The organism is Agrococcus versicolor (assembly GCF_039531815.1).
Lineage (GTDB): Bacteria > Actinomycetota > Actinomycetes > Actinomycetales > Microbacteriaceae > Agrococcus > Agrococcus versicolor.
The window spans coordinates 328,830-379,452 of the sequence record NZ_BAAAQT010000001.1 but is presented as its reverse complement, the minus strand read 5'-3'; the positions used below and the strand labels follow the sequence as shown (position 1 = coordinate 379,452).

At 73.2% G+C, this 50,623-nt stretch carries 45 protein-coding genes; 20 read left to right on the top strand and 25 right to left on the bottom strand.

Annotated elements, in window-relative coordinates; translation table 11 throughout:
- Both ABD249_RS01795 and ABD249_RS01790 read left to right on the top strand, forming a co-directional pair.
- The coding region (locus ABD249_RS01795; protein WP_344339680.1) for an MFS transporter at nt 1–1,251 on the top strand (1,251 nt) is incomplete at its 5' end.
- A 68-nt stretch (nt 1,252–1,319) separates the two neighbouring features.
- Nucleotides 1,320–2,111, top strand: a complete 792-nt coding sequence (locus ABD249_RS01790) for a TetR/AcrR family transcriptional regulator (protein ID WP_344339678.1) — start codon at nt 1,320–1,322, stop codon at nt 2,109–2,111.
- A 50-nt stretch (nt 2,112–2,161) separates the two neighbouring features.
- Here the strand turns inward: ABD249_RS01790 and ABD249_RS01785 are convergent, their stop codons facing one another.
- Nucleotides 2,162–3,013: an HpcH/HpaI aldolase/citrate lyase family protein gene (locus tag ABD249_RS01785; RefSeq protein WP_344339676.1), complete on the bottom strand. Its 852-nt coding sequence runs from the start codon at nt 3,011–3,013 to the stop codon at nt 2,162–2,164.
- A gap of 95 nt (nt 3,014–3,108) precedes the next feature.
- On the opposite strand from ABD249_RS01785, the gene ABD249_RS01780 reads away from it, so the two are divergent.
- On the top strand, nt 3,109–3,303 hold the full coding sequence (locus ABD249_RS01780; protein ID WP_344339674.1) for a hypothetical protein: 195 nt from the start codon (nt 3,109–3,111) through the stop codon (nt 3,301–3,303).
- Nucleotides 3,304–3,472: 169 nt separating this feature from the next.
- On the opposite strand, the gene ABD249_RS01775 is transcribed toward ABD249_RS01780, so the two are convergent.
- The 8 genes from ABD249_RS01775 to ABD249_RS01740 form a co-directional block, all read right to left on the bottom strand.
- Nucleotides 3,473–3,847 carry an RNA-binding S4 domain-containing protein gene (locus ABD249_RS01775; protein ID WP_344339672.1) on the bottom strand — a complete coding sequence of 125 codons (375 nt, stop codon included), beginning with the start codon at nt 3,845–3,847 and terminating at the stop codon, nt 3,473–3,475.
- Nucleotides 3,844–5,817, bottom strand: a complete 1,974-nt coding sequence (gene recQ, locus ABD249_RS01770; RefSeq protein ID WP_344339671.1) for a DNA helicase RecQ — start codon at nt 5,815–5,817, stop codon at nt 3,844–3,846. Before recQ ends, ABD249_RS01775 begins: the two co-directional genes overlap by 4 nt.
- Before the next feature lie 187 nt (nt 5,818–6,004).
- Nucleotides 6,005–7,144: a serine hydrolase domain-containing protein gene (locus ABD249_RS01765; protein WP_344339670.1), complete on the bottom strand. Its 1,140-nt coding sequence runs from the start codon at nt 7,142–7,144 to the stop codon at nt 6,005–6,007.
- A gap of 35 nt (nt 7,145–7,179) precedes the next feature.
- The gene (locus ABD249_RS01760) at nt 7,180–7,947 is read right to left on the bottom strand and encodes an SDR family oxidoreductase (protein WP_344339668.1); all 768 of its coding nucleotides are present in this window, start codon (nt 7,945–7,947) and stop codon (nt 7,180–7,182) included.
- A gap of 191 nt (nt 7,948–8,138) precedes the next feature.
- Nucleotides 8,139–9,812 (bottom strand): DEAD/DEAH box helicase, encoded by a 1,674-nt coding sequence (locus tag ABD249_RS01755; RefSeq protein WP_344339666.1) that lies wholly within the window; start codon nt 9,810–9,812, stop codon nt 8,139–8,141.
- A 437-nt stretch (nt 9,813–10,249) separates the two neighbouring features.
- Nucleotides 10,250–11,584 carry a DUF2510 domain-containing protein gene (locus ABD249_RS01750; RefSeq protein ID WP_344339664.1) on the bottom strand — a complete coding sequence of 445 codons (1,335 nt, stop codon included), beginning with the start codon at nt 11,582–11,584 and terminating at the stop codon, nt 10,250–10,252.
- 38 nt (nt 11,585–11,622) lie between these two features.
- A complete protein-coding gene (locus ABD249_RS01745) occupies nt 11,623–14,835 on the bottom strand; it encodes an efflux RND transporter permease subunit (RefSeq protein WP_344339663.1) in 3,213 nt (1,070 codons plus the stop codon).
- A 77-nt stretch (nt 14,836–14,912) separates the two neighbouring features.
- A complete protein-coding gene (locus ABD249_RS01740) occupies nt 14,913–15,950 on the bottom strand; it encodes an NAD(P)-dependent alcohol dehydrogenase (protein ID WP_344339662.1) in 1,038 nt (345 codons plus the stop codon).
- A gap of 45 nt (nt 15,951–15,995) precedes the next feature.
- Here ABD249_RS01740 and ABD249_RS01735 point away from each other — a divergent pair, with 45 nt between their 5' ends.
- The gene (locus ABD249_RS01735) at nt 15,996–16,577 is read left to right on the top strand and encodes a TetR/AcrR family transcriptional regulator (protein WP_344339660.1); all 582 of its coding nucleotides are present in this window, start codon (nt 15,996–15,998) and stop codon (nt 16,575–16,577) included.
- Between the two features lie 516 nt (nt 16,578–17,093).
- Complete coding sequence (locus tag ABD249_RS01730) at nt 17,094–17,549, top strand: ATP-binding cassette domain-containing protein (RefSeq protein ID WP_344339658.1); 456 nt, start codon at nt 17,094–17,096, stop codon at nt 17,547–17,549.
- A gap of 329 nt (nt 17,550–17,878) precedes the next feature.
- Here the strand turns inward: ABD249_RS01730 and acs are convergent, their stop codons facing one another.
- The 10 genes from acs to ABD249_RS01680 all read right to left on the bottom strand — a co-directional run bounded on the left by acs (nt 17,879) and on the right by ABD249_RS01680 (nt 30,694).
- Nucleotides 17,879–19,921: an acetate--CoA ligase gene (gene acs, locus ABD249_RS01725; RefSeq protein ID WP_344339863.1), complete on the bottom strand. Its 2,043-nt coding sequence runs from the start codon at nt 19,919–19,921 to the stop codon at nt 17,879–17,881.
- Nucleotides 19,912–20,772 (bottom strand): ABC transporter permease, encoded by an 861-nt coding sequence (locus ABD249_RS01720; protein ID WP_344339656.1) that lies wholly within the window; start codon nt 20,770–20,772, stop codon nt 19,912–19,914. Before ABD249_RS01720 ends, acs begins: the two co-directional genes overlap by 10 nt.
- The gene (locus tag ABD249_RS01715) at nt 20,769–21,788 is read right to left on the bottom strand and encodes an aliphatic sulfonate ABC transporter substrate-binding protein (RefSeq protein ID WP_344339655.1); all 1,020 of its coding nucleotides are present in this window, start codon (nt 21,786–21,788) and stop codon (nt 20,769–20,771) included. The genes ABD249_RS01720 and ABD249_RS01715 overlap by 4 nt, the downstream gene beginning before the upstream one ends.
- Nucleotides 21,789–21,834: 46 nt before the next feature.
- Nucleotides 21,835–22,647 (bottom strand): ABC transporter ATP-binding protein, encoded by an 813-nt coding sequence (locus ABD249_RS01710; RefSeq protein WP_344339652.1) that lies wholly within the window; start codon nt 22,645–22,647, stop codon nt 21,835–21,837.
- Between the two features lie 104 nt (nt 22,648–22,751).
- Nucleotides 22,752–23,498, bottom strand: a complete 747-nt coding sequence (locus ABD249_RS01705; protein WP_344339651.1) for a MerR family transcriptional regulator — start codon at nt 23,496–23,498, stop codon at nt 22,752–22,754.
- A gap of 82 nt (nt 23,499–23,580) precedes the next feature.
- Nucleotides 23,581–24,651: an NAD-dependent epimerase/dehydratase family protein gene (locus ABD249_RS01700; protein WP_344339648.1), complete on the bottom strand. Its 1,071-nt coding sequence runs from the start codon at nt 24,649–24,651 to the stop codon at nt 23,581–23,583.
- Nucleotides 24,652–24,778: 127 nt separating this feature from the next.
- On the bottom strand, nt 24,779–26,899 hold the full coding sequence (locus ABD249_RS01695; RefSeq protein ID WP_344339647.1) for a hypothetical protein: 2,121 nt from the start codon (nt 26,897–26,899) through the stop codon (nt 24,779–24,781).
- A gap of 119 nt (nt 26,900–27,018) precedes the next feature.
- Nucleotides 27,019–29,154: an Ig-like domain-containing protein gene (locus ABD249_RS01690; protein ID WP_344339646.1), complete on the bottom strand. Its 2,136-nt coding sequence runs from the start codon at nt 29,152–29,154 to the stop codon at nt 27,019–27,021.
- Nucleotides 29,151–29,669: a GtrA family protein gene (locus tag ABD249_RS01685; RefSeq protein ID WP_344339644.1), complete on the bottom strand. Its 519-nt coding sequence runs from the start codon at nt 29,667–29,669 to the stop codon at nt 29,151–29,153. The genes ABD249_RS01690 and ABD249_RS01685 overlap by 4 nt, the downstream gene beginning before the upstream one ends.
- On the bottom strand, nt 29,669–30,694 hold the full coding sequence (locus ABD249_RS01680; RefSeq protein WP_344339643.1) for a glycosyltransferase family 2 protein: 1,026 nt from the start codon (nt 30,692–30,694) through the stop codon (nt 29,669–29,671). Before ABD249_RS01680 ends, ABD249_RS01685 begins: the two co-directional genes overlap by 1 nt.
- Nucleotides 30,695–30,877: 183 nt before the next feature.
- On the opposite strand from ABD249_RS01680, the gene ABD249_RS01675 reads away from it, so the two are divergent.
- From ABD249_RS01675 to ABD249_RS01665, 3 genes are read left to right on the top strand one after another with little or no spacing between them, the layout of a single operon-like run.
- Nucleotides 30,878–32,890 (top strand): APC family permease, encoded by a 2,013-nt coding sequence (locus tag ABD249_RS01675; protein ID WP_344339642.1) that lies wholly within the window; start codon nt 30,878–30,880, stop codon nt 32,888–32,890.
- Nucleotides 32,887–33,297 (top strand): CrcB family protein, encoded by a 411-nt coding sequence (locus tag ABD249_RS01670; RefSeq protein WP_344339640.1) that lies wholly within the window; start codon nt 32,887–32,889, stop codon nt 33,295–33,297. Before ABD249_RS01675 ends, ABD249_RS01670 begins: the two co-directional genes overlap by 4 nt.
- Nucleotides 33,294–33,662 carry a fluoride efflux transporter FluC gene (locus tag ABD249_RS01665; protein WP_344339639.1) on the top strand — a complete coding sequence of 123 codons (369 nt, stop codon included), beginning with the start codon at nt 33,294–33,296 and terminating at the stop codon, nt 33,660–33,662. The genes ABD249_RS01670 and ABD249_RS01665 overlap by 4 nt, the downstream gene beginning before the upstream one ends.
- Before the next feature lie 32 nt (nt 33,663–33,694).
- On the opposite strand, the gene ABD249_RS01660 is transcribed toward ABD249_RS01665, so the two are convergent.
- Entirely contained in the window at nt 33,695–34,819 is a 1,125-nt protein-coding gene (locus ABD249_RS01660; protein ID WP_344339636.1) for a M20 family metallopeptidase, read from the bottom strand.
- Nucleotides 34,820–34,961: 142 nt separating this feature from the next.
- Between ABD249_RS01660 and ABD249_RS01655 the strand changes: the two genes are divergently transcribed.
- On the top strand, nt 34,962–35,153 hold the full coding sequence (locus ABD249_RS01655) for a DUF3073 domain-containing protein (RefSeq protein ID WP_344339635.1): 192 nt from the start codon (nt 34,962–34,964) through the stop codon (nt 35,151–35,153).
- A gap of 49 nt (nt 35,154–35,202) precedes the next feature.
- Nucleotides 35,203–36,663: an L-serine ammonia-lyase gene (locus tag ABD249_RS01650; RefSeq protein ID WP_344339861.1), complete on the top strand. Its 1,461-nt coding sequence runs from the start codon at nt 35,203–35,205 to the stop codon at nt 36,661–36,663.
- Between the two features lie 93 nt (nt 36,664–36,756).
- Here the strand turns inward: ABD249_RS01650 and ABD249_RS01645 are convergent, their stop codons facing one another.
- Both ABD249_RS01645 and purM read right to left on the bottom strand, forming a co-directional pair.
- Nucleotides 36,757–37,149 (bottom strand): DUF4190 domain-containing protein, encoded by a 393-nt coding sequence (locus ABD249_RS01645; protein ID WP_344339634.1) that lies wholly within the window; start codon nt 37,147–37,149, stop codon nt 36,757–36,759.
- A 184-nt stretch (nt 37,150–37,333) separates the two neighbouring features.
- On the bottom strand, nt 37,334–38,362 hold the full coding sequence (gene purM, locus ABD249_RS01640; protein WP_425546274.1) for a phosphoribosylformylglycinamidine cyclo-ligase: 1,029 nt from the start codon (nt 38,360–38,362) through the stop codon (nt 37,334–37,336).
- Between the two features lie 148 nt (nt 38,363–38,510).
- Here purM and ABD249_RS01635 point away from each other — a divergent pair, with 148 nt between their 5' ends.
- From ABD249_RS01635 to ABD249_RS01590, 10 genes are all read left to right on the top strand, one after another.
- On the top strand, nt 38,511–39,140 hold the full coding sequence (locus ABD249_RS01635; protein ID WP_344339629.1) for a hypothetical protein: 630 nt from the start codon (nt 38,511–38,513) through the stop codon (nt 39,138–39,140).
- 73 nt (nt 39,141–39,213) lie between these two features.
- The gene (gene tdh, locus ABD249_RS01630; RefSeq protein ID WP_344339628.1) at nt 39,214–40,263 is read left to right on the top strand and encodes an L-threonine 3-dehydrogenase; all 1,050 of its coding nucleotides are present in this window, start codon (nt 39,214–39,216) and stop codon (nt 40,261–40,263) included.
- Nucleotides 40,263–41,441 carry a glycine C-acetyltransferase gene (locus tag ABD249_RS01625; protein WP_344339627.1) on the top strand — a complete coding sequence of 393 codons (1,179 nt, stop codon included), beginning with the start codon at nt 40,263–40,265 and terminating at the stop codon, nt 41,439–41,441. Before tdh ends, ABD249_RS01625 begins: the two co-directional genes overlap by 1 nt.
- On the top strand, nt 41,438–42,352 hold the full coding sequence (locus tag ABD249_RS01620) for an ATP-grasp fold amidoligase family protein (RefSeq protein WP_344339625.1): 915 nt from the start codon (nt 41,438–41,440) through the stop codon (nt 42,350–42,352). The genes ABD249_RS01625 and ABD249_RS01620 overlap by 4 nt, the downstream gene beginning before the upstream one ends.
- A 41-nt stretch (nt 42,353–42,393) precedes the next feature.
- Entirely contained in the window at nt 42,394–42,777 is a 384-nt protein-coding gene (locus ABD249_RS01615) for a hypothetical protein (RefSeq protein WP_344339624.1), read from the top strand.
- 137 nt (nt 42,778–42,914) lie between these two features.
- On the top strand, nt 42,915–45,011 hold the full coding sequence (locus ABD249_RS01610) for a RecQ family ATP-dependent DNA helicase (protein WP_344339623.1): 2,097 nt from the start codon (nt 42,915–42,917) through the stop codon (nt 45,009–45,011).
- Between the two features lie 108 nt (nt 45,012–45,119).
- Nucleotides 45,120–45,467: a sigma-70 family RNA polymerase sigma factor gene (locus ABD249_RS01605; RefSeq protein ID WP_344339621.1), complete on the top strand. Its 348-nt coding sequence runs from the start codon at nt 45,120–45,122 to the stop codon at nt 45,465–45,467.
- A 154-nt stretch (nt 45,468–45,621) separates the two neighbouring features.
- Nucleotides 45,622–47,076, top strand: a complete 1,455-nt coding sequence (gene purF, locus ABD249_RS01600) for an amidophosphoribosyltransferase (RefSeq protein WP_344339618.1) — start codon at nt 45,622–45,624, stop codon at nt 47,074–47,076.
- Nucleotides 47,077–47,128: 52 nt separating this feature from the next.
- Nucleotides 47,129–47,554, top strand: a complete 426-nt coding sequence (locus tag ABD249_RS01595) for a DUF3054 domain-containing protein (protein WP_344339615.1) — start codon at nt 47,129–47,131, stop codon at nt 47,552–47,554.
- Between the two features lie 26 nt (nt 47,555–47,580).
- Nucleotides 47,581–48,870, top strand: coding sequence for a M18 family aminopeptidase (locus tag ABD249_RS01590; protein WP_344339613.1), 1,290 nt, complete (start codon nt 47,581–47,583; stop codon nt 48,868–48,870).
- 16 nt (nt 48,871–48,886) lie between these two features.
- On the opposite strand, the gene ABD249_RS01585 is transcribed toward ABD249_RS01590, so the two are convergent.
- The 3 genes from ABD249_RS01585 to ABD249_RS01575 form a co-directional block, all read right to left on the bottom strand.
- A complete protein-coding gene (locus tag ABD249_RS01585) occupies nt 48,887–49,279 on the bottom strand; it encodes a hypothetical protein (RefSeq protein ID WP_344339612.1) in 393 nt (130 codons plus the stop codon).
- Nucleotides 49,276–49,899 carry a nucleotidyltransferase domain-containing protein gene (locus tag ABD249_RS01580; protein WP_344339611.1) on the bottom strand — a complete coding sequence of 208 codons (624 nt, stop codon included), beginning with the start codon at nt 49,897–49,899 and terminating at the stop codon, nt 49,276–49,278. The genes ABD249_RS01585 and ABD249_RS01580 overlap by 4 nt, the downstream gene beginning before the upstream one ends.
- 176 nt (nt 49,900–50,075) lie before the next feature.
- A complete protein-coding gene (locus ABD249_RS01575; protein WP_344339609.1) occupies nt 50,076–50,513 on the bottom strand; it encodes a nitroreductase family deazaflavin-dependent oxidoreductase in 438 nt (145 codons plus the stop codon).
- Nucleotides 50,514–50,623: the final 110 nt, after the last annotated feature.

Below are 50,623 nucleotides of genomic sequence, written 5' to 3'. Positions count from 1 at the left end.
GTGCCGATCGGCATCGTCGCGCTCTTCATGGTCTTCCGCTTCCTCCACATCCCGGTGCTGCACAACCGCGTGCGCATCGACTGGTGGGGCGCGGCCGCGCTCGTCATGGGCGTCGTGCCGCTGCTGCTCGTCGCCGAGCAGGGCCGCACGTGGGGCTGGGGCTCCGGCCTCTCCATCGCCTGCTTCGTCACGGGCGCCGTCGGCATCCTGCTGTTCATCCTCATCGAGTCCCGCATGGGCGACGACGCGCTCATCCCGCTGTCGCTCTTCCGCTCCTCGACCTTCTCGATGGCGACCGTCATCGGCGTCCTCGTGGGCTTCGGCATGTTCGCCGGCATGATGATGATCCCGTTCGTCCTGCAGATCGTGCACGGCATGGACCCGACCCAGGCGGGCCTCGCGACGCTGCCGATGATCCTCGGCCTCATGATCGCCTCGATCGGCTCGGGCCAGATCATCGCCCGCACCGGTCGCTACCGCATGTTCCCCATCATCGGCACGGCGCTCATGGCGGTCGGCTACGGCGTGCTGTCGCTGCAGCACTACGACAGCCCGCTGTGGATGCTGCTCGCGGGCCAGCTGATCATGGGCCTCGGCCTCGGCCAGCTCATGCAGACGCTGACGATCGCCTCGCAGAACTCCGTGACGCCGAAGGACATGGGCGTCGCGACCGCGGGGGCGACCTTCTTCCGTCAGCTCGGTGGCACCCTCGGCGTCGCGGTCGTCTTCTCGGTGCTGTTCAGCCGCGTCGTCGACACCATGGCCGCGTCGTTCCAGCGCACCGACCTCCTCGCGGGCATGCAGGCCGCGATGCAGGACCCGGCGGTGCTCGCCGACCCGGCGAACGCGCGCATCCTCGAGGTCCTGCAGGACCCGTCGGGCCTCGGCACGGCGCTCAACGACGACTCGTCGTTCCTCAACGGCGCCGATCCGCGCCTGACCGCCCCGTTCCTCGACGGCTTCTCGACGGCGACGTCGACGGTCTTCGTCGTGGGCATGGTCGTCGTGCTCGTCGCGTTCGTGCTCTCGCTCTTCTTCCGCACCCCGCCGCTGCGTCAGCGCTCGGCGATGGAGGAGGCGCTCGCCGAGAAGGCCGAGCTCGACCAGCTCGCCGCGAGCCAGACGAGCACGGGCTCCATCGCGCTGCCCGTCGTGGGCGGCCCGGAGCGCGACGACGCCTCGACCGAGGGCACGGATGCACGGCCCGGCGGGGCGAGCGCGATGGGCGTGCGCGCCGAACGCGACGACTGACTCTACGGGGGTGACGGGGCCTGTGGAGAACCTCATCCCTCCATGGGCCCGGAGCGTATCCTGAGCGCATGCCTGATGCTGACGCGGTCCCATCCGAACGTCGGCGACGACCCCGCATCGCCGCTGGCGTCGCGCGGCAGCGCATGCTCGACGCCGGCGTCGCCCTCGTCGAGCGCGACGGCCTGACGGTCGGCTTCGGGCACCTGCCCCTCGAGGAGATCATCGCCGCAGCAGGCGTCTCGCGCGCGAGCGCCTACCGCCAGTGGGGCTCCCACGAGGCCTACGTCGCCGACCTCGTCACCGAGGTCTTCGGCAGGCCGCAGTACAGCCTCGGCTTCTCCCCCGCCACGACCGCCTCGATCACGGCGGGCCTGCGCGAGCACGTCGGCCTCCTCGACACCGCGGAGGGTCGGCACGCTGCGATGCTCGAGCTCGTGCGCGTCGCGGCCGAGCGCAACTTCCGCGACCTGCTCGCCTCGTCCCAGTGGCGCTCGTACGAGTCGCTGTACGTCGCGGCCGCGAGCCCCGGCGATCCCGCGCACGCCGAGACGCTCGAGGCGACGGCCCGCACGGTCGAGCAGCACTTCATCGACACGAACACCGGCTTCTACCAGGGCCTGCTGGGCATGCTGCGCATGCGCCCGCGTGCGGGCCACAGCGCCCGGTCCATCGCGGTCGCGACGCACCTCGTCGTCACGGGCATCGGCCACCGCATCCGCGTCGAGCCGTCGTTCGCAGACCTCATGGTCGAGGGCCCGGCGCTCGGTGGCGGCACCACGCCGTGGCACTTCGTCGCGCACCTGACGCGGCACGCGATCGAGCCGCTCGTCGAAGACGACTCGGCACCCGCCGACGCCTGACGTCTGACGTCCGCTCGGCAGCTGACGTTCGCCGTGCGGTCGCGGTGAGCTCAGTACCCGGAGTGCGAGACCTCCGCCGCCTCGACCTCGATGCCGAAGTCGACCGCCTGCTGCACGATCTTCTGCGCCCGCGCGAGGCGCGGCAGGTCGGAGCCGTCGGTGATCTTGCCGCCCGAGGCCTCGAAGGCCGAGATGAAGCCGTGCGCCCAGGCGACGTCGTCGGGGGCGGGGCTCAGCCCCTCGTTGATCGTGGCCGTGTGGGCGTGGTTCAGGCAGAGCTTGCCCGACATGCCCATCTCCTTCGCGTGCGCCGTGCCGGCGGGCAGCCTCGCGAGGTCGAGCGTGGGGCCGTCGATGGGCGCGGGCAGGCGCGCGGCGCGCGAGGCGATGACGAGCTGCGAGCGCGCGTAGGCGAGCGCGAGCGGGTCCTCACCCGTGGCGGTGTCGCGCTTGAAGTCGCCCGTGCCGAAGGCGATGCGGAACGTCGAGGGCGCGTTGGCGATGCGCTCGACCTGCTGCACGCCGCGAGCGGTCTCGACGAGGGCGAGGATGTGGATGCCGTCGGGCAGACGGTCGGCGGTGTCGTCGACGTGGCTCGACGATTCCGACTTCGCGAGCATGACGCCCTCGAGGCCCTCGGCCCGCTTGAGCGCGGCGCAGTCGTCGCTCCAGAAGTCGCTCGACGCGTCGTTGATGCGCACCCACGCGCGGTGGCCCGAGTTCAGCCAGGCGAGCGTGTCCTTGCGCGCCTGCTTCTTGTCGTTGGCCGCGACCGCATCCTCCATGTCGATGATGATCGCGTCGGCATCGGATGCCTGCGCGATCTCGAAGAGGTCGGGCTGCGACGCCGGGACGAGCAGCCACGAACGGGCGATCTGGGCAGAGACAGGACGTCGGCTCACGATCCTCGAGCCTAACGGCGACGACGTGGTGCGTGGCGTTGCGGTCGTATCGGTCGCAGCGGGCGACGCGAGCCCGGGTGGGTAGCGTGGGCGGCATGAGCATGCAGTCGTCGATCGGCATCGCGGCGGTGCTCGGCCTCATCGTGCTGGCGCTCGGGGTCGCCGTCGTCGTCGCGGGCATCCGCAGGCGGCAGCGGCGCACGATCCTGACCGGTGCCCTCGGTGCCGTGCTCGGCGTCGCTGTGCTCGTGCCGGCGGCCATCGCCGCGGCCGACCTCCTCGCGGCCTAGGCCGGCCCGCTTCGCCGCCGCATCCACGGCCCAGCGGACCGTCGACCGCATGACGTGCCCGACACCCCGCTGCGGCGTGATCCCGGCGATCTCCCCGAGGCCACCGCCGCATCCACGGCTCAGCGGACCGTCAGCGGCATGACGCGCCCGACACCCCGCTGCGGCGCGACTACGGCAGCTCGCGCCCGCGCAGACGGTCGATCTCGCGCCGGTCGCGCTTCGTCGGGCGCCCGGAGCCGCGATCGCGGACGGGCACGAGCTGCACCTCCATGGGGCTCGGCCGCGGGGGCGTGAGGTCCTCGTAGGCGGCGGCCGCGATCTCGGCCCCGACCCGCTTCATGAGCAGCTGGCGCACGACGAGGATGCGGTCGAAGCCGTGCAGGCGCACGCGGACCTCGTCGCCCACCTTCAGCTGCTGCGCCGCCTTCGCGGTCGCGCCGTTGACGCGGACGTGGCCGGCGCGGCACGCGGCGGTGCCGGCGGAGCGCGTCTTGACGCAGCGCACCGCCCACACCCACACGTCGACGCGCACCGAGCCGCTCACGTGCCCACGACCTCCAGCACGGCGGCGCCGTAGCGCTCGAGCTTCGCGTCGCCCACGCCGGAGACGCCGCGCAGCCCCGCCTCGTCGGCGGGCCGCGACGCCGCGATGCCGGCGAGCGTCGCATCCGAGAAGACGACGTAGGCGGGCACGCCCTGCTCCTTCGCGACCTCGCTGCGCCATGCGCGCAGCCGCTGGTAGAGCTCCTGCTGCGCATCGTCGAGGGCGATGGGGGCCGCCTTGGCCTTCGCCGACCGTCGCACGCGCTCCTGCTCGCGGCGCAGTCGCACCTCGCGGCGACCGCCGAGCACCTCGGCCGCGGCGTCGGTGAGCGCGAGCACGCCGTACTCGCCCTGCACGCGCAGCACGCCCTGGGCGAGCAGCTGGCGCACGACGCCCCGCCACTCCTGCTCGCTGAGCTCGCCGCCGATGCCGTAGGTCGTGAGCCGGTCGTGGCCGAGGCGACGGATGCGCTCGGTGTCCTTGCCCAGCAGGATGTCGACGTGGTGGCCGGCGCCGTACGACTGCCGGTGCTCGCGCTGCAGGCGGACGATCGTCGAGAGCAGCTTCTGCGCCGGCACGGTGCCGTCGAGCGTCTCGGGCGGCGCGAGGCACGTGTCGCAGTTGCCGCATCGCTCGCTCGGCTCGCCGAAGTAGCCGAGCAGCTGCTGCCTGCGGCACTCGACGGTCTCGCAGAGGGCGAGCATCGCGTCGAGGTGCAGCGTCTGCGCGCGCTTGCGCTGACGATCGCCGTCGCCCTCCTCGATCATGCGGCGCTGCTGCACGACGTCCTGCAGGCCGTAGGCGAGCCAGGCCGTCGACGGCTCGCCGTCGCGGCCCGCGCGACCCGTCTCCTGGTAGTAGCCCTCGACCGACTTCGGCAGGTCCATGTGGGCGACGAAGCGCACGTCGGGCTTGTCGATGCCCATGCCGAACGCGATGGTCGCGCACATGACGACGCCGTCCTCGCGGAGGAAGCGCGACTGGTTCCGGGCGCGCGTGCCCGCGTCGAGGCCCGCGTGGTACGGCAGCGCCTCGACGCCGTTCGCCGCGAGCCAGGTCGCCGTCTGCTCGACGCTCTTGCGCGAGAGGCAGTAGACGATGCCCGCCTCGCCCGGGTGCTCCTCGCGGATGATGCGCAGCAGCTGGCCGCGCGCATCCTGCTTCGGCGCGATCCGGTACTGGATGTTCGGGCGGTCGAAGCTCGAGACGTAGACGCGCGCGCCCTGCAGGTCGAGGCGCTCGGCGATCTCGGCACGCGTCTCGGACGTCGCGGTCGCCGTGAGGGCGATGCGCGGGATCGTCGGCCACCGCTCGTGCAGGATCGACAGCTGCAGGTAGTCGGGCCGGAAGTCGTGGCCCCACTGGCTCACGCAATGCGCCTCGTCGATCGCGAAGAGCGCGATGCGCGCCCGGTCGAGCAGGTCGCCGACGACCGGCAGCCGCTCGGGTGCGAGGTAGAGCATGTCGAGCTCGCCGGCGAGCAGGTCGCGCTCGACCTGGCGGCGCTCGTCGATGGACTGCGTCGAGTTCAGGTAGGCCGCGCGCACACCGAGCTGCAGCAGCGCGTCGACCTGGTCGTGCATGAGGGCGATGAGCGGGCTGACGATGACGCCCGTGCCCTCGCGCACGAGCGACGGCACCTGGTAGCAGAGGCTCTTGCCGCCGCCGGTGGGCATGAGCACGATCGCGTCGTCGCCGGCGACGAGCGAGTCGATGATCTCGGCCTGCTGGTCGCGGAAGGCGTCGTAGCCCCACACGCTGCGCAGCGCGTCGATCGGCGACGCCGGGCGAGGTCTCGGCGGGGCGGTCGCGGCGACGGCCGGCGCAGCCTGCGCGGCGACGGATGCGGGCACGGGCGCGCCGCCGCCGTGGCCGCCGTCGTCGGGTGGCAGCCAGCCGTCGTCCTCCGGGGGCGCCCACTCGTCCGGCGGCACCCAGTCGTCCGGGGATCCCCACTGCGCATCGCTCATCGGCTCCAGCCTACGAGCCGTCGCCGACCGCCGAGCCGCTCGGGACGAGGCCGAGCGCGAACGGGCTGGGAGGGAGTCCACCGACGCGGTCGCCCGCGGTGATGCTCGGGCGCGAGGGGCGTCCGCGTCGGGCACGCTCGCCGTGCCGCCGGCTCGCGCGTCCAGCGACGTTCGGACAGGCGGAGCGCTACGCCCGGTCGCGCCGCGCGACCTCGACGAGGAAGTCGCCGACGAGGCCCATGTCCTCGGGGCTCGCGAACTCGAGCTGCGACAGCCAGATGCCGATCGTGCCACCCGGCAGCAGGTACGTCGCGGTGCCCCATGAGCCGATCCAGCCGTAGCGGCCGACGGCGTGGAAGGGCTCGGCCGGCGCGACGTCGACCGCGCCGCCCACGCCCCATGCCTGGTCGTCGAGGAAGGGGTTGCCGGGCTCGGCCGTCACGAGGGGCGAGCGCATGGTGCGCACCGACGCCTCGGACAGCACCCGGACGCCGTCGAGCGCCCCGCCGCCGGCGAGCATCCGCCAGAACCGCAGCAGGTCGGCCGCCGTCGACAGCAGGCCGCCGGCGGCGGAGGCGAGCACCGGCGGGTCGTCGAGCAGCATCGCGGGCGTGTCGACCTCGTCCGGCGCCGCACCGTCGGTGCCGCGTCGATGGGCCGTGGCGGTGCGCGACGCCTGCGACGCCCGCAGCGCGAAGCCCGTGTCGACCATGCCGAGCGGCTCGAGCACCATCGCGCGCAGCAGGTCGTCGAGCGGCGTCCCCGTCACCCGCTCGAGCAGGATGCCGAGCACGTCCATGCCCGTGTTGTACGTCCATCCGGCGCCCGGCTGGTGGGCGAGCGGCAGCATGCCGACCCGGCGCAGCAGCTCGTCGGCGGCGGGTCTCGCGCGCGCATCCGCCCCCTGCCCCAGGCGCTCGGCGTGCGCCGCCATGAGCGGCGCGGCGAAGTCGCCCACGAGCCCGATGCCGGAGGTCGAGGTGAGCAGATGCCGCACGGCGATGGGCGTCTGCAGCGGCACGACGTCGTCGAGCGCGGCGGACGGATGCCGCAGCACCCGGAGGTCGGCGAGCTCGGGCAGCCACCGCGACGCGACGTCGTCGAGCGCGAGGTCGCCACGCTCGAGCACCGCCATCGCGAGCGCGCCGACGATCGGCTTCGTCACCGACGCCGTGCGCACGATCGTGTCGGCGGTCATCGGCGAGCCGCCGAGCGAGCGCACGCCCGCCGCGGCCGTCTCGACCCGGTCGCCGTGCGCGACGAGCGCGAGCACGCCCGGCACGCCACGGGCGACGGCGGCGTCGGCGAGGTGCTGGAGGCTCGGCATGCCGCCCAGGCTAGGCCCGTGCGCGGCGCGACGGGTCAGCGCATCGTGCGGGAGAGCCAGTCCTCGAAGGAGACGGAGCCGACCTGGCCGCCCTCGCCCAGCAGGTTGCGACCCTCGCGGAAGAACGTGAGGAGCGACGGCGGGAACGGCCCGTTCACGATGAGCCCGCGCGCGTGCGTCGCCTGCTGCCAGGCCTTCGCGAGATCGCGCGACACCCGCACGCGCGGACCGCCGATCTCGGTGAAGCGCTTCCCGGAGGGCTCGACGGCCTCCTGCGCCACGAGCTCGGCCACCTCGTCGGGGTCGACGGTCTGGAACCGGGCGCCGAGGAAGACGGGGATGACGCCGAGCGGGCGCGCCTGCTCGAAGAACGTGATGGGGAAGTCGTGGAACTGCGTCGCACGCACGACGCTCGCGTCGAGGCGCGACGAGAGGTACCGACGCTCCTGGTCGGCCTTGCGCTGGTGGTACGGGAACGTCGAGTGCTCGGCGCCGACGATCGACAGCACGACGGCCCGCTCGACGCCGACGTGCTCGGCGGCGGCGATGAGGTGCTGCGCGCCGAGGGTGAAGATGCGGGTGTCGAGGGGATTCGCGGTGTTCGTCGCGTCGACGAGCACGTCGACGTCGTCGAGTGCCGCGTGCAGCCCGTCGCCCGAGAGCAGGTCGGCCTTGGCGCCGGGGGCTCCGTGCACGTCGCTGCCGCTGCGGGAGACCGCGACGACCTCGTGCCCGTGCCGCTGCACCTGCGCGACGATCCTCGCTCCCGCGTTGCCCGTGCCTCCGAAGACTGCGATGCGCATGCCGCCCACGCTACGCCGACGACGCGCCCGCATCCAGGCGACGGCGGCGCGTCGCGACGACGCATGGTGGATGCGTAGGCCCAGGACAGGGCCGCGTCATCCGAGGTCGACGACGTCGCGCTTCGCAGGCGATCGGGTGGATCGGAGGGTCATCGTCCCTCGCTCCCCCGCGATCGCCTGCGAGGCGCACGTCATGCCCCGGCGCGGGGCCGCTCGATGCGCGGCAGGAGGCCGATGGTGCCGAGCACGTCGTCGGTGGGGCCGACGGGCACCATCGGGGCCGTGATCTCGGCGCGATCCAGCAGCTCCTGCATCCGATCCCGACGCGAGGGTGCGATGACCGTCACGACCGTGCCGACGCGGCCGGCGCGACCCGTGCGCCCCGAGCGGTGCATGTACGTCTTGTGCTCGTCGGGCGGATCGGCCTGCACGACCAGCCCGACGTCGTCGACGTGGATGCCGCGAGCGGCGACGTCGGTCGCGACGAGCACGTCGATCGCGCCGCGCTGCAGCAGGTCGAGGTTGCGCTGCCTGCGTGCCTGCGTGAGATCGCCGTGGAGGCTCGCGGCCCGGATGCCGGCCTCCTCCATCTGCACCGCCAGACGCTCCGCGTACACGCGGGTGCGCGCGAACACGACGACGGGGCCGGCCGCCGTGGCGAGCTGCTCGAGCACCGCGTCCTTGTCGTAGCGGTCGACGACGAGCACGTGGTGCTCGATCGTGCCGGAGGCCTGGTCCTCTCCTGCGACCTCGAGGATCGCCGGGTCGCGCAGGAACTCCTTCGCGAGCGCCGACACCTCCTTGTCGAGGGTGGCCGAGAAGAGCAGCTTCTGGCTGCCGGGGCGTGCGCGGCGCAGCAGGCGCTGCACGGGCTCGAGGAACCCGAGCTCGCACATGTGGTCGGCCTCGTCGAGCACGGCGATCTCGACGCGGCCGAGGTCGAGGATGCGCTGCTCGACGAGGTCCTCGATGCGCCCGGGGGTGCCGATGAGGATGTCGACGCCGCGCTCGAGCGCGCGCTCCTGCGGTCCCTGACGGACGCCGCCGACGATCGTGGTCGTGAAGATGCCGACGGCCTTCGCGATGGACTGCGTCACGCCGTCGATCTGCATCGCGAGCTCGCGCGTGGGCGCGAGGATCAGCGCGCGCGGCGGACGCCCGACGGTGCGGCCGCCGTCGGGGCGGGTGCGCAGCAGGTGCTCGACGATGGGGGCGACGAAGGCGATGGTCTTGCCGGATCCCGTGCGCCCGCGGCCGAGCACGTCGCGACCCGTGAGCGCCTCGGGGATGGCTGCCGCCTGGATGGGGAAGGGCGCGGTCGCGCCGAGCCCGCCGAGGGCGCCCACGATGCCGGCGCCGAGCCCGAGCGCTGCGAAGTCGAGGCCCTCGACCTCCTGCGAGACCGCGGTGGCCTCGAGGCGGTCGTGCACGATCTCCTCGTCGGCGCCGGGCTGCGCAGCGCGCGAGGGGTAGTAGGTGGAGTCGAGACGACCGTCGGTGCGAGCGCGATCGATGCGCGGACCACGGTCGTCGGGGCGCTGCTCGGGGCGGTGCTCGCCGCGGGGGCGACCGCCGCGGTCGGCGCCGACCGATCGACCTGCAGGGCGCTGGCGCCCGCCGTCGGGGCCGCGGTCCTGCTCCTCGCGCTCCTTGCGAAGCCGCTCGCCGGCACGGCCGCTGCGCACGTCGCGGTAGGGCGTGCCCTCGCGCAGGCCCTGGTACGGGGCCTTCGCACGATCGCGTGCCCGGTCGCGAGCGGGGTCGCGCCCGGCTGCGCGTCGCTCGACGTCGGCCCTGCGCCCCTCGCGGTCGCCGCGCGGCGCTGCGTGCCCGTGCCGATCCGCGCCGCGGACCCTGCCCTGCACGCCGCCGTCCTTCGCACGGTCACGGGGCGCTCGGTCGTCGCGGCCGCCGCGAGCGGCACCGCGGTCGTCGCGCAGCCCGCGGTCGTCGCGCTCCTCGGCACGGTCGACGCTGCGCTGCCAGCGCGACGGCTTCTCGCGCGGCTCCCAGCTGGGCCGCGACGGATCGCGCTGGTCGCGCTGCCGACCGGCGCCCGGGCGACCGGTGCCGGCTCGACCTGCGCCGGCGCGACCCGCGCCGGCTCGGCCTGCACCGGGGCGTCCGCCTCCGGATCGGTCGGCGCCGCCGCGGCGGTCGGGCTCTCGCTGCGGACGGGGCATCGGGCTCGCTCTCGAAGAGGTCGCGGGCGCGAAGACGCCGTGCCCGCGTGAAGACTCCACGGTACGGCATGGCGTCCCCGGCGCCGCGGGCGAGGCGAGCGCGGGCGACGGCCGTCGGCTCAGAGGGGGTCGTGCTCGCGTCGGCCCTGGCGCATGACCGACGGCGTCCACCGCTCGCCGTCGTGCCAGCGCACCTCGGATCGTCCGTAGGGGTCGGGGTACCAGCCCTGCTGCTGCCGCGTCGCGGCGACGGCCGCCGCCTCCTGCCGCTCGCGCTCACCGCGGGCGAAGTCCTGGAACTCGCTCGGCGTCGGGATGGGCGGCGCCGAGCGGTCGCCGACGACGCGGTCGCGACCGTAGGCGTCGCGCCGCACGGGCGCCTGGTGGCCGAACGCGGGCGACTGCTGCCCCTGCTGCATCGGCGGCTGCTGCGGCGCACCGGGACCGAAGGCGGCCGGTGCCTGCGAGGAATGTCCCGGATGCTGGGGCAGCTGCGGCTGCTGGGGCAGCTGCTGCTGCTGCGGCATCTGCTGCGACGGGGGCTGCACGCGAGGCTGCGGCGCCTGCTGCTGCACGGGCGGCTGGACGCGCGGCTGCGGCGGCGGGGGCTGCATGCTCGGCTGCTGCGGCGGCGCGGCCTGGGCCGGCGTGCCCCAGGTCGGCGCCTGCACCATGGGCGGTCGCGCGGGCGGGTGCGGCTGCTGCGCCCCCGGCACGACATGCGCACCCTGCACCTGGCCGAAGGTGGGCGCGCTCGACGGCGGCGCGACCACGGGCACCGACCCCGTCGATCCGATCGACGGGCCGACCGCGGGCACCGCGGGCTGCGGCGCCTGAGGAGGGGGCGTCTGCTGCGGGGCAGGCTGCTGCAGGGCAGGCTGCTGCGGCGGCTGCCAGCTCGGCTGCGGCGCAGCCTGCTGCGGCGCGGGAGCCGGCGGCGCGACCTGCGGCGGAGCCCACCGCGGCTGCGTCGACCCCTGCTGCGGCAGCGACGGTGCGTGGCTCGGCTGTCCCTGTCCCGTCGGCTGCCAGGGCTGCCCGTGTCCCGTCGGCTGCCCCTGCGGGCGCGCGCTGGGCGTCAGCACCCTGCGGTCGCGGGTCGCGTAGTACGCCATCGCCGCATCCGCGGGCCATTGGCCGTCGACGCGCAGGGTCGAGGGCATCCCCGGCGCGGCGGGCGGTGCGAACGAGATGCGCGTGCCCGTCTCGGGCAGCACGCGCACCGTCACGACGGCGCCGTCGCGCCCGCCGGCGACGGGATCGACCGAGATCGTCACGCGGTGGTCGCCGGGCGGCACCTCGAAGGTGACGTCGCCCCAGTCGAGGCGCGCTCCGAGCCCCGACACGTCGATCGTCGGGGGTTGCGCGAACAGATCGGCTCGCCCGCCGGGTGGCTGGCTGTGCACGATGAGGAAGCTGGGCATGACGTCCTCCACGAGACGGACGATCGTCATGCAAGCACGCGCGTTCGTGCGCTTCCTGTGAGCCGCCTCTACGACGCGCTGGCCCGCAGCTCCGATCGCACCTCGGCGCGCGTGCCCTTGCCCGCGCGCACGCGACGACGCTCGAGCGCCCCCTCGACGACGAGGTAGAGGGCCGGCAGCACCACGAGCGTCAGGAGCGTCGACGAGATGAGTCCGCCGATCACGACGATCGCGAGCGGCTGCGAGATGAAGCCGCCCTGGCCGGTGATGCCGAGCGCCATGGGCACGAGCGCGAAGACGGTCGCGGCCGCCGTCATGAGCACGGGCCGCATCCTGCGCTCGGCACCCTGCGCGAGCGCGTCGCGCACCCCCAGCCCGCGGTCGCGGTACTGGTTGACGAGGTCGACGAGCACGATGGCGTTCGTCACCACGATGCCGACGAGCATCAGGACGCCCACCATGGATGCGACGCCGAGGGGCACGCCCGTGATGAGCTGCATGAGGATGGCGCCGGTCGCCGCGAACGGCACCGAGACGAGCAGCAGCAGCGGCTGCAGCAGGCTCTTGAACGTCGCGACCATGACCACGTAGACGAGCAGCACCGCGATGAGCGCGGCGATGCCCAGCTGCGTGAACGCCTCCTCGATGTCGGCCGCCGCGCCTCCCACGGTCGCGGACGCGCCGTCCGGCAGGTCGAGCCCGTCGACGGCCTCCTGCACCGCGCCGCCCACGCCCGCGACGTCGTCGCCGGCCGGGGTCACGGTGACCGTCGCGGTGCGCTCGCCGTCGAGGGTCGCGATGCTCACCGGGCCGAGCGACTCGGAGACGTCGGCGAGGTCGTCGAGCGGCACGATGCCCGCGAGCGTCGTGATGGGCACCTGCCGCAGCGCGTCGAGCGTCTGCACGTCGCCCGTGGGCGCGAGGTAGATGCGCACGACGGAGCCCTCGAGCTGGATGTCGCCCACGGGCTGCGGCTCCATCGCCTGCGCGACGAGTCCCGCGACGGCGACCTCGCCGAGCCCGACGTCCGCGGCGGCCTGGCGGTCGATCGTGACCTGCACGATGGGCTGCGCGGCCTCGAGGCTGTCGGTTGCGGCTGCGATGTCGTCGAGGTCTGCGACGGCGTCGCGGACGACCTGGGTCGCGCTCACGAGCTCGTCCTCGGTGGGCGCGGTGACGTCGACGAGGATGTCGCTGCCGCCGAAGCCGCCGCCGCCCTCGGCGATCGTCGCCTCCCCGGACTGCTCGTCGAGCACGTCGCGGATGCGCTCGGTGAGCGCCGGCATGTCGGCGCCCTCCTCGGCCGTGATCGCGTACGAGACCTCGCCGGATCCGCCGCCGCCGAAGCCGAAGCCCGCGAACGCGCCGGCGCCCTGCGTGACCGTGGCCTGCACGATCTCGACGCCCTCGACGTCCTCGAGCGCGTCGCTCGTGGCCGTCGCGGCGTCGAGCCGCGTCTGGAGGGATGCACCCGGCTCGAGCACCTGGGTGGCCTGCACGCTCGTCTGGCCGGTGTCGCCCAGGAAGTTGACGGCCATGAGCGGCGCGGCAGCCACGCTGCCGCCGAACACGACGACGGCGCCCACGAGCACGGCTGCGGGATGCGCGAGCACCCACGCGAGGATCGGGCGGAAGCCGAGCCGCAGCCTGCCCGGCGCCTCCTCGGGCATGGGCCGTGCGGGAGCGGGCCGCTCGGGCGCCGCGACGGGCACGGGGCGCCGCAGCACGCGCTGCAGCAGCGTGCGGCGCGGGGCGGGGGTCGCGACGGGCGCGGCGACGGGCTGCGCATCCTCCGCTCGCTCCAGCGCGGCGTCCGAGCCGGCCGGGGCGCGCAGCACCCAGTAGGCCAGCACGGGCACGATCGTGAGCGCGACGATCAGCGACGCGAGCAGCGCGATGACGATCGTGAGCGAGAAGGGACGGAAGAGCTCGCCCGTGACGTCGGTGACGAACGCGAGCGGCAGGAAGACGATGACGGTCGTCACGGTCGAGGCGGTGATGGCGCCGGCGACCTCGCGCACGGCGTCGAGGATCGCGCGGATGCGCGAGGGCGCGAAGGCCAGGTGCCGCTTGATGTTCTCGATGACGACGATCGAGTCGTCGACGACGCGACCGATCGCGATCGTGAGCGCGCCGAGGGTGAGGATGTTCATCGTGTATCCGGTCGCCCACAGGCCGATGAACGTGATGAGCAGCGACGTCGGGATCGAGATCGCCGTGACGAGCGTCGCGCGGACCGACAGCAGGAAGACGAGGATGACGAGCACGGCGAAGGCGAGGCCGAGCGCGCCCTCGGTCGCGAGCGCGTCGATGGACTCGGAGATGAACGGCGCCTGGTCGAAGACGACCGTGAGCTCGACGCCGCCGAGGTCGTCCGAGAGGTCGGGCAGCAGCTCCTGCACGAGGTTCGAGACCTCGACGGTGTTGGCGGTCTGCAGCTTCGTGATCGAGATGCTGATCGACTGCTCGCCGTTCACGATCGCGACGGACGACGCCGGGTCGGCCTCGAGGCCGACGGTCGCGACGTCGGCGATCGTGAGCCCGGGCGCGACCGGCACGGCCGAGAGCTCGTCGACCGTCTGCAGCGTGCCGCCGATCTGCACGCTGAGCGTCTCGCCGGCCTCGGTGATCGTGCCGCCGGGCAGCAGCACGCCGTTCTGGTCGATGGCGTCGCCGATCGCCTGACGGGTGAGGCCGGCCTGCGCGAGGGCGTCGTCGTTCGGCGTGATCGTGACGCGCTGTCCCTCGGCGCCCGAGATGTCCGCGCCGCGCACGCCCTCGAGCCGCTCGATCGCGGGCAGCACGACCTGCTCGATGCGGTCGACGAGGGCCGCCTCGTCGTCGCCCCTCGGCACGGCGATCTGCATGATCGGCAGGTCGGAGATGGATCCCGTGAGCACGGTGGGCGTCACGCCCTCCGGCAGCAGCGACGCGATGCGGTTCACGGCCTGCTGCACCCGCTGCTCGGTCGTCGCGAGGTTCGTGCCGTACGTGAAGGCGGCGACGACCGTCGAGGATCCCGTCGTCGACGTGCCGGTGGTCGTCTCGAGGCCCGGCACCGACTGCAGCGCATCCTCGATGGGGTCGGTGAGGTCGCTCGCCACGATGTCCGGGCTGACGCCCGGGTACTGCGAGGCGACGACGACCTGCGGGAGCGTGATGTCCGGCGCGAGCTCGGTGCGCAGGCTCGTGAGCGCGACGCCTCCGAAGATGGCGACGCAGATGGTGACGAGGGCGACGAGCGCGCGGTTGGCGAGGCTCGCGACGGACAGCAGATGCACCCCTCCATCATCCTCCGCGCCGCGAGGGCCGGCATCCTCCCCCGGTACCGTCTCCGTGCCTCCCGGAGGAGGTGGCGTCAGGTCAGCTCGGCGAGGTCGAGCACGAAGCGGTAGCGCACGTCGTTCGCGGCGAGCCGGTCGAGCGCGACGTCGACCTCGGAGGCGGGCAGCACCTCGACGTCGGCGGCGATGCCGTGCTCGCCGCAGAAGTCGAGCAGGTCCTGCGTCCAGCGGCGCCCCGCGCTGCCGGAGGATGCGAGGCGGCGACGAGCCGTGAGGAGGTCCATGGCGTCGACGGAGAGCGGGCCGAGGTACCCGAGCGTCACGAGCGTGCCGTCGAGGTCGAGCACGCGGAGATACGGCGCGAGGTCGTGCCGCACCGCCACGGTGTCGATCACGAGGTCGATCGTGCTGCGAGCGGCCGCCATCGCCTCGTGGTCGGTGGAGACGACGACGCTCGTCGCTCCGAGCCGCTCGGCGTCCGCGGCCTTCGCCGCCGTCGTCGTGAAGACGGTGACCTCGGCCCCGAGCGCCCGCCCGAGTCGCACCGCGAGGTGCCCGAGCCCGCCGAGCCCGACGACGCCGAGCCGCGTGCCCTCGCCGACGCCCCAGGCCCGCATCGGCTCCCACACGGTGATGCCCGCGCACAGCAGCGGCGCGACGGCCGCCGGATCGAGGTTCGCCGGGCGGTGGTAGACGAACCGCTCGCGCACGACGTACCGGCCCGAGTAGCCGCCGAGGGTCGGCGTGCCGTCGACGCGGTCGCGGCCGCCGTACGTGAGGGTCGGGAACTCCTCGCACATGTTCTGCTGCTCGGCGAGGCACATGCGGCAGGCACCGCACGAGTCGACGATGTTGCCGACCGCCACGGCCTCGCCGACGGCGAAGCCCTCGACGGCCGAGCCGACGGCCGCGACCTCGCCGACGAACTCGTGGCCGGGCACGAGCGGGAAGGCGCCCGCGTCGGTCGAGCGGAGGGCGTGGAGGTCGGAGTGGCAGACGCCGCAGTGGGTCACGCGCACGTCGACGTCGTCCGGCCGCAGGTCGCGACGGTCGATCGGGGTGGACCGCAGAGGCTGTCCCGGGGCGGATGCGAGCAAGGCGGTGGTCTGCATCCCTCGATGCTACCTACTGGTCGGTAGGTTGGCTACCCTGGCAGGGTGACGACCGCCGACGACACCCGCCGACGCATCCTCGATGCCGCGACCGACGAGTTCGCCGAGCACGGCATCGCAGGGGCGCGCGTCGACCGCATCGCCGCGCGCTCGGGCATGAGCAAGCCGATGCTCTACGCCTACTTCGGCGCGAAGGACCGCCTGTTCGACGCGGTCTTCGACGACCACGTGCTCGGCAACGGCGACCGCGTGCCCTTCACGGCCGACGACCTCCCCGGCTACGCGGCCAGGCTCTACGACGACTACGTCGCCGACCCCGCGCTCATGCGGCTCATCATGTGGAAGCGGCTCGAGCGCGAGCCGCACGGGTTCCTCTACGAGGGTCGCGAGTCGACGGACGACGACCACGTGCGCGCCATCGCCGAGCAGCAGCGGCTCGGCACCGTGCGCGACGACGTCGAGGCCGCCGACGCCTGGGCGCTGCTGCTCGCCACGGCCGCGACGTGGGCGCAGCAGTCGCTCATCGCGGTCGCGACCGAGCTCGACCATCCGGCGCTGCACGCGCGACGACGCGCGGCGCTCGCAGCGACGATCCGCGGGGGGCTGTGCACGATGGCGCAGTCCTGACCCGACTCGACGATGCGGCCGAGGGCGCCGCGGCGACCGGCAGACATCTGCGGATCACCCGCTGACATCGGACCACAGATGCGCTCTCGCTCCAGTGATTCGCGTTCGGAGGCATCACGCTCTGAGCACGACACGAGTCAGGAGTGGACATGGGCATCGCTCCTCGGACCAAGCGGTTGATCCGCATCGCGAGCCTCGCCCTGGCGCTCGGATTCGTCGCTCCGCTGGCAGGTGTTGCGACCGCCCAGGCTGCGACGGTGCGATGCTACAACGCCGGGACCACGGGCACCCAGGCGACCGCGACCTGCACGGGTACCGGACGAGTGCGTCTCAACGTCGAGTGCAACACCGTGGCGCCCTTCCCGAGGTGGACCGACCGGGGGCCGCTGGTGACGATCAACGGGGGCTACACCCTCGTCAACCCCCACGCCTGGTGCGGGGGGGGGGACGGTTCGCGTCTACACGCTCGGCGCGTGACGTCGGCGACCGTGAACCGGGTACTGCAGAGGTGAGCGCATGCTGACCTTCGAGGGCGTGTCGCGGTCGTTCGGAGCCGTGCACGCCCTGTCAGACGTCTGCTTCCAAGCCCGGTCGGGCGAGGTCACCGGCTTGCTGGGTCCCAATGGCTCGGGCAAGACGACGGCATTGCGCATCCTGGTGGCTCTCGAACGGGCAGATGCAGGGCGGGCGCTCATCGACGGCCGGGCGTTCGCAGAGCTCGAGAGTCCGATGTCCAGCGCAGCGGCACTGCTCGACGCTCGTGCGGCGCACCCCGGGCGGAAGGCGATCGACCATCTCAAGGCGCTGGCACTCACCCACGACATCGGCATGGACCGCGTGCACGACGTCCTGGAGCTCACCGGGATCGAGGATGTCGGTCACCGTCGGATCGGGACGTACTCCCTCGGCATGAGGCAGCGATTGGGCATCGCCGCCCTGCTGCTCGGCGATCCGACCAGCTGCAGCAGATGACGCAGGGCACCCCCCTCGTGCTGCTCGCGAACGTCGGCCAGCTCCTGCCCAGCGCCGTCTCCGCAGGATCGGCGCCGTTGCCCGCGAACGCCCTCATGCCCCTCGTCCGAGAGGGGGGCGCGCTGCAGCTCGATGCCTCGGCCAGCACGGTCGTGCTGCTGGTGTGGACCTGCGCCTGCGCAGCAGGTGCGCTCCTCCGACGGCGACACCACGCACCTGAGCGAGGACGATCGCGAGGTGGCATCATGCGTCTCGACGCTGCTCCGAGGCTCCCGATGCGCCTCGACCCCTGAACCTGCGACGCGAGACGCGCACGCCCTGCGCATCGCTCAGCCGTGCACGACCACGCGGATGCGCTCCGGCACCGTCTCGTCGGTGAGGGAGGTCGTGTCGCCGAGGGCACGACCGTCGAAGACGTCGACGAGCAGCCGGCGCATGATCTTGCCCGAGCGCGTGCGCGGCAGGTCGGGCACGACGACGACGTGCCGCGGCTTCGCCACCGGGCCGATCGCCTCGGCGACATGGGCGCGCAGCGCATCGGCGAGCGCGTCGACGTGCGCGTCCCGTCCACCGACGCCGGGCGCGTGGCCGCGCGACGGCGTGACGAAGGCGCAGATGGCGTGGCCCGTCAGCGCATCGGACACGCCGACGACGGCGGCCTCGCCCACCTCGCGGTGCGCGACGAGGGCCGACTCGATCTCGATCGTCGACAGGCGGTGCCCCGAGACGTTGATGACGTCGTCGACGCGACCGAGCACCCAGATGTCGCCGTCCGCATCCCATGCGGCGCCGTCGCCCGAGAAGAACGCGCCCTGCTGCCAGAACCTCGACCAGTACGCGTCGCGGTACCGCTCGGGATCGCCCCACACGGTGCGCGCGAGGCCCGGGCCCGGTCGGTCGACGACGAGGTAGCCGCCCTCGCCGAACGGCACGGTCTCGCCGTGCTCGTCGACGATGCGCGCCGCGACGCCGGGCAGCGCCCGCGTCGCCGAGCCGGGCTTGAGCGTCGAGGCGCCCGGCAGCGGCGCGAGGATCGCGGCGCCGGTCTCCGACTGCCACCACGTGTCGACGATCGGCGCCCGCCCGGCCCCGAGGTGCTCGCGGAACCACATCCACGCCTCGGGGTTGATGGCCTCGCCGACGGATCCGAGCAGGCGGATGCTCGACAGGTCCCACGCCCCCGCGTGCGGTCCGGACGCCGGCCCGTCGGGGAACCACGTCATGAGCGAGCGCACGAGCGTCGGGGCGGTGTAGTACGTCGTGACGCCGTAGCGCTCCACGATCTCGAGGTGCCGCCCGCGATGGCCCGCATCCGGGGTGCCCTCGTAGAGCACCTGCGTCGCACCGTTCGAGAGTGGACCGTAGATCGCGTACGTGTGCGCCGTCACCCACGCGAGGTCGGCGGTGCACCAGTGCACGTCGTCGGGCTTGTGGTCGAAGGCGGCCCAGTGCGTCCACGACGCCTGCACGAGGTAGCCGCCCGTCGTGTGCACGAGCCCCTTCGGCCGCCCCGTCGTGCCGGACGTGTAGATGATGAAGAGCGGATGCTCGGCGTCGAACGCCTGCGCCTCGTGCTCGTCGGATGCCGCCGCGAGCGCCTCGTGCCACCACACGTCGCGGCCCTCGGTCCACGGCACGTCGGGCGTCTCGTCGCCCGTGCGCCGCACGACGAGGACGTGCTCGAGGGATGCGACGCCCTCGGCCGCGAGGTCCATGCGGCCCTTCACCGCGACGGCCTCGCCGCGACGCAGCTGGCCGTCGCTCGTCACGAGCACCTTCGCGCCCGTGTCCTCGAGGCGGAAGCGCACGGCGTCGGCGCTGAAGCCGCCGAAGACGAGCGAGTGGACGGCCCCGATGCGGGCGATCGCGAGCGTGACGACGAGCGTCTCGACGAGCGGCGGCAGCACGACGACGACGCGGTCGCCCGGCTCGACGCCCAGCGCCGTGAGCGCGTTGGCCGCACGCGCGACCTCGCGCTGCAGCTCGGCGTACGTGACGGTGCGGCGATCGCCGCGCTCGCCCTCGAAGTGCGTCGCGACGCGGTCGCCGTGCCCGGCGTCGACGTGCCGGTCGACGCACTGCACCGACGCGTTGAGCGTGCCGCCCGCGAACCACGTCACGGCCGGCACCGTGAGCTCGGGCGTGCCGTCGGCGTTCGCGGCGCCCGTCGGCTCGGCCGGCTGCCACGTGCGGACCGTGTCCCACGGGGTCGCCCAGTCGAGCCGGTGCGCCGCCCGCTCCCAGAAGGCGTCAGGGTCGGCGGCCGCCTCGTCCCAGACCTCCGGCCCGACGTTGGCGTCGGCGGCGATCGCGCCCGGCGGCCCGAAGGCGCGCGTCTCCAGCCGCAGCGCCTCGAGCGCGCTCACGACCAGCGCCTCGCAGCCCAGCGCTGCACGACCGCGAGCACCGAGTCGGTGAGCTTGCCGAGCACGGCGAGCAGCACGATCGCGAGCAGGATGTGGTCGACGCGGCCGTTCGACTGGCCGCGCGAGAGCAGGAAGCCGAGCCCCATGGACGCGCCGAGCAGCTCGGCGGCGACGAGGAAGAGCCACGCCTGCACGAGCGCGAGCCGCAGGCCGGTGAAGAGCGCGGGCAGCACCGACGGCAGCTGCACGGAGGCGAAGGTGCCGAGCGTGCGCCTGCCGAACGCGTGCGCGACCTCCACGAGGTGGCGGTCGACGTGCTGCAGCGCGAGCGAGACGGTCGTGAACACCGGGAAGAACGCGCCGATGGCGACGAGGATGACCTTCGACTGCTCGCCGATCTGGAACCAGACGATGAGCAGCGGCACCCACGCGAGGCTGGGCACGGCGCGCACGACGCCGAGGATCGGCGCCAGCAGCGACTCGGCGAGGCGCGACAGGCCCACGACGCCGCCGACGACGAGGCCGAGCGCCGCGCCCGCGACGAAGCCGATGAGCACGCGCTGCAGCGAGATGGCGGCGAAGCGGCCGAGCTCGCCGCGCTCGGCGAGGTCGACGCCCGCCTCCCACACCGCGAGCGGGCTCGCGAAGCGGAAGGGCGGCACGATCGCAGCGCCCGGGATCGTGAGGGCCCACCAGACGACGAGCAGCGCGAGCGGGATGGCCGCGCCGAGCGCCGCCCGCACGCCGGCGCGGTCGAGCGCGCGCGGCCGCGTCCGCCGCCCCTCGCTCGCGCGTCCGGCGAGCAGCGCGGCGGCCGTCGCGTCGGAGGTCGTCGTCAGCAGGGCCTGGTCGGTCATCCGGCGTCGACCGCCTGCTGCGCGAACTCCGGGGCGAGCAGCGTGTCGAGCGCGGCGTCCACGGCATCCTGCGAGGCGACGTCGCCGATCTCGACCTGGATGGCGCCGATGGGCTCGAGCACCGAGAGCAGCTCGTCGCCGGGCACGCCCGAGACGTCGAGGCCCTCGCGCTCGTCGATGACGGTCTGGGCGACGGACGGCTCGATCGCGGCGGCCTCCGCGAGCAGCGCGGCCATGTCCTCGGGGTGCTCGAGCGCCCAGGCGCGAGCGCGCTCGTAGAGGTCGACGACGGTCTGCACGAGCTCGGGATCGGCCTCGATGACCTCCTCCGACGCGTTGAGCACCGAGAAGGAGTTGAGCGACAGGTCGGTGGCGAGGATCGTCGCGCCCGCCGCCTCGGCCGTCGCCGTGATGGGGTCGAGGCCCGCCCATGCGTCCACCGACCCGCCCTGCAGCGCCGCCCAGCCGTCGGCGTGCGCGAGGTTCTCGACCGTGACGTCGTCGATCGACAGCCCGGCCTGCTCGAGCGACTGCACGAGGAAGAAGTACGGGTCGGTGCCGAGCGCCGCGGCGATCGTGCGACCGCGCAGATCCTCGACCGACGTGACGTCCGAGCCCTCGGGCGTCACGATCGACGCCCACTCGGGCTGCGCGACGACGGACACGATCTGCTGCGGCGCACCGTTCGCGCGAGCGAGCAGCGCCGCAGAGCCGGCCGTCGAGCCGAAGTCGATCGCGCCGGCGCGCAGCGCCTCGTTCGCGGCGGACGACCCGAGCGACTGCGTCCACTCGACGTCGTAGCCCTCGTCCTCGAGCCAGCCCTGGTCGCGGATGACGATCGAGAGCGGGTTGTACGTCGCCCAGTCGATCGCGACGGTCGTCGCGGTGCCGCCGTCGGCGTCGGGCGAGGCCGCCGGGGCGTCCTCGCCGGCGACGCAGCCCGTGAGGGCGAGCGCGACGACGATGGCGCCCGCGGCGAGCGCCGCGAGACGGGAGGGGGATGCGGTGCGTGCCATGGGGATCTCTCGGATGGTGTCGGGCGATGCGTGGGACGAGCGAGGGTCAGTGCGCGTGGCGGTCGATGCCGAGGCCGGCGAGCAGCCGGGCGCGGAGCTCGGCGAGCTCGGCGGAGCCGCGATCGCGGGGGCGCTCCCCCGGCACGGTCACGATCTGCTGGATGCGCGCGCCCGGCCGATCCGGGTCGGCGCCGAGCAGCACGACGCGGTCGGCGAGCTGCAGGGCCTCCTCGACGTCGTGCGTCACGAGCAGCACCGTCGTGGGCGCCGTCTCGAGCACGCCGAGCAGGAGGTCCTGCATGCGCATGCGCGTGAGCGCGTCGAGGGCGCCGAACGGCTCGTCGAGCAGGAGGACGCCGGGATCGCGGGCGAGGGCTCGGGCGAGCGAGGTGCGCTGCGCCATGCCGCCGGAGACCGCGCGCGGGCGGTGCCCTGCGAAGTCGTCGAGGCCGACGAGGTCGAGCAGCGCGGCGACGCGCTCGCGGCCGGCGGCGCGGTCGAGGTGCGCGGGCAGGCCGAAGGCCACGTTGCCGGCGATGGTGCGCCACGGCAGCAGCCGCGGCTCCTGGAAGCCCACGGCGACGCGATCGTCGATGCCCGTCACGGGTCGGTCGTCGATCGTGACGACGCCCTCGGTGGCGACGTCCAGGCCGCCGACGATGCGCAGGAGCGTCGACTTGCCCGAGCCGGAGGCGCCGATGATCGCGACGATCTCGCCGGGTGCGACCTCGAGGTCGACGCCGTCGAGCACCGAGCGATCGCCGAAGGTTCGACCGAGTCCGGCCACGCGCACGGCGGCGGGCGTGGAGCGTCCGAGCGACAGCCCCGCGAGGCGGTCGCCGAGCCCGACTGCGGCCATGGTCGGCCTCCTCTCGACCCGACCGACGCTACGGAGCGGGCGCGGCAGAGGCACGCGCGTGCGTCAAGCGGCGTCACAAACGCCGCGCACCCGCGCGGAGCGGATCAGCCGTCGCGCCTCGCCGCGACGAACGCGCGCATGGCGTCGCGCACGAACGCCGCCGCCTCTGGTCCGCCGTAGGCCGCCGCGAGGCGCTCGTCGGCGACGTACATGTCGCCGAGCCCCGCGAAGGCGTCGAGGTCCGGCTCGTCGGTCTGCCAGCTCGCGGCGATCCACCGGTGGTGCCGCTGCACGAGCCCCTGCACGACCTCGCCGTCGATCGCGAGGCCCGCTTCGCGCGCTGCGGCGTACCCGGCGGCGAGGTCGGCGTGCTCCTGCTGGAACGCCGCGCGACCCTCCTCGCCGAGCCGCTGCCACCAGTCGTCGCCCGACCGCCATGCGTCGGCGCCCCAGCGAGCCGTGACCTCCTCCTCGTACCGGTGGTGGTCGAACCCGTCGAATGCCTGCTCGGCGTCCATGACGCCTCCCTCCCGTGCCGCGGACGCCGTGTGCTCCACGGCGCGGATCTGCCTGTCGATCCGGTCGCGCTCCTGGCGGAGCCACCGCAGGTGGTGCCCCAGCGCCTCCGCGTCGGACGCGTCGGCGAGGCTCTCGCGGATCGCGGGGATGCCGACGCCGAGCTGCCGCAGCAGCAGGATGCGCTGCAGGCGCGCGAGCGCGGCGGCGTCGTAGTGCCGCTGCCCGCCGGCGCCGATGCGGCTGGGCGCGAGCAGCCCCACGGCGTCGTAGTGCCGCAGGGTGCGCGAGGTCACGCCTGCGAGGCGTGCGAGCTGCTGGATCGACCACTCCATGCCCTGCACGCTACGAGTTGACGCAGCGTCAACGTCAAGCCGGGCACCGGTCGCGGCTCGCTCGTCCCGCGAGCGGGGCCGGTCAGGCGGTGGGTGCCTGGGCGCCCAGCACGTCGTCGACCCAGGCGACGAGCTCGCGCAGGCCGGCGTCGAGGGGCACGACGGGCGTCCACCCGAGCACCTCCTCGGTGCGCGAGGTGTCGGCCCACGCGTGCCGCACGTCGCCGTGGCGGAAGTCGCCCGAGACCTCGGGGGCCGGCGAGCCGTACGCCGCTGCGATGACGGATGCGACGTGCTCGACGGTCGCGAACTCCCCCGACCCGACGTCGAGCGTCTCGACGCCGCCGACGGTCGTCGCGAGCGCGGCGCGCATCGCGGCGACGACGTTGGTCACGTGCACGAAGTCGCGGCGCACGAGGCCGTCCTCGTAGAGGGGGATCGCGGCGCCCGTGCGCGCCATGCGGCAGAAGAGCGGCAGGATGCCCGTGTACGAGTTGGTGAGCGACTGGCCCACGCCGTAGACGTTCTGCAGCCGCAGCACCGTGAGCGGCACGCCGTGCGCGACGCACCAGGCGGCGAGCAGGTGCTCCTGCGCGAGCTTCGTCGCACCGTAGACGCTCACGGGATCCGGGTGCACGAGGTCGGCGCGCATCGCGACGGGCTCCGCGCCCGGGAAGTCCCACTGGCTCGCGGACAGCTGCTCGACGCCGCGCTGGCCCGGGTAGCGCAGCTCGCCGTCGAACGACCAGGCGCCCTCGCCGTAGACGGCGCGTGAGCTCGCGAGCACGATGCGGTCGGGGCGGGCGCCCGCGGCGTCGAGCGCCTCCGTGAGGCGCGTCGTGCCGACGACGTTCGCGAGCGCGTGCCTGCTGGGCTCGGCGAGCGACTGGCCCGTGCCGGTCTCGGCGGCGAGGTGCACGACGTCGAGCGCGTCGGCGTCGCGCAGCGCCTCGACGACGGCGGCCCATGCCGAGGCGTCCGCGACGTCGCCGACGACGAGCTCGACGCCGTCGGGCAGCACGGGAGGCTGGGCGTGCACCTGCGGCAGCAGCGAGTCGAGCACGACGACGCGGTCGTACGCTCCGGTCGTCTGCCGCAGCAGCTCGGTGCCGATGAACCCGGCTCCACCCGTCACCAGGCACGTTCGCTGCACCGCAGCCACCCTCTCTCGCGAAGTCGTCGCGTGCTCCGTCGCCCGCGGGCGGCCGAGTCGCCGCCCGTCAGGATACTGCCGCGCGGCCCCACCTCCCGGGTGCGCCGCGCCGTCGGCGCCGGGGCGGCTATCGCACCGCGCCGTCGAGCACGAGCACGATGTCGCCGGGCACCTCGACCCCGTTCGACGTCGTGACGAACGAGTCCTGCTCGGGGTTCAGCTGCACGAGCACCTCGCCGCCCTCGTCGTTCTCGTCCGCGGTGAGGCGCAGGGTGTACGTCGTCCCCGCCTCGAGCACGAGGTCGCCGGTGTCGAAGCCCGTGACGCCGACCTCGAGGGTGTTGACGGGTGCCGATGCCTCGTACACGGCGGCGCCGTCCGGCCCGAGCAGCTCGACGTGCACGGCGGCGACGTTCACCCACACCACCTCCTCCGCGTCGAAGCCGATCTCCATCCGCGTCACCGCGAGGTCGTCGTCGAACTCGAGCTCCTGCTCCACGACGGCGTCCGGCAGCAGCAGGTCCGTCGTGTCGGGCACGGGCTCGACCGTCGGCGACGCCGACGAGTACGCGACCGACCGCGCGGGCACGACGTAGGTCGCGATGATCAGCGCCAGGAACGCGGCGAGCACGCCGAGCCGCACGAGCACGACCGAGCGCGGGATGCGCTCGAGGTTCGGCATCCCGGCGAGGAACGCGCGGCGCGGGTAGTTGATGACGAGCGACGCGACGAGGCACGTGACGAGGAAGCCGACGAGGAAGGGCACGCGCTCCCAGGTCGCGTCGCCCGGCCACATGTCCTGGATCGAGTACCACCGCTGCGGATCGGCGCGCGGCACGAGCTGCCCGAACAGGAGGGCGTCGACGATCCCGCCGTACGTCAGCCAGCCGAGGAGCGCGTAGGCCACGAGCAGCACGAGGCCCATGGAGGTCTCGATGAGGGTGTTGAGCACGAGGAACCGCGGGTTGAGGAAGATGATGAGCACGCCGAAGGGCGCCGCGAGCATGACCCAGTACGGGTTGAGCGGCACGAGCACGCAGAAGCCGAGGAACGCGACGAGCGGGACGTAGATCGCGAACGCGATCCGCTCGCGCTCGCTCGTCAGCCGCTTCGCGTAGGCGAAGATCACGAGCCCGACCATGAGGCCCACGAACACGGGCACCGTGATGCCCGAGTGCCAGTCGAAGCCGGCGTACGTGAGCCGATCGAGCATGTCGCCGGTGAAGCGGCCCGTCGAGATCTCGTAGGCGAGGTCGCCGCGGTAGAGCAGCCTGCAGGCGAGCAGGCCCAGCATGCCGACGACCAGCTGGCCCGCGGCCGGGATGACGCGCTTCTCGCGCAGCAGGATGAGCGGGATGAAGACGAGCACCGCGAAGAGCTTCATGGTGTTGGCTGCGAGGAACCACAGCAGGAACGATCGCGTCCGACCGCGCATGTACGCGTGGATGCCGAGGAGCATCAGCGCGACCGAGATCACGTCGTACTGCACGATCACGAGCACCGGCACGAACGCCGCCATCGAGCTCAGCAGGAAGAACCCGACCCAGCGTGCACGCTGCCGCGTGAGCCCGGCCGTGCGCGCGATGTCGACGACCGTCTTCGCGGCGAGCAGCAGGAAGCCCAGCATCATCGCCTTGACCCACAGCATCGCGGGCACCGAGTTCATGTACTCGAAGCCCGTGAGCTCGTGGATCACATACGTCGGCAGGTTCCAGATGGCGAAGACCAGGTAGACCGGCACGTCGTAGACGGCGGGGTGGCCCGAGAGCGTCTGGTCGATCGCGAGCTGGTAGAAGTCCTGCACCCTGCCCGCGAAGATCGCGTCGAGCAGGGTCAGGGAGTGATCGAGCGTCGCACGCACGTCGGCGTAGAGGAAGGTGACGAAGGCGAGCACCGTGATGGCGCCCAGCAGCAGCCAGTCGACCGCGCCCGGCTGCTCGGTGCGCTGGAACCAGCGGCCTGCGCGGCTGTCGCGCACGGCGTCGGCGCCGCGGCCGATCACCGCGCCGACGCGATCCTGCACGCGGTCGAGCGCGACGCCGGCGCGACCGGGTCGCCAGCCCGCGTCGGGCTCGGATGCGCGCTCCTCGGTCGCGGTGCGCGCGGGCTGCGCGTCGGCGCGCGCGTGCGCCGCGCCGCCATCCGCGTCCGCGGTCGCGGCGCCATCGGTCGATGGAGCGTCGCGGGGGCCGTCGGCCGAGGCGTCGTCGTGTCGGCGAGCGCGGTCGGCCGTGTCGTCGGTCGTCATCCGTCGGAGCCCCTTCTGGCTGGTCTCACAGCATCCTGTCCGATGAGCCACGCTGTCTCATGCGACGCGCGGTGCACCGATCGCGCCCGATCGCGGCGAGGGCGCCGGGGCCTCGCGCCCTAGCGGACCGCGCCGTCGAGCACGAGCACGACGTCGCCCGGCACCTCGAGCCCGTTCGACGTCGTGACGAACGAGTCCTGCTCGGGGTTCAGCTGCACGAGCAGCTGGCCGCCCGCGTCGCTCTGCCCGGCGGTGAGCCGCAGCGTGTACGTCTCGCCGGCGTCGAGCACGAGGTCGCCCGTGTCGAAGGCCGTGACGCCGACGCCCAGGGTGTTGACGGGCGCCGAGCCGGTGTAGACGGACGCGCCGTCGGGGCCGAGCAGCTCGACGGTGACCGCGGCGGTGTTCAGCCACGACACCTGCGCGTCGAAGCCGACCTCGAGGCTCGAGACCTCGAGCGCGTCGTCGAACTCGAGCTCCTGCTCGACGACGTTGCCCTCGACGAGCAGGTCGGTCGGGTTGGCGACGGGCGTGCCGGAGGTCGACGAGTACGCCACCGGCCGCGCCGGCGCGAGGTACATCGCGAACAGCAGGCCGAGGAAGGCGGCGATCGCACCGAGGCGCACGAGCACGATGGTGCGCGGCACGCGCTCGACGTTCGGCATGCCGAGCACGAAGGCGCGACGCGGGTAGTTGACGACGAGCGTCAGGATGAGCGCGGCGACGAGGAAGCCGACGAGGAACGGCGCGTACTCGCCGAGACCCGCGCCGCTCAGCAGCGACTGGAGCGTGCTCCATCGCGGCGAGGCCGCGGGCGCGACGAGCTCGCCCAGGAGCAGGTCGTCGAAGATGCCGGCGTTGTACATCGAGAAGCCGACGAGTCCGTAGGTGACGAGCAGCACCATGCCCGTCGCCGTCTCGACCAGCGTGTTGAACACGAGGAAGCGCGGGTTCAGGAAGATGATCAGCACCGCGAACGGCGCGACGAGCGTGATCCAGTACGGGTTGAGCGGCACGAGCACGCAGAAGCTCAGGAACGCGACGAGCGGGATGTAGATCGCGAACGCGATGCGCTCGCGGTCGCTCGTGATGCGCTTCAGGTACGCGAAGGCGACGAGGCACACCATGATCACGACGAACGCCGGCACGGTGATGCCCGAGTGCCAGTCGAAGCCGGAGATCGTGAGCCGGTCGATCATGTCGTCGGTGAAGCCGCCGGTGGAGATGGCGTAGGCGAGGTCGCCGCGGTAGAGGAGCCTGCACGCCACGAGGCCGAGCATGCCGACCACGATCTGGGCCGCGGCGGGGATGAGGCGCTTCTCGCGCAGCAGGATGAGCGGCACGAACACGAACACCGCGAAGAGCTTCATGGTGTTGGCGGCGAGGAACCACAGCAGGAACGAGCGCGTGCGCCCGCGCATGTACGCGTGGATGCCCAGCAGCATCAGGGCGACCGACACGATGTCGTACTGCACGATGACGAGCACGGGCACGAACGCCGCCATCGAGCTCAGCAGGAAGAAGCCGACCCAGCGCGCGCGCTGCCGCGTCATCCCCGCCGTGCGAGCGATGTCGACGACCGTCTTCGCAGCGAGCACGAGGAAGAAGACCATCATCGCCTTGAGCCACAGCTGCGCCGGCATCGAGTTGAGGTAGTCGAAGCCGGTGAGCTGGTGGATCAGGTACGTCGGCAGGTTCCAGATGCCGAAGACGAGGTAGACGGGCACGTCGTAGACGGCGGGGTGGCCGAACGAGTTGTTGTCGATCGCGATCTGGTAGAAGTCCTGCAGGCGGCCGGTGAAGACCGCGTCGAGGAAGTTCATCGAGTGCTCGTACGTCGCGCGCACGTCGCCGTAGAGGAACGTCACGAAGGCGAGCAGCGCGAGCGCTCCGAGCAGCAGCCAGTCGACGACGCCGGGCTGCTCGGTGCGACGGAACCAGCGCCCGACGACGCTGCCGCCGACCGCTCCGCCCGCACGGCCGAGCACGCTGCCGACTCGGCCCTGCGCGCGGTCGAGCGCGCGGCCGACGCGACCGGGCTGCCACGGCTCCCGCTCGCGCGTGGCCGTCGCGGTCGCGGGCGTCGCCGCTGCGGCGTCGACGTCCGACGCCGTGCGAGGGCTCGTCGCCTCGGCCGCCGCGTCCGCCTCGGCCTGCGCCTCGACGCCGCCCTCGGCGGGCGTCGCATCGGCGGCGTGCGCCTCGTCCTCGTGCTGCGCGGCGCGCTCGCCGTCTGCCGCGTCATCCCTCGTCATGCGTCGGAACCCTCCTGGGTGGTGCTCGCCGCGGCTCGCTCGGCGGCCGCCGCCCGCTCGCGCGGTCGGGGGCGCTCGATGAGCATCTTGCGGGCGATGAAGTTGTAGACGAGCACGACCGCGGTGGCGATGAGCTTGCCGACCTCGGGCCAGACGCCCAGCAGCTCGACCGACAGCAGCAGGATCAGCTGGTTGAGGCCGAGCGCCACGATGTTGAGCCCGACGTAGATCGCGAACTCCTTCGCCACCGATCGACCGGGCTGCGCGACGAAGACGTACTTGAGCGTCAGCACGTAGTTCAGCACGAGCGACAGCGAGAACGACACCGTGCTCGCGATGACGTACGGCACGCCGAGCACCGTGTGCAGCAGCAGGAAGATGCCGTAGTCGACGGTGAACGAGATGCCGCCGACGACGAGGAACTTCGCGAACTGCACCGCGAGCCTGCGCAGCCGGTCGCTGCGCGTGCCGGGCGAGCCGGCGGCGCCGGGCGCCGCCTCGGCTGCCGCCGCCATCAGGCGATCTCGGGACGCGGCCGCTCCGCCTGCTCGACGGTCGCGTCGGCGGCCGGCGCGTCGAGCGTGCGGCCGTCGAATCCGCCGCGCAGGTTGACCCACTCGCCGACGACGACGCGCGGCTTCTGGGTCACGCGGCTGTTGATGCTGAGGATGTACTCGCCGAGCACCCCGATGAAGAACAGCTGCACGGCGCCCAGCAGGAAGATGCCGACCGTGACCGACGCCTCCCCCACCTCGTACCGCTCCCAGTTGACGAGCTTGTTCACGATGACGAACACCGCGACGCCGAAGCACACGAGGGCCACGATGCCCGCGAGGAAGGTCGCGAAGCGCATCATGAGCTTCGTCGACGACGTGAGCCCCTGCATCGCGAAGTCGTAGTTCTTCAGGAAGTTGAAGTTCGACTTGCCGCGGGCGCTCTTCGCCTGGTCGTACTGCACGATGTCGATGCCCAGCCCGTACTCGGCGACGATCGCCTTGAAGAACGGCTGCACGTCGTCGATGCGCTTGAGGATCTCGACGAACTCGCGGTCGTAGAGGCCGTAGCCCGTGAATCGCGCGATCTGCGTCGTGTCCGAGAAGAGGCGGATGGTCGTGTAGTAGAGCTTGCGCAGGACGGTCATGAACCAGCCCTCGTCGCTCGAGCGACGCTGGCCGACGACGACCTTGCCGCCCTGCTCCCAGCGCTCGACGAACTCGGGGATGTTCTCGGGCGGATCCTGCAGGTCGCCGAAGAGCATGAAGGTCGCGTCGCCGCTGCCATAGGTGAGCGCCGAGAAGATGTTGCGGTGGAACCCGAAGTTGCGGGCGTTGAAGACGCCCTTCACGTGCGGGTCGACGGCCGCGAGGCGGCGGATCGTGGCGCGCGTGCCGTCGGTCGAGAAGTCGTCGACGAAGATGATCTCGTAGTCGTACGCGGGGAGCCGGTCGCGGAACACCGTGGTGACCCGGTCGACCATCTCCTCGACGCTACGTTCCTCGTTGTAGCTCGGGATGACGACGCTGATCGTCTTCCTGGACAATCGTGCTCCTCGGTCGTGGCCTGCAGACGCCTCGGCGGATGGCGCGCCCGAGCATATCGCACGGCTCCTGCGCCCCTGCGGGGGACGCGCGCGCCCCGCGAGGCCCGCCTGCGCGTCCCGCTGCGCGGCCATGTCGGACGGCGCGTGCGGCGCGGATGGGGTGCAGGAGTAGCATCGCGCCTCGTGACCTCGGACGAGCGCTCCGCCAAGCGCTGGATCATCGGCAAGCCGCTGCCGACCGAGCAGCTCGAGGGAGAGCTGCTGCCGAAGAAGGTCGCCCTGCCGATCTTCGCCTCGGACGCGCTGTCGTCCGTCGCCTACGGCCCGCAGGAGATGTTCCTCATCCTCACCATCGGCGGCCTCGCGATGCTCGCGAACGCGCCGTACGTCGCGATCGGCGTCATGCTGCTCATCGCGATCGTCGTCGCCGGCAACCTGCAGACCGTCAAGGCGTATCCGTCGGGCGGCGGCGACTACGAGGTCGCGCACCGCAACCTCGGCCCGCGCGCAGGGCTCGTCGTCGCGAGCGCCCTCCTCATCGACTACGTGCTGACCGTCGCGGTGTCGGTGTCGTCGGGCGTCGACAACATCATCTCGGCCTTCCCGCAGCTCGCGCCGCTGCGCGTCGAGATCGCCGTCGGGTGCATCGTGCTGCTCGCGGCCGTCAACCTGCGCGGCGTGCGCGAGTCGGGTCGGGCGTTCGCCATCCCGACGTACCTGTTCATCGCATCCGTCGTCGCGCTCATCGTCGCGGGCGTCGTGCAGACGATCGCGGGCGATGCGCCCGTCGCCTCGTCGGCGGCGTACTCGGTGCAGACGGATGCGCTGTCGCAGGCGGCGATCATGCTCCTGCTGCTGCGCGCGTTCGCCTCCGGGTGCTCGGCGCTCACGGGCATCGAGGCCATCTCGAACGGCGTGCCCGCCTTCCGCCGGCCGAAGGTGCGCAACGCGCGCGTCACGCTCGTGCTGCTCGGCGTCGTCTCGACGTCGCTCTTCGCGGGCATCACGTTCCTCGGCCTCGTGTCGCAGATCCACTACGCCGAGGACCCGTGCGACCTCGTCGGCTTCGCGGACTGCGAGACGACGCCGCAGCAGTCGGTCATCGGCCAGCTGGGCGCGGCGGTGTTCGGCGACGGCTCGCCGCTGTTCTTCGTGCTGCTGGCGGCGACGGCGCTCGTGCTCCTGCTCGCGGCCAACACGGCCTTCAACGGCTTCCCGCTGCTCGGCAGCGTGCTCGCCGACCACGGCTTCGCACCCAAGGCGCTGCGCACGCGCGGCGACCGCCTCGTCTACTCCAACGGCGTCGTCGTGCTCGCGCTCGGCGCCGTGCTGCTCGTCGTCGTGACGCAGGCGAACCTCAACGCCCTCATCCAGATGTACATCATCGGCGTCTTCGTGTCGTTCTCGTTCGGCCAGGCGGGCATGGTCGTGCACTGGCTGCGGCTGCGGCGCGACCCGCGGCACCGCAGGGAGTTCGACCCGCTCGCGTTCGGCATCAACGTCGTCGGCGCCATCTCGACCGCGACGGTCCTCGTCGTCGTCACCATCACGAAGTTCACGCACGGCGCGTACCTCGTCTTCCTCATCGGCCCCGTGCTGTGGGTGCTCATGTGGGCGATCCAGCGCTACTACGCCCGCGTGCGGCAGGAGATCGCGCCCGACGAGCACACGGTGTTCGGCGCGAAGGGCGACCACGCGATCGTGCTCGTCGGCGAGCTGACGAAGCCCGTGCTCAAGGCGCTCGACTACGCCATCGCCGCGAGGCACGAGTCGCTCGAGGCCGTGCACTCGGCCATCGACCCCGACGCGGCGAAGCGGCTGAAGCGGGCGTGGGTGCGGCAGGGCGTGCGCGTGCCGCTGCGCATCCTGCCGAGTCCCTATCGCGACGTGTCGCAGCCGGTGCTCGACCACCTCGAGTCGCGGCGCGCCGAGCACGGCCCGGAGGTCGTCACGGTCTACATGCCGAAGTACGTCATGGGGCACTGGTGGGAGCGCATCCTCCACGACCACAAGTCGCGACGCGTCCGGCAGCGTCTCGCGTTGACGCACGGCGTGACGATCGCGCTCGTGCCGTGGCGCCTGCAGTCGGCGAGGCTGCTCGAGGAGCGCGAGGGCAGGCCGCTGCCCGGCGATGCGCGCCGCGGCACGGCCCGGCGACCCGTGCGCCAGCATCACGGGCGACAGTCGCGACGATGACCGGGCGCAGGGCGGGGGCGACGACGCCGTGGATGCGGCTCGCGCCGTGGATCGCGGTGCTCGTGGGCGGCACGATCGGCACGGGCGCGCGCACCGCGATCGACCTCGCGCTGCTCGACGCGCATCCGTGGCAGACGCTCGGCATCAACGTCGTCGGCGCGCTCGCGCTCGGGCTGCTCGTCGCCCGCGCGTGGCCCGTCGCGCCCGCCTGGCTGCAGGCGGGGCTCGGCACGGGGCTCCTGGGCGGCTTCACGACGTTCAGCGCGCTCGCGCTCGCCGTCGCGCAGCAGCCCTCCGCGATGACGCTCGCGTACCTCGCGGCGTCGATCGTGCTCGGCGTCGCGGCGGCGTGGGCGGGGCTGCGGCTCGGCTCGCGCGACGCGCCGCGGCAGGGGGCGGACGCGTGATCGCCGGCCTCGGGCTCGTGCTCGTCGCGGTCGCGGGCGGCCTCGGCGCCGTCGTGCGGCTCGCGCTCACGCGGCTGGGGCACCCGGAGCGCCTGCCATGGCCCATCCTCGTGGCGAACCTCGCCGGGGCGTTCGTCGCCGGGCTCGCGACGCGCGCGCTCGCGGGCGACCCCCTGCTGCTGCTCGTCGTCGTCACGGGCTTCTGCGGCGGCCTCACGACCTTCTCGACCTGGATGGTCGACACCGTGCGGCTGGCCGACCGCCGGCGCGTGCGCGCGGCCGTCGCGAACGTCGCGGTCACGGTCGTCGGCGGCGTCGGACTCGCCGCCGCGGGCCTGGCGGTCGGGACGCTGCTCGCCGGCTGACGACGCCGCCCGCCGCGAGGGTGCTCCTCGCGTCAGCCCAGCAGTCGCCGCAGGAGGCCTGCGACGAGGGCCGTGCGCTGCGGCAGCGCGGCGCGCACCGCATGCTCGTGCTCGGCGTGCGCGCCGCCGCCCCACGGACCGAGGCCGTCGAGCGTCGGGATGCCGGCGCCCGCGGTGAAGTTGCCGTCCGAGCCACCGCCGACCGCCGCCTCCTGCAGCGGCGGGAAGCCGAGCTCGGCCGCGACCGCCGCCGTCGTCGTGTAGAGGTCGACCGCCATGGCACGCTCGAGCGGCGGGCGGTTGATGCCGCCGTGCACCACGAGCCGGGCACCCTCGAGCGGGCTCTCGAGCGCGCGGATGGCGTCGTCGACGCGCACCTGCTCCGCCTCGGTCCACGCGCGGACGTCGATCGACACCCACGCCGACGCCGGCACCGTGTTCGTCGTCGTGCCCGCCTGCAGCACCGTGGGCGTGACGCTCGTGCCCGCCGCGGCGTCGCCGAGCGACGTCGTGGCGAGGATGGCGTGCGCGAGCGCGACGGCCGCGTTCACGCCCTGCTCGGGCTCGACGCCCGCGTGCGCCGCACGACCGACGACCTCGAGCCTGTAGATCGAGACGCCCTTGCGCGCCGTCTTGACCTCGCCGCCGTGCGCCGCCGCCTCGAACACGAGCGCGGCCTTCGCCGTCGACGCCTCGATGATGGCGCGCGACGTCGGCGAGCCGAGCTCCTCGTCGGCCGTGATGAGCAGGTCGACGCCGTCGAGCGCCGCGTCGCCGCCCTGCTCGCGCAGGATGGCGAGCGCGTGCACCGCGACCGCGATGCCCGCCTTCATGTCGACGGTGCCGGGACCGCGCAGCGTCTCGCCGTCGTCGACGACCGGGAAGCGCGCGAGCGTGCCCGCGGGCCACACCGTGTCGTGGTGGCACAGCAGCAGCACGCGGGGCTCGCCCCACGTCGCGCGGACGTGCACGTGGCCGTCGATCTCCTGCGTCGCGACGTCGGCGCCCAGCCGCTCGCGCAGCAGCGCCGCGACGGCCTCGGCGCTCGCCCGGGAGGCCTCGGGATCGGGCGAGGGGGACTCGACGGACACGAGCCGCACCGTGTCGGCGACCAGGCTCTCGGCACGGTCGCGAGCCAGTTCGACGAGCTCGCGCATGCGGCCTCCGGGGGCGGTGTGGGGGTGGCGGCGCACAGGGTCGAGAGGCGCTGCCGTGCTACTATGCCAGACGGCTTGCAAGCGCGTTGCGACGCGCGATCCCGCCTGGGGTGATGCCGGGCGTTCTCGTTGGGGGTGCAGCATGGGTCGTGGTCGTCAGAAGGCGAAGCACACGAAGATCGCGCGTGAGTTGAAGGCGTACAGTCCGAACGTCAACTACTCCGCGCTCGAGCGTGAGATCGGCACGCCGCACGAGAGCGACGAGTACGTCGACAAGTGGGCGGACTACGTCACCGACGACCAGGACGACGAGTACGAGGGCCGCAGCGCCTGACGTGACCGACGTCTCGAGCACGCGGCGCGACGTGGCGCACGCGGATGACCTGCGATCGCCGAGCCCCGCGCTCGGCTCGCACGTCACCGCGTCGGCACCCGTCTTCGTCTCCCTCTCGGTCCTCGACCTCTTCAAGGTCGGCATCGGCCCGTCCTCGTCGCACACCGTCGGCCCCATGCGGGCCGCATGGGACTTCGTGCGCCTGCTCGACGTCGCCGGGGCGCGCGAGGAGACGGCGCGGCTGCGCATCGACCTCTTCGGGTCGCTCGGCGCGACCGGGTCCGGCCACGGCACCGACACGGCCGTGATGCTCGGGCTGTCCGGCCACGCGCCCGACACCGTCACGACCGACGAGATCGCCGACACGCTCGCCGCGATCCGCGAGCGGCGCGAGCTCGTGCTCGGCGGCCTGCACGCCGTGCCGTTCGACGAGACGACCGCCGTGGTCTTCCGTCCGCTCACGCTGCGGCCCGAGCATCCCAACGCCCTGCGCATCACCGCCTACGACGCCGCGGGCGAGACGCTGCAGAGCCACGGCTACTACTCGATCGGCGGCGGCTTCGTCATGCGGCACGACGAGGGCGACGTGCTCGCCCCCGTGCCCGAGCCGGATGCCGCGGCCGGCGCGCTGCCCATGCCGTTCTCGACCGGCGACCAGCTGCTCGCCCACTGCCGCGACGCCGGGCTGTCGATCGCCGAGGTCATGCTCGCGAACGAGACGGCATGGCGCTCGGAGGCCGAGACGATCGGTGCGCTCGAGCACATCTGGCAGGTCATGCAGGAGTGCGTCGACGCCGGCATCGCCACCGACGGCGTGCTGCCGGGCGGGCTCGACGTCAAGCGCCGCGCGAAGGGCTGGCACGACAAGCTGCTCACGCGCTCCGCCGACCCCGAGGGTCGACCCGACCTGCTCGAGGGCATGGAGTGGGTCAACCTCTTCGCCCTCGCCGTCAACGAGGAGAACGCGGCGGGCAACCGCGTCGTCACCGCACCGACGAACGGCGCGGCAGGCATCATCCCCGCCGTCATGCACTACGCCGACCGATTCGTCGACGTGCCCGAGCGCCGCCTGCCCTGGCCCGTCGAGTTCCTGCTCGTCGCCGGCGCCATCGGCATCATCATCAAGGCGAACGCATCGATCTCGGGGGCCGAGGTCGGGTGCCAGGGCGAGGTCGGCTCGGCGTGCGCCATGGCCGCAGCGGGCTTCGGCAGCATCATCGGCGCGACGCCCGAGCAGATCGAGAACGCCGCCGAGATCGGGATCGAGCACAACCTCGGCCTCACGTGCGATCCCATCAGGGGCCTCGTGCAGATCCCCTGCATCGAGCGCAACGCCATGGCGTCGGTCAAGGCCATCAACGCCGCCCGCATGGCCGCGCACGGCGACGGCACGCACTTCGTCAGCCTCGACACGGCCGTCGAGACCATGCGCCGCACCGGCGCCGACATGAGCGACAAGTACAAGGAGACCGCCATGGGCGGCCTCGCCGTCACGTTCGTCGACTGCTGACGCCGGTCGGCGCGACGTCGTCCGCCGCGTCGTCCGCCGGACGCACGAGGGCCCCGCGTCCGCGGGGCCCTCGTGCTGCGTGCGCTCCTGCGATCAGTAGGTCGATGCGCCCGCGGCGCCGAGCGCGAACAGCAGGAAGAGCCCCGGGACGATCACGAACCAGACGATCGGTCCCCAGATGAGCAGGTTGATCGCGCCGGTCACGATGCCCGTGATCGACATGCCCTTCGAGTTCTCCTTCATCAGGCCGACGATGCCGAGGACGATCGCGGCGATGCTGTTGAGGAAGAACGGCAGCAGGAAGCCCGACAGGCCGAGGATGAGGGCCCACAGGCCGAAGGTCTTCCTGTCGCTCTTGGGAGCGGGGGCCGCGTAGCCCGAGTACGACTGCTGGCCGACGGAGTACTGCGGCGTCGCGTAGCCCGACTGCTGCGGCGCCGAGTACTGCGGCTGCTGGGGCTCCTGGCCGGGAGGGGTGTACGTCATGGGTCGCCTTCGTTCGATGCGGGCGGATCGGCCCGAGCGCCGTCGATCCTACGCGCGGCGGGTGGACGTGCGCTCGACGGCAGCGGGGCGTGCGCTTCGCAGGCGATCCCGCGCTCGCGAGGGGGATGCTCCCTTCCCGACCCCGGATCGCCTGCGATGCGCGCCCGGGGCGGGTGCACGGGACTCAGGCGTGCGCACCCGTCAGGCGCACGGCGCCGCCGTCGACGCCCTTGGCGCCCTGCACCCAGCCGTCGGCCTCGGGCGTCGCGCCGGCCGCGCGCACCTCGCCGGCCACCCAGGCGGGGATGCCCGCGGCCTCCGAGTCGGCGACGACGGCGGCGGCCTCGGCCGCGTCGACGATCGCGACCATGCCGAGGCCGAGGTTCCACGTGCCCTCGGTCGCGACGAGGTCGTGGCCGCCGATCGCGGCGAGCGCGCGGAACACCTCGGGCACGGCCCAGCCGCGCTGCAGCTCGACCGCGAGGCCGGCGGGGAGGACGCGGGCGAGGTTCGCGGCGATGCCGCCGCCGGTGATGTGGCTGATCGCGTGGATCGCGCGGCCGTCGGCGAGCATGCGCACGAGCGGCGCCGTGTAGAGGCGCGTGGGCTCGAGCAGCACCTCGGCGGCCACGCCGCCGAGCTCGTCGACGCGGTCGGTGAGCGCGATGCCGCGATCGGCGAGGATGTGGCGCACGAGCGAGAAGCCGTTGGAGTGCAGGCCGCTCGAGGCCATCGCCACCACGACGTCGCCCGCGTGCACGCGATCCGGGCCGAGCAGGGCATCCGCCTCGACGATGCCGACGGCAGCGCCGGCGACGTCGTAGTCGTCGGGCCCGAGGAGGCCAGGGTGCTCGGCCGTCTCGCCGCCGACGAGGGCGGTGCCCGTCGCCTCGCACGCGGCCGCGATGCCGCGGACGATGTCGGCGATGCGCGCGGGCTCGATGCGGCCGCACGCGATGTAGTCGGTCATCGCGAGCGGCTTCGCGCCCACGACGACGATGTCGTCGACCACCATGCCCACGAGGTCCTGGCCGATGGTGTCGTGCTTGTCGATCGCCTGCGCGAGCGCGACCTTCGTGCCCACGCCATCCGTCGACGACGCGAGCAGCGGCCGGCGGTACTCCCCCGCGGCCGAGAGGTCGAACAGCCCGGCGAAGCCGCCGACGCCGCCGACGACGCCCGGGCCGTGCGTGCGGGCCACGGCCGCCTTCATGAGCTCGACCGCGCGGTCGCCCGCTGCGGTGTCGACGCCTGCTGCCGCGTAGAGATCCGTCACGGCACCAGGGTACCGGCGGGGCGCGGGCGCCCACGCGGCGCGGCGCGCACCTTCCGCCGCGACCGCTCGCGTGAGAGCGTCGAGCATGGCCGCGAACCCGTCCGAGACCGCATCGACGGGCGAGCCCGCCTGGATGGCACGCCTGCCGGAGGCCGCGCGGGAGCGCGTGCGCCTCGGCAGCAGCCGACTCGATCCGCGCCGCATCGGTGCGCTCGTCGGCATCGCGGGCGGCCTCGTGTTCGTGCTGTCGAACCTCGCGTGGGCGCCCGCCCCGCTCGGGATCGCGTTGCGCGTGCTCGCCGTCGCGCTCGCGGCGGCGACGCTCGCCGCGCTCTTCGCCCGGCCGCGCGCGCTCGGCGCACCCGCCCCGGTGGGCGTCGGCGCATGGTGGGTCTACCTCGCCTCGGTCGCCGGGATGCTGGGGCTCATCGCGCTCGCACGGCTCGCCCTCACCGCCTCCGGGCACGAGGCCGCCATCCCCATCGCGATCGCGGTCGCCGTGGGGCTGCACTTCCTGCCCTTCGCGCGCGCCTTCCGCGAGCGCCACTTCGTCGACCTCGCGATCGCGCTCGTGACGATCGGCGCCGTCGGCGTGGTGGCGGCGATCGTCGTCGGCGAGCCGGCGGGCGAGGCGGCCGCCGTCGTCGCGGGGATCGCGATGCTCGCGCTCATGCTCGCGTACGCCGTGCGCGGGCGCGCCCTCACCGCGCGCTGACGGACGACGCGACGGGCGCGTCACGCGCCCGAGGGGCATGCGAGGATCGAGGGGCCCCGTCGATGGAGACCCCATGCGTGCACTCGTCACCACGGGCGAGCCCGGACTGCGTCTGACCGACGTCCCCGAGCCCGCCACCCCGCCAGGCCACGTGGCCGTGCGCGTCCTGCGCGCCGGCATCTGCGGCACCGACCTGCACATCGATGCGTGGGATGCGTGGGCCCAGGCGTCCGTGCAGCCCGGCCTCGTCGTCGGGCACGAGCTCGCCGGCGAGATCGTCGAGGTGGGCGAGGGCGTCGCCGACCTGCGGGTCGGCCAGATCGTCTCGGCCGAGGGCCACGTCGTGTGCGGCACGTGCCGCAACTGCCGCGCCGGCCGCAGGCACCTGTGCATCCGCACCTCGAACCTCGGCGTGCAGCGCGACGGCGCCTTCGCCGAGCGCGTCGTCGTGCCCGCGACGAACGTCTGGGTGCACCCCGATCGCACGCTCGACGAGGTGAGCGAGGCCGAGCTCGACGTCTTCGGCATCTTCGACCCGTTCGGCAACGCCGTGCACACGGCCCTGAAGTTCCCGCTCGTCGGCGAGGACGTGCTCGTGACGGGCGCCGGCCCCATCGGCCTCATGGCCGCGGCGGTCGCCCGCCACGTCGGCGCGCGCCACATCCTCGTCACCGACGTCGCGCCCGCGCGGCTCGAGCTCGCCCGCTCGATGGGCTTCGAGGCCATCGACGTGCGCACCGAGCGCATCGAGGACGCGCAGCGACGGTTCGGCATGCGCGAGGGGTTCGACGTCGCCCTCGAGATGTCGGGGGCGCCGAGCGCGCTGCCCGCGATCATCGACAACCTGAACTTCGGCGGCAGCATCGCGATGCTCGGGCTGCCGTCGCAGTCGATCGACATCGACTGGGCGAAGGTCGTGAGCCACATGCTCACGATCCAGGGCATCTACGGACGCGAGATGTACGAGACCTGGTACGCCATGTCGTCGCTCGCCGAGACCGGCCTCGACGTGTCGCCGGTCATCACCCACCGCTTCGCGTTCGACGACTGGCGCGACGCGTTCGAGACGGCCAGGTCGGGCACGGCGGGCAAGGTCGTGCTCGACATGACGAAGGAGGCGTGATGTACGCGATCAAGGATGCGCTCGCGGGCGAGCTGCGCGAGATCGACGAGGCGGGGCTCACGAAGCGCGAGCGCGCCATCGCCGGACCGCAGGGCGCGATGGTCACGGTGCGCGGTGCGAGGGTGCTCAACCTGTGCTCGAACAACTACCTCGGCCTCGCCGACCACCCCGCGATCGTCGAGGCCGCGAAGTCGGCCCTCGACGAGTGGGGCTTCGGCATGGCGTCGGTGCGCTTCATCTGCGGCACGCAGGAGCAGCACCTCGAGCTCGAGCGCCGGCTGTCGGCCTTCCTCGGGCAGGAGGACACCATCCTCTACTCGTCGTGCTTCGACGCGAACGGCGGCCTGTTCGAGACGCTGCTGAGCGCCGAGGACGCCGTCATCTCCGACGCGCTCAACCACGCGTCGATCATCGACGGCGTACGGCTGTCGAAGGCCGCGCGGTACCGGTACGCCAATCGCGACATGGCCGAGCTCGAGGCGCGGCTGCAGGAGGCCTCCGGCGCTCGGCGACGTCTGATCGTCACCGACGGCGTGTTCTCGATGGACGGCTACCTCGCGCCCCTCGCGGCGATCTGCGACCTCGCCGACCGCTACGACGCCATGGTGATGGTCGACGACAGCCACGCCGTCGGCTTCACGGGCGCCACCGGCGCGGGCACCCCCGAGCACGCCGGCGTCTCCGACCGCGTCGACATCATCACGGGCACCCTCGGCAAGGCGCTCGGCGGCGCATCCGGTGGCTACGTCGCGGCCCGCTCCGAGATCGTGGCGCTGCTGCGCCAGCGCTCGCGTCCGTACCTGTTCTCCAACGCGCTCGCTCCGTCGGTCGTCGCCGGCTCGATCGCCGCGCTCGACCTCGTCGAGGGCGCCGCCGAGCTGCGCGAGCGACTCCAGCGCTCGACCGTGCGGTTCAAGGCCGGGATGGAGGAGGCGGGCTTCGCGCTGCTGCCCGGCACGCATCCGATCACCGCCGTCATGTTCCACGACGCGCGCCTCGCCTCCGACATGGCCGACGCCATGCTCGAGGAGGGCGTCTACGTCACGGCGTTCTCGTTCCCCGTCGTGCCCCGTGGCGAGGCGCGCATCCGCGTGCAGCTCTCGGCGGCGCACTCCGACGAGGACGTCGACCGCGCGGTCGCGGCGTTCGTCGCGGCGCGGGCGCGCGTGCAGGGGTGACGGCCGACGACGCTCGCCCGCTGCCGCGCGGACGGTGGCGCGGGCGCTCCCGACTCGTGCGGCTCGCGCGGCTCTGGCGCACCCGACGACCCCGGCGGTTCACCGAGAAGGTGCGCTACAAGATGCTGCGCGACCACCGCGAGCTGCTCGTGACGTTCGCCGACAAGGCCGCCGTGCGCGGCCACGTCGTGCTGCACGACCTCGGGCACCTCCTGCCGCAGGCGTACGGCGTGCTCGACGACGCCGACGGGCTGCTGACGCTCGACCTGCCGGAGTCGTACGTCGTGAAGCCGACGCACGGCAGCGGCGCCGCGATCGTCGTGTCGCCCGAGGCGCCCGAGGGCGCCGTGCTGCCGCGCGCCGAGTGGGGCTGGGTCTACGCGCACGTGCGCCCCGAGGCCGTCGACCGCACCCACCTGCGCGACATCGCGGCGCGCTGGAGCGAGCAGCTCTACGGCCGCGGCCCCAACGAGGAGTGGGCCTACAGCCGCATCCGCCCGCGCATCATCGTCGAGGAGCGGCTCGCGGGCGCCGACGGCGGCATCCCCGACGACTGCAAGCTCTTCGTCTTCCACGGTCGCGTCCGGTACGTGCAGGTCGACTCGGGCCGCTTCGGCACCCGCACGCAGGACTTCCTCGACCCCGACTGGCAGCACCTGCCGCTCAGCGGCGGACCGCCGTGGGCCGACCCGCCGCATCCGCGGCCCGACCGGCTCGCGGAGATGATCGCGATCGCCGAGCGCCTCGGCGCCGACACCGACTTCGTGCGCGTCGACCTCTACCTCCTGCCCGACCGCATCGTCTTCGGCGAGCTCACGAGCTATCCCGCCGGCGGCCACAGCCCCTTCGAGCCCGAGTCGTTCGACCTCGAGTTCGGCAGCCACTGGCGGGTGCCGCGGCGATACCGCTGAGCTGCCCCGTCCGTGCTGCGACGGGGGCGTAGCGTGACGGCATGCTGCCGAACCGCTCGCCCGAGGTGGACGCGTTCATGGACGCGCTCGAGCACCCGATGGCGGCGCACGTGCAGCGCATCCGCCTCGCGATCCTCGAGCGCGAGCCGCGGCTGACGGAGCGCATCAAGTGGAAGGCGCCGAGCATCGCCGCCGACGACGTCGACCGCGTCACCTTCCACCTGCGGCCCACCGACCGCGTCTCGCTCATCCTGCATCGCGGCGTGCGCACGGTCGATGACGCCGTGCCCTTCGCGTTCGTCGACGACGCCGGCCTCGTGTCGTGGATCACGAGCGAGCGCGGCCAGGTGACGCTGGCGCCGGCCGAGGTCGACGACCGGCTCGACGACCTGCTGCGCCTCGTGCACGCCTGGGTGCGGGTCTGAGGCGAGCACGGACTCGCGGTGGCCTCGCCGGGTGCGCCTGCTGCAGCGAGGGGCCGCAGGAACCGCACCTGGACGCACGAGGCGCACCTCGGGCGGCAGGGGTCGGGGGCGTGGGCGGTTGCACCTAGCGTGGACGCGTGGTCGACGAGCGAGTGGCGGAGCAGCAGCAGGCGGTCGCGCACCGCGTCATCGAGGCCCTCGCCGGGCCGGGGGCGACGCTCCGCGACGACCAGCAGACGGCGATCGACGCGCTCACGGCGGGCGATGGCGCACGCGTCCTCGTCGTGCAGCGCACGGGATGGGGCAAGTCCGCCGTCTACTGGGTCGCGACGGCGATCCGACGCGCGCAGGGCGCGGGCCCGACGCTCGTCGTGAGCCCCCTGCTGTCGCTCATGCGCGACCAGGTCGCCGCCGCCCAGCGCGGCGGGCTCGTCGCGGCCGCCATCAACTCGTCGAACGTGGGCGAGTGGCGCGAGATCGAGCGCGCGCTCGCCGACGACGAGGTCGACGTCGTGCTCGTCTCGCCCGAGCGGCTCGCCAACCCCGGCTTCGGCGCGCGCGTGCTCGACGCCATCGGGCACCGGCTCGGCCTGCTCGTCATCGACGAGGCGCACGCCGTGTCCGACTGGGGCCACGACTTCCGCCCCGACTACCGCCGCGTCTCCGACGTGCTGCAGCGCCTCGCCCCCGCGACGCCCGTGCTCGCGACGACGGCCACGGCCAACGAGCGCGTCACGGCCGACGTCGCGGCGCAGCTGGGCACGACCGGCACGGGCGAGACGCTCGTGCTGCGCGGGCCGCTGTCGCGCGCGTCGCTCGCGCTCAACGTCCTCCCGGCCCTCACGCCCATCGAGCGCTACGCGTGGGTCGTCGACCACCTGCCGACGCTGCCGGGATCCGGCATCGTCTACGCGCTGACGGTGGCCGACGCCGAGCGCCTCGCCACGGCCGTGCGCGCCGTGCACGGCGACGACATCCGCGTCGAGGCGTACACGGGGCAGCTCGACCCGTCCGCGCGCGAGCGCCTCGAGGACGACCTGCTGCAGAACCGGGTCAAGGCGCTCGTCGCCACGAGCGCGCTCGGCATGGGCTACGACAAGCCCGACCTCGGCTTCGTCGTGCACGTGGGCGCGCCGCCCTCCCCCGTCTCCTACTACCAGCAGGTCGGCCGTGCCGGCCGAGGCATCGAGCACGCCGAGGTCGTGCTGCTGCACTCGGAGTCCGACGCCGGCGTGTGGGACTACTTCGCGACCGCCACGATCCCCGACGAGCGCCAGATGCAGACCCTGCTCGGCGAGCTGTCGGCCGATCCCGCGTCGGTCGTCGACCTCGAGGCGCGCACGGGCCTGCGCCGCACGCGCGTCGAGCTCATGCTCAAGCAGCTCGCGGTCGACGGCGTCGTCGAGCGCTCGGCCGACGGCTGGGCGTCGCCCGGCACACCGTGGGTCTACGACCGCGCCCACTACGACGGCGTCGTCGCCGTGCGCCGTCGCGAGGCCGACATCATGCGCGACTACGCCCGAGGCCGACGCTGCCTCATGCAGCTGCTGCAGGAGTCGCTCGACGACCCGACGGCCGCACCGTGCGGGCGCTGCTCGGTCTGCGTCGGCCGGCTGTCGGCCGGGCTCGAGGCCGCCGCGCGCCCCGAGACGGTGCGCACCGTCAGCACGGCGCTGCGCGGCAGGGCGCACGAGCTCGAGCCGCGCAAGATGTGGCCCGGCGGCTCGCTCGGTCGCGGTCGCATCCCCGACTCCCGGCGCGCGGCCACCGGTCGCGTCGTCGTGCACGCCGACGCTCCCGAGTGGGCCGACGCGCTGCGCGCCGCCATCGCAGGCGACGCCGCCGCGCTCGACGAGCTCGGCGACGCCGCGGTCGCGGCGCTCGGCGCCTGGCGATCCTCGTGGCCCGCGCGGCCGGAGGTCGTGGTCTCGCTGCGCGCCGCCGCCGACGCCGGCGACCTCGCGGCGCGCGTCGCCGAGCGCGTCGGCGCGGCCGGCAGGCTCGAGGTCGCGGCGGCCACCGTCGCATCGCATCCGAGCCGCGACCTCACCTCGGCCGACGAGGCGGCGGCCTGGAGCACCGCCATCACGACGCCGGCAGACGTCGCAGGGCGCGCCGTGCTGCTCGTCGTCGACGCCTCCGCCTCGCAGTGGCCCGTCACGATCGCGGCGGCGCAGCTGCGCGACGCCGGAGCGACGCACGTGCTGCCCCTGCTCGTGCACCGCCGCGTCTGAGCCGGCCCCCGCACGCTGCACACGCGTGCCGGTCCGTCAAGTTGCAGCAGAATCGTTGCTTGTCCTGCATGATTGCACTCGACGGCCACTGCGGCGAAGGAGGCGAGAATGGATGCGACTGCGCTCATGCAGCTCGAGACCCGCGTCGCAGGCGGCGATCGCGAGGCCTTCGCCGACCTCTACGACATCGTCGCCCCGCTCGTCTACGGCGATCTCCTCCCCGCATGCGGCGCCGAGCGTGCCAGCACGCTGACGGCCGCCCTGCTCGTCGACGCCTGGGAGCTCGCCCCGCGACTGCGCAGCGGCCGCCGGTCGATCTGCGCCTGGGTGCTCGCCGAGACGCGGCGCATCGTCGCGGCGACCGCCGGGCCCTCGACGACGCGCATCGACGGGCAGGCGGCGACGGGTGCCCCGGGCGCCCCCGCCGCGACGACCCCCGAGCCGACCGCCGCCTGAGCCGGACGCGCTGCGCGGCGTCCGCGCCGCGATCGGCGGCCTCCACGACGACACCGTCGACGGCCGTCGTCGACGCCCGAGCGGCGGCCGAGGGATGCCGCGAGCGGTAGGCTCGATGCGCCCCTCCCCCTGTGAACGTCAGGAGCCACCCTCCGTGTGCGGCATCGTCGGTCTGGTCTCGACCAGCCCCGTCAACCAGCAGGTCTACGACGCGCTGGCGCTGCTCCAGCACCGTGGCCAGGACTCCTGCGGCATCGCGACCATCGAGGGTCGCCACGCCCACATCCGCAAGGCGAAGGGCCAGGTGCGCGAGGCGTTCCGCACCCGCGACATGCGCTCGCTGCCCGGCAACGTCGGCCTCGGTCACGTTCGCTACGCGACGCGAGGCGAGGCGTCGAACGAGCTCGAGGCGCAGCCGTTCTACGTCAACGCGCCGTACGGCATCGTGCTCGTGCACAACGGCAACCTCACGAACACCCGCGAGCTCGCCGCGCAGCTCGAGACGCTCGACATGCGCCACGTGAACACCGGCAGCGACACCGAGATGCTCGTGAACGTGCTCGGCTCCGAGCTGCAGCAGCTCGTCGGCGGCGCAGGCCTCGACGCCGACCAGCTCTTCACCGCCGTGCGCCGCGTGCACGAGCGCGTCGAGGGCTCGTACGCGGCGATCGCGCTCATCGCCGGGCACGGGCTGCTCGGCTTCCGCGACCCCTTCGGCATCCGCCCGCTCATCCTCGGTCGCCGTCCGGCCGGCGCGCGCATGGAGTGGGTGCTCGCCTCCGAGTCGCTCGTGCTCGAGGCGTCGGGGTACGAGGTCGTGCGCGACGTCGCCCCCGGCGAGGCCGTGTTCATCACGCTCGACGGCGAGCTCGTGTCGCAGCAGTGCCACCCGAACCCCGTGCTGCTGCCGTGCTCGTTCGAGTACGTGTACCTGGCGCGTCCCGACTCGACGATGAACGGCATCGGCGTGTACGACGCGCGCCTGCGCCTCGGCGACCGGCTCGCGACGACCATCGAGCAGTTCACGCCCAAGGGCGACATCGACGTCGTCATGCCCATCCCCGACTCGGCCCGCCCCGCGGCGATGCAGGTCGCGCGCAGGCTCGGCATCGAGTACCGCGAGGGCTACTACAAGAACCGCTACGTCGGCCGGACGTTCATCATGCCCGGACAGGAGCAGCGCAAGAAGTCGGTGCGGCAGAAGCTCAACGCGATGCCGAGCGAGTTCCGCGGCAAGAACGTGCTCGTCGTCGACGACTCGATCGTGCGCGGCACCACGAGCCGCGAGATCGTCGAGATGACGCGCCAGGCCGGCGCGAACAAGGTCACCTTCACGTCGGCGGCACCGCCCGTGCGCTACCCGCACGTGTACGGCATCAACATGCCCTCGCGCGCCGAGCTCATCGCCGCCGGCCGCTCGATCCCGCAGATCAACGACACCCTCGGCGCCGACTACACGGTGTACCAGGAGGTGGCGGACATGCAGTCGGCCATCCTCGAGGGCACCGACATCGGCGGGCTCGACATGTCGTGCTTCACGGGCGAGTACGTCACCGGCACCGTGACCGACGAGTACCTGTCGTGGGTCGAGCGCACGCAGCTGAGCTGACCGTGTCGCCTCGGCACGGATGCGCTCGCGCGGCGCTCGTAGGAGCGGTCGCGTGACCGACGCCCGCCCCTCCGCGCCGTCGACCAGGCGTCGCCTGGGCGCGCTCGCCGGCGACGTCGCCTGCATCCTGGTCTTCGCGACGGTCGGCCGTGCGAGCCACGACGGGATCTCGAGCGTCGGCGACGTGCTGTGGACGGCGCTGCCCTTCCTCGTCGCGCTCGGCGTCGGCTGGTTCGTGACGCTCGCCTGGCGGGCGCCGCTCGCCCCCGGGCGCGTCGGCGTGCCCCTCGCCGCCGTCACCGTGCTCGTCGGCATGCTCGGTCGCGCGCTGCTCGGCGAGGGCACCGCGCTGCCCTTCGTCGTCGTGGCGACGGTGACGGTGCTGCTGCTGCTCGTGGGCTGGCGCCTCGTCGCACGCCTCGTCGTCGGCCGCCGTCGCACGACGCTCGCCGGCGGCTCGAGCGGTCGACGCCGCTAGCCTCGAAGGACCCGCGCTCGAAGGAGATGCCCGTGCCCGCAGCCGCCGATCCGATCGCCCACGCCGAGGACCTCGCCGACCTCGTCGCCGCCTCCCCGTCGAGCCTGCACGCCGCCGCCGAGGTCGCGCGACGCCTCGAGGCCGCGGGCTTCGACCGGCTCGACGAGGCCGCGGCGTGGCCGACGGGCCCTGGCAGGCACCTCGTGGTGCGCGACGGCGCGGCGATCGCCTGGATCGTGCCCGCATCCGCCTCGGCGACGACGCCCGTGCGCGTCTTCGGCGCCCACACCGACTCCCCGGGGTTCGTGCTGAAGCCGCAGCCCACGACGGGTCGGCTCGGCTGGCTGCAGGCGGGCGTCGAGGTCTACGGCGGGCCGCTGCTCAACTCGTGGCTCGACCGCGAGCTGCGACTCGCCGGCCGTCTCGTGCTCGACGACGGCTCCGAGACGCTCGTCGCCTCCGACGCGCTGCTGCGCCTGCCGCAGCTCGCGATCCACCTCGACCGCACGGTGAACGACGGCCTGGCCCTCGACCGGCAGGCGCACACGCAGCCCGTGTGGGGCCTCGGCGACGCGGCGTCGGCCGACCTGGTCGGCGAGCTCGCGCAGATCGCAGGCGTCGACGTCGCGCGGGTGCGCGGCTACGACCTCGTGACGGCGGATGCGCAACGGGGCGCGGTCTTCGGCAAGGACGACGCGTTCCTCGCCGCCGGTCGGCTCGACGACCTCGCGAGCGTGCACGCGGGCGTCGTCGCGCTCGCGGCGGCCGCCGAGGGCTTCGACGCCGACCACATCCCCGTGCTCGCGGTGTTCGACCACGAGGAGATCGGCTCGACGACCCGCACGGGCGCCGCCGGCCCGTTCCTCGAGGACGTGCTCGAGCGCATCGGCTTCGCGCTCGACGCGACCCGCGAGGACCGGATGCGCGCGCTCGCAGCCTCGTGGTGCGTCTCGAGCGACGTCGGCCACTCGGTGCATCCGAACTTCCCCGAAAGGCACGACCCGGTGGTGCGACCCGTGCTCGGCTCCGGCCCGATCCTCAAGATCAACGCCAACCAGCGCTATGCGACCGATGGGGCGGGCGAGGCCGCCTGGCGCGGCTGGAGCGACGCGGCCGGCGTGCCCGTGCAGGAGTTCGTGTCGAACAACGCCGTGCCCTGCGGCTCGACGATCGGCCCCATCACGGCGACGCGGCTCGGCATCCGCACGCTCGACGTCGGCATCCCGATCCTGTCGATGCACTCGGCGCGCGAGCTGGCCGGCGTCGCCGACCTCGCGGGCCTGACGCGCGTCGCGGAGGCCTTCCTGCGCGGCTGACGCACGTCGGCGCGAGCTAGCGAGCCCGCTCCACGAGGGCGCGCGCCGCCCGCTCCGCGCGCCGGAGGCGATCGCCGCTGATGGGATCGTGCCCGTAGCCTGCGCGGGTCTTCATGGCCAGGAGCGTCTCCAGGTCCTTGGACGCGTCCCGGTCGACGGACGCCAGCAGCGCGATTGCATCCCGATGGTCCTGCCCCTGTGCGTGCGCCCCGATCGCCCGCGCGCAGATCGCGTCGGCCGCCGCGATCCCGGCGTGGACCAGCAGCGTGACGGCCGCGTCGGCGACACCGCTGCCGTCGTCGAGCTCGATCGCGTCCTCTGCGACCCGCAGGAACTGTCGCGCCTTCGCGAGCCTGCCCTCGCGAACGACCGCATCGGCCGGGACCGTCCGTCGCCTGACGGGGCTCACGACCGCTCGAGCTGCCGCATGGACCGCCCCCGGAGCCAACCGAGCCGCCCGACGATCGGCATCGCGTCGTCCAGGATCTCCGAGAAGACTCGCGCGGGCCCGACCTCGTCGGCCGCGTAGACGAGCGGGCGCACGTCATTGCCCGTCCACGCTGCCATCCGCGCCGCGAGCGCATGCACGTCGCGCTCGCCCGACTCGCGTTCGAGGTCGTCCGGGAGCACGAAGAGCACGTCGATGTCACTGTCGACTCGCATGTCGTCGCGGGCCGCAGAGCCGAAGATCGCGACGAGCACGGGCTCGAAGGGCCACGTCGCGATCGCTCCACGCATGCGCTCGACGAGCAGTCGCTTGGCCGACGCGATCTCCCGGATGGCGTCCGCGAGCAGATGCTCGTCGTTGAGCGCGAAGCCGCGGCTGCGACCGATGACGTCGTCGACCACGGTCCCCTGCTCGACGAACCTCGCGATGGACTTCTTCACACCTGCGAGCGACCCCTCGTCCGGCAGCGCGCGATGGATCTGGCTTGCCGAGAGATACCGATGGCTCTGCGCGAGGACATGCAGCACCTGCGCATCCAGCCCCGAAGGGCTGATGGCGGAGAAGGGTCGATCGAGTCGCATGCGACGCATCCCTTCCGTCTGTGCCTGTGCCTCGATCGTACCGTACTGGCTACGAAAGTAGCCGAATGGCTACGAAAGTAGCCGAATGGCTACGAAAGTAGCCACACAGCTGCAGGAGTGCCACCGGCGACGCGTGACGGCCGCTCGGTGGGGACCTCGTTCGCCTCCCCGCTCCGCTAGGCGGAACGCGTCAGCAGCAGGATCGGGATGACGCGGTCGGTCTTCACCGCGTAGTCGGCGTACGGCGGGAACGCCTCGACGGCTCGCGCCCACCACGTCTCGCGCTCGTCGCCCGCGAGCTCGCGGGCGTCGTAGTCATGGCGCTCGGCGCCGTCCTGCAGCTCGACGTGCGGGTGCTTCGTGACGTTCCAGTACCAGACGGGGTGCTTCGGGGCGCCGCCGAGCGACGCGACGACGAGGTACTCGCCCTCGTGCTCGACGCGCATGAGCGCCGTCTTGCGCAGCTTGCCGGACCTCGCGCCGACGCTCGTGAGCACGATGATCGGCATGCCGTTCATGTCGGCGCGCTGCTGACCGCCGCTCGCCTCGAACGTCTCGGCCTGCTCGCGCGCCCAGTCGGACGTGCTCGGTGCGTACTCGCCCTGCAGCGGCATGGGTGCTCCTTCGGGTCGTGGTCCATCGGGTGCAACGCGTGGTGCGGGTGGGGATTCCGTCGACCCTTCGAGACGGCTGCTCGCTGCGCTCGCGGCCTCCTCAGGGAGCG

Bases quoted from the DNA above. Each gene is read 5' to 3' on its own strand.
- ABD249_RS01790 (WP_344339678.1), top strand. From the start codon at position 1,320: ATGCCTGATGCTGACGCGGTCCCATCCGAACGTCGGCGACGACCCCGC.
- ABD249_RS01780 (WP_344339674.1), top strand. From the start codon at position 3,109: ATGAGCATGCAGTCGTCGATCGGCATCGCGGCGGTGCTCGGCCTCATC.
- recQ (WP_344339671.1), bottom strand. From the start codon at position 5,817: ATGAGCGATGCGCAGTGGGGATCCCCGGACGACTGGGTGCCGCCGGAC.
- ABD249_RS01765 (WP_344339670.1), bottom strand. From the start codon at position 7,144: ATGCCGAGCCTCCAGCACCTCGCCGACGCCGCCGTCGCCCGTGGCGTG.
- ABD249_RS01760 (WP_344339668.1), bottom strand. From the start codon at position 7,947: ATGCGCATCGCAGTCTTCGGAGGCACGGGCAACGCGGGAGCGAGGATC.
- ABD249_RS01750 (WP_344339664.1), bottom strand. From the start codon at position 11,584: ATGACGATCGTCCGTCTCGTGGAGGACGTCATGCCCAGCTTCCTCATC.
- ABD249_RS01740 (WP_344339662.1), bottom strand. From the start codon at position 15,950: ATGCAGACCACCGCCTTGCTCGCATCCGCCCCGGGACAGCCTCTGCGG.
- ABD249_RS01730 (WP_344339658.1), top strand. From the start codon at position 17,094: ATGCTGACCTTCGAGGGCGTGTCGCGGTCGTTCGGAGCCGTGCACGCC.
- ABD249_RS01720 (WP_344339656.1), bottom strand. From the start codon at position 20,772: ATGACCGACCAGGCCCTGCTGACGACGACCTCCGACGCGACGGCCGCC.
- ABD249_RS01715 (WP_344339655.1), bottom strand. From the start codon at position 21,788: ATGGCACGCACCGCATCCCCCTCCCGTCTCGCGGCGCTCGCCGCGGGC.
- ABD249_RS01710 (WP_344339652.1), bottom strand. From the start codon at position 22,647: ATGGCCGCAGTCGGGCTCGGCGACCGCCTCGCGGGGCTGTCGCTCGGA.
- ABD249_RS01705 (WP_344339651.1), bottom strand. From the start codon at position 23,498: ATGGAGTGGTCGATCCAGCAGCTCGCACGCCTCGCAGGCGTGACCTCG.
- ABD249_RS01695 (WP_344339647.1), bottom strand. From the start codon at position 26,899: ATGACGACCGACGACACGGCCGACCGCGCTCGCCGACACGACGACGCC.
- ABD249_RS01690 (WP_344339646.1), bottom strand. From the start codon at position 29,154: ATGACGAGGGATGACGCGGCAGACGGCGAGCGCGCCGCGCAGCACGAG.
- ABD249_RS01685 (WP_344339644.1), bottom strand. From the start codon at position 29,669: ATGGCGGCGGCAGCCGAGGCGGCGCCCGGCGCCGCCGGCTCGCCCGGC.
- ABD249_RS01670 (WP_344339640.1), top strand. From the start codon at position 32,887: ATGACCGGGCGCAGGGCGGGGGCGACGACGCCGTGGATGCGGCTCGCG.
- ABD249_RS01660 (WP_344339636.1), bottom strand. From the start codon at position 34,819: ATGCGCGAGCTCGTCGAACTGGCTCGCGACCGTGCCGAGAGCCTGGTC.
- ABD249_RS01655 (WP_344339635.1), top strand. From the start codon at position 34,962: ATGGGTCGTGGTCGTCAGAAGGCGAAGCACACGAAGATCGCGCGTGAG.
- ABD249_RS01645 (WP_344339634.1), bottom strand. From the start codon at position 37,149: ATGACGTACACCCCTCCCGGCCAGGAGCCCCAGCAGCCGCAGTACTCG.
- purM (WP_425546274.1), bottom strand. From the start codon at position 38,362: ATGAAGGCGGCCGTGGCCCGCACGCACGGCCCGGGCGTCGTCGGCGGC.
- ABD249_RS01635 (WP_344339629.1), top strand. From the start codon at position 38,511: ATGGCCGCGAACCCGTCCGAGACCGCATCGACGGGCGAGCCCGCCTGG.
- tdh (WP_344339628.1), top strand. From the start codon at position 39,214: ATGCGTGCACTCGTCACCACGGGCGAGCCCGGACTGCGTCTGACCGAC.
- ABD249_RS01625 (WP_344339627.1), top strand. From the start codon at position 40,263: ATGTACGCGATCAAGGATGCGCTCGCGGGCGAGCTGCGCGAGATCGAC.
- ABD249_RS01615 (WP_344339624.1), top strand. From the start codon at position 42,394: ATGCTGCCGAACCGCTCGCCCGAGGTGGACGCGTTCATGGACGCGCTC.
- ABD249_RS01605 (WP_344339621.1), top strand. From the start codon at position 45,120: ATGGATGCGACTGCGCTCATGCAGCTCGAGACCCGCGTCGCAGGCGGC.
- ABD249_RS01590 (WP_344339613.1), top strand. From the start codon at position 47,581: ATGCCCGTGCCCGCAGCCGCCGATCCGATCGCCCACGCCGAGGACCTC.
- ABD249_RS01580 (WP_344339611.1), bottom strand. From the start codon at position 49,899: ATGCGACTCGATCGACCCTTCTCCGCCATCAGCCCTTCGGGGCTGGAT.
- ABD249_RS01575 (WP_344339609.1), bottom strand. From the start codon at position 50,513: ATGCCGCTGCAGGGCGAGTACGCACCGAGCACGTCCGACTGGGCGCGC.